This is a genomic window from uncultured Brachybacterium sp., from assembly GCF_947500705.1.
Lineage (GTDB): Bacteria > Actinomycetota > Actinomycetes > Actinomycetales > Dermabacteraceae > Brachybacterium.
This window is the reverse complement of the sequence record NZ_CANMSY010000001.1, coordinates 623343-681013: the sequence shown is the minus strand read 5'-3', so window position 1 is coordinate 681013 and position 57671 is coordinate 623343. Positions and strand designations below refer to the sequence as shown.

At 71.0% G+C, this 57671-nt stretch carries 41 protein-coding genes and 1 pseudogene (2 of these 42 cut by a window edge); 25 read left to right on the top strand and 17 right to left on the bottom strand.

Translation table 11 applies throughout. The features are described 5' to 3' along the window. The 4 genes from Q0937_RS03070 to Q0937_RS03055 all read right to left on the bottom strand — a co-directional run. A protein-coding gene (locus tag Q0937_RS03070; protein ID WP_363323188.1) for a glycosyltransferase family 2 protein crosses the window boundary here: on the bottom strand, positions 1 to 2133 show its 5' portion. 357 nt of this gene lie to the left of the window's left edge; only the first 2133 of its 2490 coding nucleotides appear in the window; the start codon lies at positions 2131 to 2133; its stop codon lies off the left edge, out of view. Positions 2134 to 2288: 155 nt separating this feature from the next. After that, positions 2289 to 4325 (bottom strand): CocE/NonD family hydrolase, encoded by a 2037-nt coding sequence (locus Q0937_RS03065; protein ID WP_299299578.1) that lies wholly within the window; start codon positions 4323 to 4325, stop codon positions 2289 to 2291. A 61-nt stretch (positions 4326 to 4386) separates the two neighbouring features. Further along, positions 4387 to 5685: an acetyl-CoA carboxylase biotin carboxylase subunit family protein gene (locus tag Q0937_RS03060; RefSeq protein ID WP_299299577.1), complete on the bottom strand. Its 1299-nt coding sequence runs from the start codon at positions 5683 to 5685 to the stop codon at positions 4387 to 4389. A gap of 164 nt (positions 5686 to 5849) precedes the next feature. Next, on the bottom strand, positions 5850 to 6896 hold the full coding sequence (locus tag Q0937_RS03055) for a patatin-like phospholipase family protein (RefSeq protein WP_299299575.1): 1047 nt from the start codon (positions 6894 to 6896) through the stop codon (positions 5850 to 5852). Positions 6897 to 7136: 240 nt separating this feature from the next. Here Q0937_RS03055 and Q0937_RS03050 point away from each other — a divergent pair, with 240 nt between their 5' ends. After that, a complete protein-coding gene (locus Q0937_RS03050) occupies positions 7137 to 8339 on the top strand; it encodes an acetyl-CoA C-acyltransferase (RefSeq protein WP_299299573.1) in 1203 nt (400 codons plus the stop codon). A gap of 144 nt (positions 8340 to 8483) precedes the next feature. Here Q0937_RS03050 and Q0937_RS03045 read toward each other — a convergent pair whose 3' ends face one another. Continuing rightward, on the bottom strand, positions 8484 to 9626 hold the full coding sequence (locus Q0937_RS03045) for a Gfo/Idh/MocA family protein (protein ID WP_299299571.1): 1143 nt from the start codon (positions 9624 to 9626) through the stop codon (positions 8484 to 8486). Beyond that, positions 9623 to 10447, bottom strand: coding sequence for a sugar phosphate isomerase/epimerase (locus Q0937_RS03040; RefSeq protein ID WP_299299569.1), 825 nt, complete (start codon positions 10445 to 10447; stop codon positions 9623 to 9625). Before Q0937_RS03040 ends, Q0937_RS03045 begins: the two co-directional genes overlap by 4 nt. A 149-nt stretch (positions 10448 to 10596) precedes the next feature. On the opposite strand from Q0937_RS03040, the gene Q0937_RS03035 reads away from it, so the two are divergent. The 3 genes from Q0937_RS03035 to Q0937_RS03025 all read left to right on the top strand — a co-directional run bounded on the left by Q0937_RS03035 (position 10597) and on the right by Q0937_RS03025 (position 14140). Continuing rightward, the gene (locus Q0937_RS03035; protein ID WP_299299567.1) at positions 10597 to 11376 is read left to right on the top strand and encodes a TetR/AcrR family transcriptional regulator; all 780 of its coding nucleotides are present in this window, start codon (positions 10597 to 10599) and stop codon (positions 11374 to 11376) included. A 161-nt stretch (positions 11377 to 11537) separates the two neighbouring features. After that, positions 11538 to 12485, top strand: a complete 948-nt coding sequence (locus Q0937_RS03030) for an L-lactate dehydrogenase (RefSeq protein WP_299299565.1) — start codon at positions 11538 to 11540, stop codon at positions 12483 to 12485. A 398-nt stretch (positions 12486 to 12883) separates the two neighbouring features. Then, positions 12884 to 14140 carry an MFS transporter gene (locus Q0937_RS03025; RefSeq protein ID WP_299299666.1) on the top strand — a complete coding sequence of 419 codons (1257 nt, stop codon included), beginning with the start codon at positions 12884 to 12886 and terminating at the stop codon, positions 14138 to 14140. 170 nt (positions 14141 to 14310) lie between these two features. Here the strand turns inward: Q0937_RS03025 and Q0937_RS03020 are convergent, their stop codons facing one another. Further along, positions 14311 to 15546, bottom strand: a complete 1236-nt coding sequence (locus Q0937_RS03020) for an LPXTG cell wall anchor domain-containing protein (protein ID WP_299299563.1) — start codon at positions 15544 to 15546, stop codon at positions 14311 to 14313. Positions 15547 to 15679: 133 nt separating this feature from the next. Here Q0937_RS03020 and Q0937_RS03015 point away from each other — a divergent pair, with 133 nt between their 5' ends. The 3 genes from Q0937_RS03015 to Q0937_RS03005 are packed head-to-tail and all read left to right on the top strand — an operon-like array spanning position 15680 to position 20672. Continuing rightward, the gene (locus tag Q0937_RS03015) at positions 15680 to 16726 is read left to right on the top strand and encodes a MoxR family ATPase (protein ID WP_299299561.1); all 1047 of its coding nucleotides are present in this window, start codon (positions 15680 to 15682) and stop codon (positions 16724 to 16726) included. Further along, positions 16723 to 18075 (top strand): DUF58 domain-containing protein, encoded by a 1353-nt coding sequence (locus Q0937_RS03010; protein ID WP_299299559.1) that lies wholly within the window; start codon positions 16723 to 16725, stop codon positions 18073 to 18075. Before Q0937_RS03015 ends, Q0937_RS03010 begins: the two co-directional genes overlap by 4 nt. Continuing rightward, entirely contained in the window at positions 18072 to 20672 is a 2601-nt protein-coding gene (locus tag Q0937_RS03005; RefSeq protein WP_299299557.1) for a DUF3488 and transglutaminase-like domain-containing protein, read from the top strand. The genes Q0937_RS03010 and Q0937_RS03005 overlap by 4 nt, the downstream gene beginning before the upstream one ends. A 295-nt stretch (positions 20673 to 20967) precedes the next feature. On the opposite strand, the gene Q0937_RS03000 is transcribed toward Q0937_RS03005, so the two are convergent. Then, on the bottom strand, positions 20968 to 22419 hold the full coding sequence (locus Q0937_RS03000; RefSeq protein WP_299299664.1) for an NAD(P)/FAD-dependent oxidoreductase: 1452 nt from the start codon (positions 22417 to 22419) through the stop codon (positions 20968 to 20970). A 546-nt stretch (positions 22420 to 22965) separates the two neighbouring features. Here Q0937_RS03000 and Q0937_RS02995 point away from each other — a divergent pair. The 6 genes from Q0937_RS02995 (at position 22966) to Q0937_RS02970 (ending at position 31078) form a co-directional block, all read left to right on the top strand. Continuing rightward, positions 22966 to 25395, top strand: a complete 2430-nt coding sequence (locus Q0937_RS02995; protein WP_299299555.1) for a bifunctional UDP-sugar hydrolase/5'-nucleotidase — start codon at positions 22966 to 22968, stop codon at positions 25393 to 25395. Between the two features lie 118 nt (positions 25396 to 25513). After that, entirely contained in the window at positions 25514 to 26620 is a 1107-nt protein-coding gene (locus tag Q0937_RS02990) for a lamin tail domain-containing protein (RefSeq protein ID WP_299299553.1), read from the top strand. Further along, complete coding sequence (locus tag Q0937_RS02985; RefSeq protein WP_299299662.1) at positions 26621 to 28282, top strand: ExeM/NucH family extracellular endonuclease; 1662 nt, start codon at positions 26621 to 26623, stop codon at positions 28280 to 28282. Positions 28283 to 28387: 105 nt separating this feature from the next. After that, positions 28388 to 29848, top strand: coding sequence for an APC family permease (locus tag Q0937_RS02980; protein WP_299299551.1), 1461 nt, complete (start codon positions 28388 to 28390; stop codon positions 29846 to 29848). 38 nt (positions 29849 to 29886) lie between these two features. Next, on the top strand, positions 29887 to 30396 hold the full coding sequence (locus Q0937_RS02975; protein WP_299299549.1) for a helix-turn-helix transcriptional regulator: 510 nt from the start codon (positions 29887 to 29889) through the stop codon (positions 30394 to 30396). Position 30397: 1 nt separating this feature from the next. Continuing rightward, a complete protein-coding gene (locus Q0937_RS02970; protein WP_299299547.1) occupies positions 30398 to 31078 on the top strand; it encodes an SRPBCC domain-containing protein in 681 nt (226 codons plus the stop codon). Between the two features lie 17 nt (positions 31079 to 31095). Here Q0937_RS02970 and Q0937_RS02965 read toward each other — a convergent pair whose 3' ends face one another. The 5 genes and pseudogenes from Q0937_RS02965 to Q0937_RS02945 all read right to left on the bottom strand — a co-directional run. Further along, positions 31096 to 31854: a bifunctional 2-polyprenyl-6-hydroxyphenol methylase/3-demethylubiquinol 3-O-methyltransferase UbiG gene (locus Q0937_RS02965; RefSeq protein WP_299299545.1), complete on the bottom strand. Its 759-nt coding sequence runs from the start codon at positions 31852 to 31854 to the stop codon at positions 31096 to 31098. 86 nt (positions 31855 to 31940) lie between these two features. Continuing rightward, positions 31941 to 32636 (bottom strand): hypothetical protein, encoded by a 696-nt coding sequence (locus Q0937_RS02960; RefSeq protein ID WP_299299543.1) that lies wholly within the window; start codon positions 32634 to 32636, stop codon positions 31941 to 31943. 210 nt (positions 32637 to 32846) lie between these two features. Further along, positions 32847 to 34421 (bottom strand): FAD-dependent oxidoreductase, encoded by a 1575-nt coding sequence (locus Q0937_RS02955; protein ID WP_299299541.1) that lies wholly within the window; start codon positions 34419 to 34421, stop codon positions 32847 to 32849. A gap of 133 nt (positions 34422 to 34554) precedes the next feature. Beyond that, complete coding sequence (locus tag Q0937_RS02950; RefSeq protein ID WP_299299660.1) at positions 34555 to 36024, bottom strand: NAD-dependent succinate-semialdehyde dehydrogenase; 1470 nt, start codon at positions 36022 to 36024, stop codon at positions 34555 to 34557. 96 nt (positions 36025 to 36120) lie between these two features. After that, positions 36121 to 36755, bottom strand: a pseudogene (locus Q0937_RS02945) (FAD-dependent monooxygenase); the annotation flags it as partial. Positions 36756 to 37024: 269 nt separating this feature from the next. On the opposite strand from Q0937_RS02945, the gene Q0937_RS02940 reads away from it, so the two are divergent. The 3 genes from Q0937_RS02940 (at position 37025) to Q0937_RS02930 (ending at position 43078) form a co-directional block, all read left to right on the top strand. Then, positions 37025 to 38671, top strand: coding sequence for an HNH endonuclease signature motif containing protein (locus tag Q0937_RS02940; RefSeq protein WP_299299539.1), 1647 nt, complete (start codon positions 37025 to 37027; stop codon positions 38669 to 38671). Positions 38672 to 38837: 166 nt separating this feature from the next. Next, positions 38838 to 40013: an exonuclease SbcCD subunit D gene (locus tag Q0937_RS02935; RefSeq protein ID WP_299299537.1), complete on the top strand. Its 1176-nt coding sequence runs from the start codon at positions 38838 to 38840 to the stop codon at positions 40011 to 40013. Further along, the gene (locus Q0937_RS02930; protein ID WP_299299535.1) at positions 40010 to 43078 is read left to right on the top strand and encodes an SMC family ATPase; all 3069 of its coding nucleotides are present in this window, start codon (positions 40010 to 40012) and stop codon (positions 43076 to 43078) included. The genes Q0937_RS02935 and Q0937_RS02930 overlap by 4 nt, the downstream gene beginning before the upstream one ends. Positions 43079 to 43172: 94 nt before the next feature. On the opposite strand, the gene Q0937_RS02925 is transcribed toward Q0937_RS02930, so the two are convergent. Then, the gene (locus Q0937_RS02925) at positions 43173 to 43841 is read right to left on the bottom strand and encodes a VanZ family protein (protein ID WP_299299533.1); all 669 of its coding nucleotides are present in this window, start codon (positions 43839 to 43841) and stop codon (positions 43173 to 43175) included. Positions 43842 to 43909: 68 nt separating this feature from the next. On the opposite strand from Q0937_RS02925, the gene Q0937_RS02920 reads away from it, so the two are divergent. The 4 genes from Q0937_RS02920 to Q0937_RS02905 all read left to right on the top strand — a co-directional run bounded on the left by Q0937_RS02920 (position 43910) and on the right by Q0937_RS02905 (position 49618). After that, complete coding sequence (locus Q0937_RS02920) at positions 43910 to 44944, top strand: beta-ketoacyl-ACP synthase 3 (protein WP_299299531.1); 1035 nt, start codon at positions 43910 to 43912, stop codon at positions 44942 to 44944. 146 nt (positions 44945 to 45090) lie between these two features. Continuing rightward, complete coding sequence (locus Q0937_RS02915; protein ID WP_363323186.1) at positions 45091 to 45600, top strand: DUF456 domain-containing protein; 510 nt, start codon at positions 45091 to 45093, stop codon at positions 45598 to 45600. After that, positions 45597 to 47690 carry an ABC transporter ATP-binding protein gene (locus tag Q0937_RS02910; RefSeq protein ID WP_299299527.1) on the top strand — a complete coding sequence of 698 codons (2094 nt, stop codon included), beginning with the start codon at positions 45597 to 45599 and terminating at the stop codon, positions 47688 to 47690. The genes Q0937_RS02915 and Q0937_RS02910 overlap by 4 nt, the downstream gene beginning before the upstream one ends. After that, positions 47687 to 49618 carry an ABC transporter ATP-binding protein gene (locus Q0937_RS02905; RefSeq protein WP_299299525.1) on the top strand — a complete coding sequence of 644 codons (1932 nt, stop codon included), beginning with the start codon at positions 47687 to 47689 and terminating at the stop codon, positions 49616 to 49618. Before Q0937_RS02910 ends, Q0937_RS02905 begins: the two co-directional genes overlap by 4 nt. Positions 49619 to 49654: 36 nt before the next feature. On the opposite strand, the gene Q0937_RS02900 is transcribed toward Q0937_RS02905, so the two are convergent. Further along, entirely contained in the window at positions 49655 to 49924 is a 270-nt protein-coding gene (locus Q0937_RS02900) for a hypothetical protein (RefSeq protein ID WP_299299523.1), read from the bottom strand. A 10-nt stretch (positions 49925 to 49934) separates the two neighbouring features. After that, positions 49935 to 51125, bottom strand: coding sequence for a C2 family cysteine protease (locus Q0937_RS02895; protein WP_299299521.1), 1191 nt, complete (start codon positions 51123 to 51125; stop codon positions 49935 to 49937). A gap of 186 nt (positions 51126 to 51311) precedes the next feature. Between Q0937_RS02895 and Q0937_RS02890 the strand changes: the two genes are divergently transcribed. Next, entirely contained in the window at positions 51312 to 51692 is a 381-nt protein-coding gene (locus Q0937_RS02890; protein WP_299299519.1) for a hypothetical protein, read from the top strand. Positions 51693 to 51871: 179 nt separating this feature from the next. After that, entirely contained in the window at positions 51872 to 52747 is an 876-nt protein-coding gene (locus tag Q0937_RS02885) for a class I SAM-dependent methyltransferase (protein WP_299299658.1), read from the top strand. Positions 52748 to 52770: 23 nt separating this feature from the next. Here Q0937_RS02885 and Q0937_RS02880 read toward each other — a convergent pair whose 3' ends face one another. Then, on the bottom strand, positions 52771 to 53439 hold the full coding sequence (locus tag Q0937_RS02880) for a DUF6318 family protein (protein WP_299299517.1): 669 nt from the start codon (positions 53437 to 53439) through the stop codon (positions 52771 to 52773). Positions 53440 to 53674: 235 nt separating this feature from the next. Here Q0937_RS02880 and Q0937_RS02875 point away from each other — a divergent pair, with 235 nt between their 5' ends. The 3 genes from Q0937_RS02875 to Q0937_RS02865 form a co-directional block, all read left to right on the top strand. Further along, on the top strand, positions 53675 to 55411 hold the full coding sequence (locus tag Q0937_RS02875) for an ABC transporter ATP-binding protein (protein WP_299299515.1): 1737 nt from the start codon (positions 53675 to 53677) through the stop codon (positions 55409 to 55411). Continuing rightward, complete coding sequence (locus Q0937_RS02870; protein WP_299299513.1) at positions 55411 to 57513, top strand: ABC transporter ATP-binding protein; 2103 nt, start codon at positions 55411 to 55413, stop codon at positions 57511 to 57513. Before Q0937_RS02875 ends, Q0937_RS02870 begins: the two co-directional genes overlap by 1 nt. A gap of 71 nt (positions 57514 to 57584) precedes the next feature. Next, positions 57585 to 57671: the start of an ABC transporter substrate-binding protein gene (locus Q0937_RS02865; protein WP_299299511.1), read on the top strand. Its footprint extends 858 nt past the window's final position; the window shows 87 of its 945 coding nt (coding positions 1-87); it begins with the start codon at positions 57585 to 57587; the stop codon falls past the right edge of the window.

Genomic DNA, 57671 nt, shown 5'->3' with positions numbered 1-57671 from the left:
GAGCTCGTCGGAGAGCTCCTTGATCTCGTCGCTGCGCACCAGCGCCAGATCGCCGGTGGCCGAGGCGAAGCGGTGCACCGGCGTGGACCAGATGCGCGAGGCGCCGGTCGCGCGGCGTCGGCGCTCGAGGTTCTCCCCATCGCGCGGCAGGTCGGGGGAGCGGTCGCCGTGGTAGAGCAGCGCCCGCCAGTCGACCGCCTGCTCGTCATCGGCCGGCGCCCCGGCCCGCCGCGCAGTGCGGCCGCGCCGCGACGACCCCGCCGGGACGAACAGCCAGTCGACGAACCCCAGCACGACGTCGACGACCGAGTTCCAGACCCCGATGTACAGCAGGATCGCCGCCGCGCAGAGGGTCGCGTTGATCAGGGCGAAGACCGCGTTGCCCCAGTTCTGCGCGGAGACGTCGCGGTAGAGGGTGAGCAGGGAGAACGCCACGATCGCCCACGGCACCAGCACGAAGAGGGCGGGCGCCGCAGTGCGATCGGCGACCTTCGGAGTGCGGGCGAAGGGGATCTTCTCCCCGGTGAGCATCTGCTGGAGCGACTTCAGCACCCCGGCGAGGTTGACCGCGAGCAGCACCAGGTTGAAGCCGTAGACCAGCAGGATGTCCCAGAAACGGTAGCCGCAGGCCTTCAGATCAGCGCCCATGCAGCAGAAGTACGGGACCGCGGCGAGGAACACCCACACGCTGAGCAGTCGCGAGTCATAGGGGTAGGCCAGGAGGAACAGCAGTCCGAAGCTCGACCAGGCGATCGACGCCATGTAGTTCGTGCGCAGCAGCACCTCCCGCAGCAGGACCGGCTCCCGGCGACGATGCCGCTCTCCGACCAGCGAGAGGAGCTTGGGCCAGATGATCAGGCCACCGTTGGCCCACCGCCGGCGCTGCACCACCAGCGAGCCGAAGTCGGGTGGGGTCGCCGAGTAGCTCAGGCGCTCGGGGTAGTTCTCCAGCGACCACCCGTGGGCCTCGATGTCGATCGAGGACTCGGTGTCCTCGATGACGGTGCGGTCCTGGATGTAGGTGGTGACGGGGAAGCCGCCCACGGTCTCCGTGCGCGCGATGTCCTCGAGCGCCTCGGTGCGGATCACCGCGTTGGCGCCCACCCAGAAGGTCGCGCCGTAGTACGTCATCCCCTGATGCTGGATGTGCTGGATGTCGGTGGTCGCACCCGCCAGCCGCTCGATGCGGGTGGGAGCCCCGCGATACGAGGAGTACGGGGTCTGGGTCACCGCGACCCGCTCGTGGCCCGGCTGCTCGAGGAAGCCGACCAGCCGCAGGCAGTAGTCGCGCAGCAGCATCGAGTCGGCATCGAGGGTCAGCAGGTAGTCGCTGGCCGGCACCGAGAGCGCCACCGTGTCACCGGGACCCGCCGGGCGCAGGGCCGGCCCCTCGGCCGTCGGCTCCTCCTTCCAGTCCCGCCCGATCAGCGAGATGTAGGAGTTGATGTTCATCGCCTTGTTGGCCTCATGCGACAGCGAGGCGAACCGCTTGCGCTGGAAGCTCGTCACCTCAGCCGTGAAGATCCAGGTCAGGCGGTCGTAGAGCTGACCCATCCGCTCCCGTGCGGGCGCTTCGCCATGCTCTGCGGCAGTGCGCAGCGCGAGCTCGGTCAGCTCCAGATCGCCGGCCAGCCCGCGCAGCACCTGCTCGGTGAAGAAGGCATCGGTGTGGTCCTCGAGGGATTCGGCCGCGGCCATCTCCTCGAGCCAGCAGGAGGCGAACTGGTAGAGGTCCGCGAGCTGCTCCGCCTCCTGGGGTGCGGCCGGCTCGTCCCCCCGTTCGCCCACCGAGAAGGCCGAGGCGGCGGCGGTGATGCGCCGTCGCGGCCCCCGCAGCGCGCTCTCGATCTCCTCGGCCAGGGCCTCGGTGGCGGCGAGGGAGGCGATCCGGTCCGGATCCGTCGGGTGCGCCGGGTCGTCGACCAGCAGCACGATCCGCAGGCGGGGGAACTCCTGGAGCGCGGCGGACCACATCGTCTGGCGGACCACGCTGACCTCCTCCACGTAGGAGGGGATCAGCACCGTCACCAGCTTGTCGTAGCCGCCGGTGAAGTGCCGGTCCAGCTCCTCGCGAGGAGACCGCAGGTGATCGCGGAAGCGGTACAGCGCCCCCTGCCGGGCGAGCATGTACATCAGCGCCGAGAACGTCAGGCCGGAGTGCGCACAGCGTGGGTACCCATTGTGACGTGTGCCGGACGGGGGAGATCACCGCGCCGTCACCGACGCGGGTGAGATGTCGATCGGTCACGGAGGAGCGGATCCTCGGGGTGAGGTGCATCGTGACCCGGTCACACCAGGTCCCGCGGGATCCTCCGCTCCCAGTTCTGCGAGTACACCCGCGGGTCGCCGCGCTCGGCGTCCAGCTCGAAGGCGTCCAGCTGGGCGTCGATCACGAACTCGGTGGGGGTGGAGGTGAGGATCGTGCGGGTGGTGATCTCCGCGCCCCAGTCCTCCCGCTCCACGCGGCGCACCGTGCGGGTCTCGCCGCGCACCGAGTTCACGTCGTTCCAGCGGAAGCTGTACCACTCGTTCGTGGCCCGGCGGATCCTGCTGCCGGTCTCCTCGATCACGAACTCGCCCTGATCGTTGGCGACCTCGAGCACGGACTCGTTGGTCGCCAGGTCACGGGTGACCCGCCAGTGGTGCTCGCCGGGGGAGAGATCGGTGACCTCGAGCGGCTCCGCGGCCTCGGGCTCGCCGAACTTCCGCAGATGTGCATCCGCGTCACGGGCCGGTCGCACCGGCAGGCGCAGGCTGCTGGACCCGGTGCTCAGCGTGACCGTCGCCGCCTCCGGCGCCGGCCAGATCAGCGGCCAGTAGGAGGTGGAGATCGACAGGCGCAGCCGGTGCCCGGCGGGGAAGGACTGGGCGATGCCGTTCAGCGGCACCTCCACCCGGTACTTCTTCCCCGGCTCGAGGGGCTGCGGCTCCGCGCTGCCGTCACGGTGGGTCAGGTTCAGCACGCCGTAGGTCACGCGGGTCGCCTCCCCGGCCGTGTTCACGTCCGAGAGCCGCACCGCGAGCTGCGCGACCGGCTGGTCGGCGCTGACCTCGAGCACGCAAGTCGGCCTGCCGAAGATCTCCAGCTCCTCGGTGAGATCCGGAGTCTCGAAGAACAGGGCGCCGCCGTCCTCCTCCCGCTGGTCGAAGGGCAGATCCGGCACCGCGGCGTAGGAGGCCCATTTTCCGGCGAACATCCCCACGCTCAGCGGGGACTGCACCTCGACCTCGCGGTCCGTCGCCTCGGCCGTGCCCTCGTCGAGATGGTGGCCGCGCAGCACGTACTCGCGCTCGGCGATCCGGGGGGAGGGCCACTGGTCCTCCGCGATCCAGCGGCCGGGGCGGTCCTCGTAGGACGCGGCGGGGGAGACGCTGTCCTGCATCCACGCCCGCACCATCGGCTCATCCATCACGCCGGTATCGGTGCCCTTGAGCCAGTGATCCCACCAGCGCACCACCTCCTGCAGGAAGCCGATCGCCGGGCCCGGCACCCCGATGTGCGGGTACTTGTGGCCCCACGGGCCGATCAGGCCCTTGCGGGGCACCTCCAGGTTCTCCATCAGGCGGAAGATCGCATTGGTGTACCCGTCGGCCCAGCCGCCCACGGCCATCACCGGGACCTCCACCTGGGAGTAGTCCTCGCAGACGGACGCGGGCTTCCAGTAGTCGTCCCGTCGCTGATGCGCGAGCCAGGTCTCCAGCCACAGCCCGCTTCCCTCGAGACGCTCATGCCACATCTCCCGCCAGCGCTCGCCGACGATCTGCGGATCCGGCGGCAGGGAGTTGAAGGCGAACATCACCGTGGCCTCGGAGAGGTTGTCCGCCAGCAGCGCCCCGCCCATGTAGTGCATGTTGTCGACGTAGAGGTCATCCGTGGCGGATGCGCTGATGATCGCCTTGAGCGCCGGGGGCCGACGGGCCGCGAGCTGCAGGCTGTTGAACCCGCCCCAGGAGATGCCCATCATCCCCACGTTGCCATCGCACCATGGCTGCTCGGCGAGCCAGGCGATGACGTCCTCGGCGTCCTCATGCTCCTGGGGGCGGTACTCATCGACCATCACCCCGTCGCTGTCGCCGCTGCCGCGCAGATCCACCCGCGCACACACATAGCCGTGACCGGCGATATAGGGATGGTTCAGGTCATCGCGGGCCCGGCTGGAGTCCCGCTTGCGGTAGGGGATGTACTCGAGCACGGCGGGCACGGGGTGCTGCTCCGCGTCCACCGGCAGCCAGAGCCGGGCCGCGAGCCGGGCGCCATCCCGCATCGGGATGAACACGTTCTCGATCATGCGGATCTCGTAGGGAAGCTCGGTGACGGTCCTCATCGGTGGTCGCCTCCTGGTCGTCCTTGAGGGGGTGTGCAGGGGTGTGTGCGGGAGTGTGTGGTCAGTCGTCGGCCGGCGCCGGTGCGAACTCGAAGGGCAGCTCGGCGGTGATCGCCGCGTAGTCCGCCAGCAGCTCCTCGGTGCTGTCCGCGCCGAGGTAGAGCTTGCCCAGCACGAACCGGTAGCTGTCCTGCCCCGGCAGCTCCGAGAGCCGGTCGCCCTCGGCGACGGTCAGGGTGAGCAGGGTGCCGGGGAAGCGGCGCTCGATCTCCGCCTTGTCCTGCGCGGTGGGGATGCGGGTGACGATCGCGTCCTCGTCGTGGAAGATCATCGCCTGCGAGGCGACCGCGAAGTCACCCTCACGATGCGGCATCCGCGGCGGCTGACCGAGTGCGATGTCGATCGCGACCTCATGGTTCGAGCTGCCGTCGACCTTCGCGAACAGGTCGCTGTGGGACTGGGAGATGCGGGTGTTGATCTCGATCAGCCACAGCTGGTCGTTCGTCTCGTCCCACATGAACTCGGAGTTGAAGCAGGCGTTGTCGTACCCGACCTGGCGCAGGTACCGCTCGGTGAGGTCGATCATCCGCTGCTGGACGCGCTGGGGCACCGTGCTGGCCGGGTAGTCGAGATGGGAGAAGCTGGTGCCGGCCGCGTCCTTGTGCATGTCGAACACGCCGTGGACGTTGTACTCCCCGCGGAACATCGTGCCCTCCGGCGCGGCCTGGATGCCTTCCACGAACTGCTCCGCCAGGCAGCTGTTGCCACCGGCCCCCGCGAGCTCGGGCGGCAGCTCCACCTGCCGGAGCACCTCGTCGAACGCATCACCGATCTCGCCGATGTGCTCGCGGATCTCCACCAGCGCCTCGGCGAAGTCCGCCTCGTCCTCCACCTTGAAGCCGAGGGCGGAGGAGTGCGCCTTGACGGGCTTGACCCAGAACGGGAAGTCCAGATCGATGCTCGCCAGGGCGTCCTCCGCGAACGGGTCGAAGAGGGTGAAACCGGGCACGCACTCGGGCACCGACTTCTTCTGCTCGAGCCGGCTCCACCCCTTGTGCTCGCTCTTCAGCAGGCTGGTCAGCGAGGGGGCGGGCAGTCCGTGCTCGGCGGCGAGCATCGCGCTCATCACGCTGACCGGGAAGTCCCAGTGCGCGATGATCGCGTCGATGCTGCCGTCGAAGGCGTCGAGCTCGGCCCGAGCGTCGACCATCAGCTGCGCGAAGTTCAGATCCGTGGTGTTCACCAGGGTCTCGTAGTCCAGGAGACCGTGGAAGGTGTAGTCCTCGGCGTGACGCACCGTCTCGAGCTCGTGACGCTGCACGTCCGTCAGTCCCAGGACGAAGATGTTCTTCTGGCTCATTCGAGTGAGTCCTCCGTGTGCCGATACGCCCGCCTCGCGGCGAGCCGGATCTCTCGAGCGTTGCACGAGGGGTGCGCCGGGGCGCAAGATCCGGGCCGATCGGTCGGGACGAGGTGGCCAGAACGCCGGTGCCGCGGCGGCGCCGGCGTCGCCGCGGCGGCAGCTCAGAGGGTCCGAGCGCGGAATCGCGCCTTGTACGCCTCGAAGTCCCAGGCCGCCTGCTCGTGGTCGCCGTCCAGGAAGTCCGTCGCGGCCTTGCGTCCCTTCCGGTAGAGCATCTCCCGCTCGTCGGCGGAGAGGTCGAAGTGGGTGGGGCGCACCGCGGCGGTGTCGATGAAGATCGTGCGTGCCACGGCATGGGAGGAGTCGATGTGCATCCGGTCGTAGAAGCCGGTGACCGTATCCGCCACCGCCTTCCCGAAGCTCAGCGGTCCGCGGATCCGGTTCTGCACCCCGAAATCGGCCTCGGGCTTGGCGGAGAGCTTGATGCCGAAGGTGGGCCAGCGCGGCACCTCACCCTCAGGGCGATCGAACACCGAGACCGGGAAGTTCGAGAGCAGTCCGCCATCCACCAGCACCGCCGGCTTCCCGGCAACGTTCTTCCACCGCACCGGGCGGAAGAACAGCGGGATCGAGGTCGAGGCGCGCACCGTGTCCACCACCCGCAGCGAATCCGGGGTGGAGCCGAGATCCGCCGCCTCCAGCGGCAGATATCTCAGGCGTCCGGCGGAGAGGTCCGAGACGGTCACCACCAGGCGGTGGGCGTGCGCGCCCACCGGGGTGAGCCCGGGCTCGGGATCCTCATAGCGCAGATCCGCGAAGGTGCCGGTGCGGCCCGGTGCTCCGTGCGCGGTCAGCTGTTCGGCGAGCCATTCACGCAGGTAGGTGCCGCGATGGATCCCGTTGTGCAGCAGGATGCTCAGCCCCTTGCCGGGCAGGGTGCGGGTCCACCACGGGCCGTCCTCGAAACGGCGGTAGTCCGTCTCCCGCAGCACCTTCACCATCGTGCTCGCCGGGATCCCTGCGGTCGCGAGCGCTCCGGCGATCGACCCGGCCGACGATCCCGCCACCCGGTTCACCCGGTATCCGCGCTCCTCGAGCACCTCGATCGCGCCGGCCAGGGCGATGCCCTTGACCCCGCCGCCCTCGAGCACCAGGTCCACACGCTGGGTGTCGTCGGCCGGGGAGGAGGTGGGTTGGGAGGAGGTCATGCGGTCAGGGTAGGGGAGGGGGCTGACGCGCCCACCCCGTCGGCCGCGCGCCGCCTGCTTCCCGGCGATCACGCCGCCGGAACCCCCTCCGCGGCGCGCCTGCGGGGGGATGATGGAGACCTCGGACCGCATGGCGTCTCGCCGCCCGCCCGCTGATGCGCGGACAGCAGCGGCCCGCCGGGCCCTCGGCGGCGAGCGTCGCGCACATCCTGGGGACCGAGCACTCAGAAGGAGCACCTCATGACCAACCCCGTTCCCGCCACCCACCAGCCCGTCATCGTCGGCGGCGCCCGCACCCCCTTCACCCGGCTGCTCTCCCAGCAGGCCGCGCTGAGCGCCGTCGACCTCGGCGCCCACGCCATCCGCCATGCCATCTCGCGTTCCGGCATCGACCCTGCCGTGATCGACACCGTGATCATGGGGCAGGTCATCCAGGCCGGCCAGGGCCAGAACCCGGCCCGCCAGTCCGCGCTCGCGGCGGGCCTGGCCTGGGACATCCCCGCCGTGACCCTGAACAAGGTGTGCCTCTCGGGGCTGACCGCCGTGATCGACGCCGCCCGTCTGATCCGCACCGGCGAGGCGACCGCCGTGGTCGCCGGCGGCCAGGAGTCGATGAGCAATGGACCGCACCTGCTGATGGGCGCCCGCCAGGGATTTAAGTACGGGCCGACCACCGTGCAGGACTCCGTCGCCCATGACGGGCTCACCGACGCCCTCAGCCAGGAGGCGATGGGCGACCTCACCGAGCGCGGCAATCCTGAACGCTGCATCTCCCGCCGCGACCAGGACGAGATCGCCGCCGCCTCCCACCAGCGCGCCGCCGCCGCGGCGGGTGCCGGGATCCACGCCGAGGAGATCGCCCCGGTCGAGGTGCCCCAGCGCAAGGGCGACCCGGTCCTCATCAATCGGGACGAGGGCGTCCGGCCCGACACCACCGCCCGGACCCTGGCCGGCCTGCGCCCCGCCTTCGCGAAGGACGGCACCATCACCGCCGGCAACTCCTCGCCGCTGTCCGACGGTGCGGCCGCGCTCGTGATCACCTCCCGCGCCTACGCCGAGGTGCACGGCCTCCCGATCCTCGCCGCGATCGGTGCCCCTGGCCAGGTCGCGGGTCCCGAGGACTCCTCCCTGCATTCGCAGCCCTCGAACGCGCTGCGTGCCGCACTGGCCCGTGGCGGGCTGCAGGTGCAGGACCTGGACCTGATCGAGATCAACGAGGCCTTCGGCGCGGTCGTCGTCCAGTCGCTGGCCGACCTCGACTACCCGCTCGAGCAGACCAACATCCATGGCGGAGCGATCGCGCTCGGCCACCCGATCGGCGCCTCGGGGGCGCGCCTCGCGCTCACCGCAGCCCTCGAGCTGGCCCGCCGCGGCGGCGGGCGCGCCGGGGTGAGCCTCTGCGGGGGTGGCGGGCAGGGAGAAGCGCTGCTGCTGAGCGCCTGACGCCGCAGCGCGCAGCCCGCTCGCGGGCGCAGCCTGCCTCTGGGGAAAGTTCTGCGCCCCAGGCGACCGATGCGAGGAGTCGCATGAGTCGCCTGGGGCGCAGAACGTCGATCACCGGCGCCGCAGCAGCCGGCGCGCGTCAGCTCAGAGCGTGCGGGCCAGCGGGTCGAAGTCCGCGCCGACCGCCGGGATCTCGGACACCGCGGAGTTCACGGTGACGAACTCTCCGCTGGCCGCAGACTCCTCGGCCGAGAGCATGATGTCCAGCACGTGATAGCCCACCTCGCCGGTGGCGATGTGCGGGCGACCGTCGTGGATCGAGCGGACCATGTCCAGCAGGCCCAGGCCGCGGCCGGTGGCCGGGCCCGCCTGCGGGATCTCGATCCATTCCTGCTCCGGCGGGCGCTCGCCGAAGGTCTCGAAGGGGCGCACGTAGGCGATGCGGCCCTCGAACATGTTCGGATCGGGCACCACCAGCGAGCCCTCGGTGCCGTGGATCTCGACGATGCCCTGGCGGGCCAGCGGCGAGTCGAAGCTCAACAGCGAGGTGCCGGTCTGGCCGCCCTCGAACTGGGTGAGCACGGAGATCGTGGAGGGCACCTCGACCGGGAACGTGGTCCCTGCCAGATCGCCCACCTGGATCGTGCGCTCCTCGGTGGCCTTCAGGCCGATCGCGGCGACCTTCTCGACGGTGCCGAACAGGCTCACCAGGGTGGTGAAGTAGTACGGGCCCATGTCCAGCAGCGGCCCCGCACCCTGGGCGAACAGGAAGCCGGGGTTCGGGTGGAACACCTCGGGACCCTGCCACTGCATGGAGGTCTGCGCGAACAGCGGCCGACCGATCACGCCGTCGAGGATCGCGCGCTTGGCGGTCTGCACTCCGGCGCCGAGCACGGTGTCCGGTGCGCAGCCGACACGCAGCCCGGCCTCGTCGGCCTGCTTCAGCAGCGCGGCGGTGGACTCGCGGTCCATGCCCAGCGGCTTCTCGGTCCACACGTGCTTGCCCGCGGCGATCGCGGCGGAGGAGATCGCCACGTGGGTCGCGGGCAGGGTCAGGTTCACGACGACCTGCACGCCTGGGTGATCGAGCACGTCCTGGGCGGTGCCGGACGCGGGCACGTTGTGCTTCGCGGCCTGGGCGGCGGCGCGCTCGGTGTTGATGTCGCCGAGGATCAGCACCTCGACGTCGGGGAAGGAGTTGAGGTTCTCCAGGTAGGTGTCGGAGATGACGCCGACGCCGATGAAGCCGACGCCCACGGGGCCGGCGAAGGGGGTGGGGGTGCTCATGCGGCGAGTCCTCCGTCGATCAGGAAGCGGTAGCTGTTCTCGATGTCCTCGAAGACGTCGCCGGGGGCGTTGTCGTACTCGATGACGGCGTACTTGACGTTGGTCGCAGCCTTCATGGCCTCGATGGTGGGGACCTCGCCCTCACCGGCGTGGCGCTGGTCCAGGCTCGAGGAGTTGAACTTCGGGGCGTCGGGCGCGAAGGGGTTGGTCTCGGGCTTGATGCCGTCCTTGACGTGGATCGCGACGAGACGGTCGCCGAGCTCCTCGACCAGGGCCACGACGTCCTGACCGCCGACGAGGGCCCAGTACAGATCCAGCTCGATCGCGACCGACGGATCCACCAGCGACAGGAAGCGCTGGTAGGCGCTCTGCCCGTCGAAGTCCGCGAGGAACTCCTGGGCGTGGTTGTGATAGCCGACGCTCAGGCCGAACTCCTTGGCCTTCTCGGAGGAGGCGTTGAGGCGCTCGGCGATGTCCTTGACGCCGTCCTCGGTGATCCAGCGCTCGGTGGGGACCATCGGGTCGATGACGGTGGTCATGCCGATCTCGGCGGCGGCCTCGAAGACGACCTCGTTGGCCGGGGTGGGGATCGAGCCGTCCGGGGTCCACAGCTCGTCCGAGAGCAGCGGGGCGTGCCCGGTGGGGGAGGCGAGGCCCGAAGCGTCCAGGGCCGCGCGGATCTCCTTCGGCCGGCGCACGAAGTCGAAGGCTTCGACGTTCTTCAGGCCGATCTGGGCGAGCTTGTCGAGGGAGCCGTTCATATCGGCGGAGAACTCCGCGGCCAGCGTGTACAGCTGGACGGAGGCGAGGGGCAGAGCCACGTCGAACCTGCTTTCGTACGTCGTTGTCAGAGGGCGGGTCGCGTCGCCGACGAGGATCGCCGAGGACGCATCTCGGCCAGAATAACAGCAAACCCACCAGTTGGAGGTTTTTTGTGCGGGGCAGTTCGGAGCGTGGGTACATTGGCCCCATGAGCACCGAGGAGGCACCGTCCGGGGCCGTCGAGAAGAGGCCGACGGCCGCTGCTGACGAGCCCGATCCGGCGGCAGAGCCCGGCCCATCGGCCGCCGCTGACGAGCCCGATCCGGCGGCTGAGCCCGGCCCGTCGGCCGCTGCTGACGAGCCGAATCCGGTCGCTGGGCCCGGCCCGTCGGCCGCCGCCGCGCCCCGCATCGGCCGCGCGGGCTCTTACTCCAAGGGCATCGCCCGCCGGCAGGAGATCCTCGATCGCGCCATCGAGGTGTTCCGTCGACGCGGGGCCGACGGCACCTCCCTGCGCCGCATCGCCGAGACCATCGGGATCTCGCACGGTGCGCTGCTGCACTACTTCTCCTCCCGCGAGGAGCTGCTGGTCGCTGTGTACGAGCACGCCGAGTATCGGCGCGACCTCGAGCGGGGCGATCAGGGGCATGTGCGTTCGGTGGACGTGATGGCGAATGCGGCGCTTGCGAACCTCGAGGTGCCGGGACTCGTGCAGCTCTACTCCACGCTGGTGGCGACCTCGCTCGAGGCAGAGGCCGGCCCCGCGAAGGAGTACTTCACCACCCGGTTCGAGCAGGTGCGCACCGACCTCGAGCAGCGCCTGCGCAAGGATCAGATCAATGGACTGGTGCGAGATGATGTGGACCCCGCCCGTACCGCCGCGCTGATCGTCGCCGCGAGCGACGGCCTGCAGATCCAGTGGCTGCTCGAGCCGTCGATCGCGCTGCAGGAGACGCTCGAGACGTTCGCGGTGCTGCTGGCGCCGTAGGTCGGCCCGGGCGCAGCCGCCGCCCCACGGACGAACGCGGGCTCCTGCCCCGTCCGGCGTCGGGGCTTGCGCACGCTCCGATCCTTCTGACAGGCCCTCCGGTACTTCTGGCAAGTCCTCCGGCCCTGTCGCAGCGCTCCGGCGCCGCGTAGGTTTCCCTCATGAGCACTTTGAGCAAGCTGACCGTCGTCGGAGCGGGAGCCGTGGGGTCGAGCGTCGCCTATGCCGCGATGATCCGCGGCGCAGCCCGCCACATCGCCCTGTACGACATCGCCGCCGAGAAGACCCGCGCTGAGGTCCTGGACCTCGCGCACGGCGCGAAGTTCGTCGGCGCCACCGAGATCAGCGGAGGCAGTGACATCGCCGTGACCGCCGACTCCGACGTCGTGGTCATCACCGCCGGGGCCAAGCAGAAGCCCGGCCAGACCCGGCTCGAGCTCGCCGCCACCAACGCCCGCATCATGGGCTCGCTGGTCGAGCAGCTGCTGGAGGTCTCACCCGAGGCGATCTACGTGATCGTCTCCAACCCGTGCGACGTGCTCACCATGCTCGCCCACGACGCGAGCGGGCTGCCCGCCGAGCGCCTGTTCGCCGCCGGCACCACGCTGGACTCCTCCCGCCTGCGGTGGGAGATCGCCCGCCGCGCCGGGGTCTCCGCCTCGAGCGTGCACGCCATGATCGTCGGCGAGCACGGGGACACCGAGTTCCCTCTGTGGTCCAGCGCTCGCATCGGGACCGTCGCGCTGCTGGACTGGACCGTCGGCGGGGAGCGGGTCTTCACCCAGTCCACACTCGACCAGATCGCCGTGGATGTTCGCGACGCCGCCTATGCCGTCATCCAGGGCAAGGGTGCGACGAACTACGCGATCGGACTCTCGAGCACCCGGATCGTCGAGGCGATCCTGCGCAATGAGAACGCGATCCTCCCCGTCGCCCCCGTGCTCTCGGGCATCCAGGGGCTCGACGGGGTCGCCCTTTCCGTACCGTGCGTGGTCAACCGCACCGGCGCGCACCCCATCGCGGAGACCCCGTTCTCCGAGCACGAGCGGGAGCTGCTCCACCGCTCCGCCGCATCGCTGAGCGAGGTCGCGGCGGGGCTGCGCGCCTGAGCATCGCGACGCCGCCGGTGTCTTGAGCCATCTGGCGCCGAATCGCCGGGCGTCGAGGTGACTCGTTGCTCAGCGCACTCGCGGCCCGTGTCGCCCAGACCTTGCCCTCCCTGCGCCGGGCCTCCGAGATGATGTGCGACCACTCCTCACGAAGTGCCGTGAGGCGTTGCTCGAGATCCGCCGCCTGCTCTGCGGCGATGCGCACGGCGTTCGCGAAGGTGCTCACCCAGGTCGGCGGGTGAAGGTCGATGAGTCGAGCGGGTCGCCCACCTTACGCACTACTGACGTGAGCCATGAGCTCCGGGTGCTGCGCCGCGTAACCTGGTTCAGGGCGAGGACCGCCGGAGTGTCTTTCGGGCGCTCCTCGGTCACCGGCGCCCGCCACTGCACGAAGAAAGCTGAGTCCCCTGAACCTGCAGGCCCCGCGCCGCTTCGGCCCCCTACGCGACAAGCACTCCCGCCCCTACCTGGTCACCGCCGGGCTCTCGATGATGGGTGACAACATCGAGCACGTCATCACCTACTGGGTGCTGTGGCAGGTGTTCGAATCGCCCTGGCTGGTGGGCTTCCAGGTGATCAGCCACTGGCTGCCCTTCCTGATGTTCTCCGTCCTCTTCGGCGGCCTGGCGGAGAAGTACGACTGCCGACGCATCATCCAGATCGCCCAGGGGCTCTTCGCCTTCGTCTCGCTGGCCTGGGGGCTGCTGTTCCTCACGGGCACTCTGGAGATGTGGAGCGCCTGCGTGCTGCTGGTGCTGCACGGCTGCGCCGGCGCGCTCTGGGGCCCGGCCGAGCAGCTGATGCTCCACGACTTCGCCGAGCCGCGCGAGCTGCCCAGCGCCGTGCGGCTGAACGCCACCTTCAAGAGCCTCGGCGTGCTCGCCGGGCCGGTGGTTGGCTCGGTGTTGATGCTCCTGCTCGGGCCGACGTTCGGGATCCTCGCCAACATCGTGTTCTACCTGCCGATGACGCTGCTGATGCTCCGCACCCCCTTCACTGGGCACTCCCGCAGCGGGTACGTGCACCGCGAACGGATCTCGATCCTGGACACCCCGCGCGTGCTGCGCACCGTCGGCAATGACAAGGTGCTGGTGGGCATGATCGCCCTGGCCGGCCTGATCGCGGTGTGCGTCGGCTCCTCGCTCCAGGTCTCGATGCCGAACTTCGCCGACACCCTGGGCGCCGCCGATGAGGGCGGCCTCGGCTACGGCGTGCTGCTGTTCGCCAATGGCATCGGGGGAGTGGTGGGCGGATTCCTGCTCGAGGCCACCGGGATCCTGAAGGTCGACGTGCGCGGCGCCGTCATCGCTGCGGTGATGTTCGGGCTGACCTCGCTGATCGTCGCGACCACCACCCATTACGCAGTGGCGGTGATCGCGCTCGTGATCGGCGGCGTCGCGAACCTCGCCGCCACCGCGATCGGTCAGGCGCTGGTGCAGCTTCGCGCCCCCGAGGACCAGCGCGGCCGCGTGGTCGGGGTCTATTCGATGATCGGCAGCGGCATGCGCACCGGCAACGGCATCTCCCTCGCCTGGCTCGGCGCGGTGCTCGGGGTGAGCGGCGCCGTGGCCGTGGGCGGGATCGCGCTGGTGCTCGGTGCGCTGCTGATCGGCGTGCTGGTCGCGATGCAGACCCGGCGGGGTCTCAGCGCCTGAGGCTCGAGCGTTGGGCCGGGCCCGTCTGCGTTCTGACCCGCCAGCGCTCTGACCCGCCAGCGTTCTGACCCGCCTGTGCTCTGACCCGCCAGCGTTCTGACCCGCCTGTGCTCTACGCGCAGCTGTTGCTCCGTCGAACTCCGCCGTTGCGCTGCTCGCGCTGAGGTCGCTCAGCTGGTGCGGCGGCGGTGGTACCAGAGCAACCCGGCGCCACCGGTCAGTGCGAGCGCCGCGAGCGCTGCGGGGCCGGTGACCTCCGCGCCGGTCTCAGCCAGCTCCTCGCCACCGCCGTCGGACGACTCGCCGCCGTCCGAGGCGTCGCCGTTCCCGGAGGAATCGCTGCCGGTGCTGCTCCCGTCGCCCGCACCGTCACCGACCGTGCCGTCGGCATTCGGGGTCTCAGCCTCGGCGGGCGAGATGCCCACCTGGCCGTTCGAGACCCCGTGGGCGAACAGCGACGTCATCAGCACGGCGAGGGAGGCCGCCTCCCTCTGCTCAGCTGTGTACTCGGGGGCTGCCGCCGGGAAGTCGTTGGTCGCGGGAGCGGGGGATGCCGGTGCGGGGGGCGAGGGCTTCTGCTCGGACGCGGTGGGGCCAGCGTCGGCCGTCGGCGCAGGATCATCATCCGCGCTGGGGGACGGCGTCGTCGGTGTGGTCGGCGCGGGGTCCGGGCTCGCCGAAGCGGACCGGCTCGGCGAGGCAGGGGAGTCATCCTCGTCGGGAGCGGTCGTCGGATCCTCGGTCGGATCTTCCGTCGGATCCTCGGTGGGATCGTCCGTTGCATCAGGCGATTCGGGGGTCTGCGGAGGATCCGACGGCTCGGCGGGATCCTCGGTCGGGGTCTCCGGACCGGTGGACTCCGGAGGATCGCTGGGCTCGACTGGCTCCTCGGGCGGATCCGTCGGATCCTCGGGCTCGTCCGTCGGCGGATCCGTGGGGTCTGGATCGGGGGTCGGTTCTGGGTCCGGATCCGGTGTGGGCTCGGTCTCAGGATCCGGCTCCGCCTCGCCGGTCACCGTGAACGAGCCGGTCGCCTGCTGCTGGAGCACGTTGATGACGACCGAATAGTCACCGGCCGCTGACGGCGTGAACGACGACGAGACGGAGCCATCGGCGCGCACCGGGGCGCTCTGGGTCTGGCGGGTGGAGTCATCGCCGGGCACGAAAATGCTGATGGTCGCCGACTCGTACGGCGCGAAACAGGTACCGGAGACCAGGACGGAACCGCCGAGCTCGGTCGATGCCGCCGAGGCGCTGGCACTGTCCCCTGCCTCGCAGGTCTGCATCGGAGCGATCTCCGCCGGCACCGGCGCCGCCTGCGCCGCCGCAGGGCCCACGAGGCAGGCGACCGCGAGCAGGAGTCCCGCACCGCCACGAAGGGCGGCCCGGTCGCGACGAACGATCATCGGAACTCCTCGGAAGACATCTGGAACCAGTCATACTGTAGGAGGCAACGCCGCCGCGTGGTTCTCGGGCAGTTCATCCCGAGGCAAACTTTTTATGAACACCTGTCACGGTGGTCGTATGGAGGAGCACGACATGACCCAGGACGACGTCGCCGTCGAGACCTCCCGTGATCCGTGGCATCCGCAGAACCGGGCGCGTGAGCTGGGCATCGGCCTCACCGAGGAGCAGGCGCGCGAGATCGCCGGCGATGCCGAGTCGGTGATCCGCGAGATCGCGACCATCGTCGAGGGCAAGGACGAGGTGGCCCGGATCGCCATGCTGGTGCTGCTGGCCGGCGGCCACCTGCTGATCGAGGACATCCCGGGCGTGGGCAAGACGATGCTCGCCAAGGCTCTGGCCGCAGCGCTCGGCGCTGAGCGCCACCGCATCCAGTTCACTCCCGACCTGCTGCCCGGAGATGTCACCGGCGCGAGCGTGTTCAACCAGGCCAGCAGCGAGTTCGAGTTCCGTCCCGGCGCGGTGTTCACCCAGATCCTGCTGGCCGACGAGATCAACCGCGCCTCCCCGAAGACTCAGTCCGCACTGCTCGAGGCGATGGAGGAGCGGCAGGTCAGCGTCGACGGCACCACCTACCCCCTGGCCGAGCCGTTCATGGTGGTCGCGACCGCCAACCCGGTCGAGATGGAGGGGACCTACCGGCTGCCCGAGGCGCAGCGGGACCGCTTCCTGGCCCAGACCACCATGGGCTACCCGGTGGCCTCGGCCGAGGCGCGGATGCTCGCCGCCCAGGCCGGGCCGGTGCGCGACGGGGACCACGACCTGGTCGACGCCGTCGCCGAGCGCACCAGCCCCGAACGGATCGCCGCCCACGTGCGCGCGGTCCGCAGCGTCTACGCCTCCCCGATGATCCTGGAGTACGTCGTGCGGCTGGCCGCGGCCACCCGCTCCCACCCGCAGGTCACCCTCGGCGCCTCCCCGCGGGCCGCCGTGCACCTGGTGCGCGCCGCGAAGGCGAATGCCGTGCTCGCCGGGCGCACCTTCGTCACCCCGGAGGACATCGCCGCCGTGATCATGCCGGTGTGGCGCCACCGCATGCACCTCACCCCCCAGGCCCTCTCCCGCGGGGCCAGTGCCGGGGACCTGGTCGACCAGGTGCTGCGCAGCACCCCGCAGGCGTGACCCCGCGCCCCGGCACCCGCTTGCGCCCCACCGGGCGCGGCATCGTCGTGCTCGTGGGCTGCGCGGGACTGTGGGTGCTGGGCGACCTGGCTCGCGTGACGCCGCTGCGCCAGCTCGCCGCCGCCCTGCTGCTGATGCTGGTGATCGGGGCGATCGGGATCGCGGTCAGCAGCGTGGGCCTGCGCCCCACCCGCCGCCTGGTGGACGACGCCGTCCCTGTCGGCGCCACCGCCCGGGTGATGCTCGAGCTCGCCGGGACCCCCTGGATCACCGTGCTCCCGCTGGGCCGGGGCATCGCCCGCGAGCACCTGCCCGAGGAGCTCGGCGGCCAGGGCGACCTGCCGTTGAACGGGCAGATGCCGCACGTGCTGCGCGTCGGCCGCCGCGGCGGCCACCCGCTCGGCCCCTACTCCCTGATCGTGCGCGACGTGCTGGGACTGTTCCACCTGCGCCGCACCGTCGCCGACGGACTGCTGCTGACCGGATTGCCGGTGGTCTCCGAGATGACCCCGGCCGCCGAACGCGCCACCGGCATCACCCGCGAGGGGGCGTTCAGCGCCGCCCCCGCCCCCGGAATCGGCGAGATCGGACCCATCGCCCGCCCGTACGCCAGCGGCGACGACATCCGCCGCATCCACTGGCGCGCGAGCGCCCGCACCGGCCAGCTGATGACCCGCGAGGACGAGCCCGCCGCCGGGCACAGCGCCGTGATCGTGCTGGACACCAGCCGTCGCGAGAACCCCTCCGGCCAGGTCGAGGACGTGCTCGTCTCCCACGCCGCGACCGTGCTGGACGCCCTGGGCCTGCACGGCTGGGAGGTGCGGATCGTGGACGCCTCGGGGGACGAGATCACCCGCACTGGCCGCCGCCGCGGCATCCCCGGCCCCTCGCCGCTGGGCAGTGAAGCGGATGCTGTCGAGCTGCGGGCCTCCCTCCTCGCCCTCGCCGAGGTGGACTTCGACGACGACGCCTCCGGCGGCATAGGCCATGACCACGCCACCGGCCACACCGCCCTCGCGATCGCCCTGGGTCCCGACGACGGCGAGCCCTTCTCCGGTCTGGACCTGGACCGCTTCGCCGGCCGCTCCACCCACCGCACCGCGATCGCGCTGCGACCCGCCCTCGACGACGGGGACGACCAGCCTGACCCGCCGCCGGCCCGCCGCATCGGCCCGGCCGACGGCGAGGACTTCGGCCACGCCCATGAGCAGCACGTCCGCGAGCTGCAGACGGTCCGCGCACGGCACACCCCCCTCCAGTCCCAGCTCGGGGCCTGGACCCTGGTGCGGGGCACCACCGCGGACACCCTCGACGACCTGCTGACCACCGCCGAGGAGGAGACGCCGTGAGCCCCCTGATGGGCCGGCCGACCCTCGAGGGGCCCCACCTGATCGGCCGCGCCCTGCTGCTGCTGGCCGCCCTGCTGCTCGCCTCCGCCCCTGTCTCCCAGCTGCTGGCCGGCTCGTCCTGGCTGCTGCTGACGCTCACCGCCACCGCCCCGGTCATCCTCGGCGGGATCGTGCTGCGACGCCTGCTGCGCCCCCTGATGCTGGTGCCCCTGGCCCAGATGGGGCTGATCGTGGTGCTGGTGCTGGTGGTCGAGATCGCCCAGGGCCTCACCCGCTGGCAGGACGGCCCGCTCCAGATGCTCCGCGACCAGGTCGAGATCTTCAGCAGCGGGGTCGACGAGCTGGTCACCGGCATGGCCCCGCTGACCCTCGGTGCCCCCGGCACCGTGCTCGTGGTGGCGGTGATCGCGCTGATGACGCTGCTGCTGGACCTGATGTACCTGGACCTGGGATGGCACACCCCCACCGGTCTGCTGCTGATGGGCGCGATCCTGGTGCCCGCCCTCCAGCAGCCCTCCGGTGGCCCCTGGTGGCACGTCGCCGCCCCCCTCCTCGCCGGCGCCGCGATCCTCACCACCCGCACCGTGCACGCCGATCCCAGCTACCTCCGCGGCGATCGTCGGCCGCAGGCGGGTCCCGCCGCCCATCCCCGCCGCACCCTCGCTGTGACCGCGCTCTGCGTGGCGCTGGTGGCGGGGCTGACCCCGTTGCTGGCCCCCGCACTGCCGCAGCTCGCACCCGCCCGGATCGCGCTGAACGTCGACCTGCTCCAGCGTTGGCAGGACCCCAACGCCCCGGCGCTCGGCCCGGTGATGATCGACGACGACGTCTCCGTGCGCCGCTCGCTCCTCCAGCAGGAGGACACCGAGGTGCTGCGCTACACCACGACCGCCACCGAGGATCCCTCCTACCTGCGCCTGCGCACCCTGAACTCCTTCGATGGCGAGACCTTCCGCGGCGACGCGGAGGGGGACGAGCTGGTGATGGGCACCGCCGCCTTCAGCGACTCCCGCGACGACGGCGTACCAGTGCGCGGCAGCGCCGAGGACTTCATCGACACCACCATCGACATCACCAGCTTCGCCGGCGACCGTCTCCCCGTGCCGGACAACGTGCGCGAGGTCCAGGCCGCGGACCGCGCTCTGGACCGGGCACTGATCCTCCAGCCCTCCAACGGGGAGGTCGCTCTGCAGCGCGCGTCCGCAGGGCTGATCGGACAGCGTTACACCGTCGCCTCCGAACCGCGCAGCTCGACCGCCGAGCAGCTGCGTGCCGTGGACCCCGCGGTGTTCCAGCAGCCCTTCGAGGTGGGCTACTCCTCCCAGGACGAGGTGCCCGCGGCCGCCACCGAGCTCGCCGAGACCGTCGCCGCCAGCACGGGTGCCGAGACCGGCTTCGACACCGCCGTCGCCTACCAGGACTACTTCCGCAACTCCTTCGCCTACTCGCTCACCGTCAACACCGCCCCGGGCGAGGACCCGCTGGAGTCCTTCCTCGCCGACCGCATCGGCTACTGCGAGCAGTTCGCCGCGGCCTTCGCCCTGATGATGACCTCGCAGGGCTACCCCTCCCGCGTGGTCATCGGCTTCACCGCCGGCGAACAGGACGGCGACGAACGGAGGGTCAGCGCGAAGAACGCCCACGCCTGGCCCGAGGTGTGGTTCGGCCCCGAGCACGGCTGGGTGCGCTTCGAGCCGACCCCGGCCGCCGCGGCGAACGGAGTGACCCCTCCCGGCGTGACCGACGCGAGCGCCTCGCTGGACACCCCCGACTCCGCGCCCGAGGGCCCGGAGGAATCGGACCAGCCGACGGAGGAGACGCCCAGCGGCGAGGAGGGCACGACCGACGAGCAGACCACCGAGGACACCTCCGCCGCGGAGACGTCCGAGGGCAGCAGAGGGTCGGCCCAGGCGACCGTGGAGCGCCTCGGCGGAGGCGTGCTGGGCCTCCTCGGGATCGGCACGCTGCTGGCCGCGGCGGCTGCCGCGACGGTGCTCCTGATCCGACGCCGCCGGCTGCGCGCCCGCGACGAGCGCTGGGCAGCGCTGCTCGGCGGGGGTGCTGGCGGAGGCGGTGCTGGTGCTGGCGGGGTCGGTGGCGGTCCTGGTGCTGGCGGTGCTGGCGGTAGCGGTGCCGGTGCTGGTGCCCGTGGAGACGCCGCCGCCTCGCCCCTGGCCGCCGAGCGGATGCATCGCCGCGCCGGAGAGCTGGCCTGGTCCGAGCTCACCCGCGAGCTGGCCGTGCGCGAGACCGCGATCCGCTGGCTCGGCATCACCGGGGCCTGGGGCCGGCCACCCACCCGGATCGGACTCGACCCCGCACTGCCCCCGGCCCGCGCCCTCACGGACCTGCTCGACCAGATCGGTGCTGGGAAGCTCGACATCACCGCCGAGCAGCGCGACGCCGCGGTAAGGATCGCCTCCGCCTACACCGCCGCGACCTACGCCGCGCCGCTGCCGGAGGAGCCCACGCCTGCGCCCAGGTCAGCAGCACCCTCTTCTTCGCGCACACCCACGCCCGCGCCGAGCGAGCGACCCCAGCATCCGCTGCGCCACGACTCCGATCAGGTCATCGACCTGATCCGCAGCGCCCGCTGACCCGCACCGCCCGCTGACCCGCCCTCCCGGGCCGGTGGAGCCAGCGGCCAGCTCTCGAGCGCGCCCGGCCCGATCTTTTGCGTGCCTCACGACTGATGCGCGCCGTCGCATCGGTCCTGCAGGGCGCAGAAGCCGGCTCGCGGCGTGGCGCGGGGCCCGGCGGGGAACGGAGCCCGGCGTGGCGCGGGGCCCGGCGGGGAACGGAGCCCAGCGTGGCGCGGGGCTCGGCGGGCCAGGGCTCGGGGCCCGGCTGGCCGGGGGTGACGGCGCAGGGGCCCCGCGAAGGGCCGGCCCGTCAGTTGTTCGTCGGCTCTGCGACCTCGGCGGCGCCCTCGGCGTTCTCTGCGGCGACCTCGTCGGCCGGGCGGCTGGCGCCGGCCCCGGCGCCGAACAGCCGGTGCGCGGCCTGCTCCTCGAAGATGCGCGCGGCACGCAGCGAGTTCACCTCGCCCACCACCGGGTTCGGCTGATGGGTGGCGCGGCTGCCGCCGTAGAGGGAGACCAGGTTCATCGCGACCGCGCGCTGGTTGCGGTGGCCGATCATCTTGGTGATGTGCACGCCGAGCCAGGCGGCCCAGCCCAGCGAGCCGGAGAGCCCGCCGAGCACCGGGATCTCCGCGATCGCGGCGTGACGGCCGATGGTGGCCATGGTGCCGAGGTCGGTGTACTTGAACTTCTTGCGCGGCTTGCCGGCGACCTCCGCGGCGATCGCGCGGGCTGCGGCCTGACCGGACTGGATCGCGGGCTGGGCGAGCTGGGGGAGCGGCTCGTCCTGACCGGCGATATCTCCGGCGGCGTACACCCCGGGGAAGCCCTTGACCTGCAGGTAGTCGTCCACGGCGATCCGACCGCGCTTGTCCTGGGGGAAACCCCACTCGGAGACCATCTTCGGGATCCCGACACCGGCCGCCCAGATCGTGATGTCGGATTCGAGAACCGAATCGTCATCGAGCACCACGTGGTCGTAGCCGACCTCCTTCACGCCGCGGCCCAGCTGCAGGACCACGCCGCGGTCCCGCAGCTCGTCGGCCGCGTACTGGCGGTACTTGGTGGAGAACTCCTTGAGCACCTCGTCGCCGCGCTGGAGCACGGTGAGCTGCAGCGTGCCGGGGTCCATCTCCGGGTAGAGGATGTCCAGCTCCTGCATGCGGAAGTCCGCCAGGGCGCCGGCGATCTCCACGCCCGTCGGCCCGCCGCCGACGATGCACACGTGAAGCTTGTCGTGACTGTGGCTGAGGCCGGCCTCGCGGCTCGAGCGCTCGAGCTCCGAGAAGACGCGATCGCGGATCGCGAGCGCCTGGGAGCGCGTGTACATCGGCATCGCGTGCTCCTCGGCGCCGGGCGTGCCGAAGAAGGTGGTGGTCGCACCGTTGGCGAGGATCAGGTAGTCGTAGGAGATCTCCTGCTGGCCCTTCTGGCCCTCGTCGAGGCGCACGACCTTCCGCTCGGGATCGATGCCCTGGACCTCGCCCTGGCGGTAGCGCATGTTCGGGACCTTGAGCGAGAGGCCGCGCAGGAACATGGTGACGTCGCCCGGATTCAGGCCCGCGGTCGCGACCTGGTACAGCAGCGGCTGGAAGGTCTTGTAGACGTTGCGGTCGATCAGGGTGACCCGCACCCGGGCATCGCGCAGGGCGCCCACCGCGTGCGCGCCGGCGAAGCCCCCGCCGAGGATGACCACATGCGGCCAGCTCGCGCCGTCCTTCGCGGGGACGGTGGGGCGTCGGCTGAGGAATGGCAGCGGCATGACCATGGGACGGCCTCCTAGAGGTGACGGTGGTCGGCGCCCGGACGGGATGCTGGTGGCGTCCCGGTGGAGGGGCCGGCGTCGGGGGAGAGTGGGAAAGTCGGCGGGCTGCGGTCGGTGCCGGGCGGCGACCCGGGTGACACGAGCTCGAGATCCGGGATGCAGATCCGTCGAGCTCGGGGCCGGTGACGGGGCGCGGGGGAGCGGACCGTCCGAAGTCCCCGCCGATGCTACCCACTTCGCGCGCCGAGGGAGGGCCGAGTGGTCGGTTCGGGGCACGATTCACAAGGCGGGGCTGCCGTGGCCGACGGTTCCGGGCAGCCGAGGACGCACTGGCCCACGCACCGACGGACGGGTCAAGTGCAAGTAAAGCGCTCACCCGACCCCTGCCAAGTTCGAGACGCGGGTCACCCCGATAGGTGAACATTCGGTGACGGCTGTCGTCCGGGAAGGGGACTTCCCGGCGTGTCTCGGAGCACATGGGCTGAGATGAGGGCAGCACACGCATCGTTCACCCTGTTCTCACCCCGCCTTCAGGAGACACTCATGCCCGTCCTGCCCGTCCGTCGCCTCGCGCGCGGGACTTCCGTGGGCCTCGGTGCCGTCGCGCTGGTGGCCGCCTCGGCCCTGGTCCCCCTCGGGACCGTCGCCGTCGCCGCCGAACCTGGTGACGAAGTCACGCTGATGACCATCAACGACTTCCACGGCGCCCTCGGTGGCGCCTCTGATCTCGTCTGCGCGGTCGAGTCCGTGCGCGCTGAGAGCGCCACCTCGTTCCTCTTCTCCGCGGGTGACAACGTGGGCGGTTCCGCCTTCGAATCCGCCGTGCAGAACGACGAACCCACCATCGACGTGCTCAACGCGATGGGCGTGGACGCCACCGCCATCGGCAACCACGAATACGACCAGGGCATCGATGACCTCCTGGAGCGCATCGAGGGCCGCACCGACTTCCCGGATCTCGCCGCGAACGTTTACTACGCCGGGACCGATGAGCTGGTGCACGAGCCGTACACGGTCGTCGAGCGGAATGGCATCAGGGTCGCCATCATCGGCGCGGTCACGACCAAGACCGTCGGCAAGGTCAGCCCGGTCGCGATCGAGGGTCTCGAGTTCCGCGACCCGGTCGACGGTGTGAACGACGCCGTGCAGCAGCTGCAGGAATCCGGCGACGAGTATGACGTCGTCGTCGCCTCGTACCACGAGGGGGCGAGCGCGAGCGCCGAGCCCGGGATCGCCCCGCAGAACACCGATCCGATCTTCGACAAGATCGTCGGCGAGACCTCCTCCGAGGTCGACGCGATTTTCAACGGCGACTCACACCGTGCGTACAACTACACCGCCCCGGTCCCCGGCCAGGACGGCGAGGTCCGCCCGATCATCCAGACCGGCGCGAGCGCCGCGAACCTCGGCGCGGTCACCCTGAGCGTCGATGCCGAGGGCGACTGGGACGTGGTCGGAGCTCCCGGGCTGCGGGCCACCGCGCTGCCCGAGGGTGAGGAGTGCGCGGTCGACACCGAGGTCACCCAGGGCGTCACTCAGATCGCGCAGTTGGCGATCGACGAAGCAGCCGTCGTCGGTGCCGAGCCGGTCGGCTCCGTTGCCGGGGATGTCACCACCTCGTGGGACGACTCCAAGGCCTCCTACGTCGACGGCGTGCGCACCGCGAACGACCCGGTCGGGAACCAGGCCACCACCAAGGGCGACAACCGCATGCGCCACTCCGCCGCAGGCGACATGCTCGCGGACTCCATGAAGTGGTACCTCGAGGATGCGGGTCTGGCCGGCGACCGCGAGGTCATCGGCTTCATGAATCCCGGCGGCATCCGCGCCGAGCTCTGGTACGACCAGTCCGCCACCGGTGAGGGCGACGGCGTGGTCACCTACGCCGAGGCCAACGGGATGGTGCCCTTCGGCAACACCCTGAACTCCGGCGAGGTCACCGGTGCGCAGTTCAAGCAGATGCTCGAGGAGCAGTGGCAGCGCACCGCCGACGGCGGCGAGGTCGACGCCGGTGACGAGCCGTTCCTCGCCTTCAGCGTCTCCGAGAACGTCGAGTACGTCTTCGACTCCACGCTGGAGCGCGATCAGCGCGTGCTCGACATCCGCATCGACGGCGAGCCGATCGATCCTGACGCCACCTATACGATCGTCACCGCGAGCTTCCTCTTCGAGGGCGGCGACAACATGTGGGCCCTCTCCCAGGCTCAGGACGTGCAGGACACCGGGGTGCTGGATCGCGACGCGTTCATCGATTACCTCGAGGCGAACCCCGAGCTCGAGCCCGGCTACGCGCAGCGTCAGCTCGACCTGCAGATCCTCGACGGCGGCGAGTTCGACTCCGAGGCCGGCATCGACCGCGACCCGGTGCTGCGCATCGGCAACGTCGAGTCCCAGAGCCTCGGCGCCCCCGAGATCGAGACGGTCGTCGTCGACGCTGGCGAGCACGGCACCTTCGAGGCGCCCTACGCCATGGTCGAGGAGGCCGGCGGCCTGTTCGCCGACGTCACCCTCACCGACTGGCTGTGCGTTCCCGAGGGGACCGTTGTGCCGCTGACCATCACCGCGATCCCCGAGACCGGGACCGAGATTGTCATCGACATCCCTGCCTTCACCTGGACCGAGGGTGGGGCCCCCGCCGAGTGCGATGACGACGACACCGCCACGCCCCCTCCGGGTGACGGTGATGATGACGACGCCAACACCCCGCCCCCTGGCGACGGTGATGACGACGCCACCAGCCCGCCCCCGAGCGACGGCGGCGACGACCAGGGCGACGACAACGCTCAGGACGACGACACCACTGTGGTCACCCCGGTCGACGAGACCACCTCCGGTGGCACCACCGCCGACGGTTCCCGCTCAGACCTCGCTCGTACCGGCGTGAGCCTCGGCTCGATGGTCGCGGCAATCAGCATCGTCTCCTTCGCGGGAGTCGGAGTCCTGGGTCTGCGCCACCGCATGATGCGGCCCTGACCCAGCCCTGACGACGGAGGGGCCGGGTCCGCCCGGGGCCGGCCGCTCCGCTCTGGCTCGTCGGTCGCACGTCCCCGTTGCCTGCGGCATCATCTCTCTGAACCCCCTGGAGCTCTTCATGATTAGCATCGCCCACGGCTCCGGCCTCCGCTCGCGCCTCGCGCGCGTCGGCGGAGCGGCCGCAGCCCTCGCCCTCGCACTCGGCCTCGCCCCCAGCCTTACTCTGTCGGCCCAGGCTGCAGTCGTCGCGCCGGGCGAGATCCAGATCAATGAGATCTACGGAGGCGGCGGTAACTCCGGCGCCGCCTTCCAGAACGACTTCGTCGAGCTCGTCAACACCTCCGACACCGCCGTCTCGATCGACGGCTGGAGCCTGCAGTACGCCTCGAAGTCCGGCTCTTTCAACAACACCGTCGCCCTCGAGGGAAGCGTCCCTGCAGGCGGCACCTTCCTGGTCCAGCTGGCCGCCGGCAACGGCAATGGCGATCCTCTGCCCGCGGCGGATCTGACCGGCGGCATCAACGCCTCCGGCACCGGGGGCGTGTTCGCCCTCTCCGACGCCGAGGGCACCCTGCAGTGCAGCGGCACCACCTGTGCCGAGGACCCGGCCGTCGTGGATCTCGTGGGCTGGGGCGGCGCCACCACCTTCTCAGGGGAGGCCTCCGCGCCCGGCACCTCCAACTCCACCTCGGTCGCCCGGGTGGCGTCCACCGGCGAGAACTCCACCGACTTCGCGGCGGGCGCCCCCACCCCGGGGCAGCTCGCAGGCGATGGTGGGGATGACGGTGGCGGGGACGACGGCGAGCCGCCGGCCGACGCCATCGCCGCGACGATCCGCGAGATCCAGGGCACGGGCGCGGCCAGCCCGCTGGCGGGTCAGGCCGTGATCACCGAAGGCGTGGTCACCGCGGTGTACGCCACCGGAGGCCTGAACGGCTACATCATCCAGACCGCCGGCACCGGCGGGGCGCTGGACCTCGCCGCCCACACGGGCTCCACCGCCGTGTTCGTCTATTCCTCCGCCACGGCCGGCCAGGTCGCGATCGGCGACTCCGTGCGCGTGACCGGTGAGGTCTCCGAGTACTTCGACTCCACGCAGGTCAGCGTCGGCGCGAACGGCCTCGAGATCCTGCCCGAGTCGCTCGCCCCGGTCGAGCCCGTCACCCTCGAGGGCGGCTTCCCCACCGAGGAGGCGCAGCGCGAGAGCCTTGAGCACATGCTCTAACTGCCGGGCGAGGGCGACTTCACCGTCACCGACGTGTACAACACGAACCGCTTCGGCGAGGTCACTCTCGCGATCGGCGATCAGCCGCTGCTGCAGGCCGGGGACATCATGCGTCCCGGCGAGGAGGCCGCCGCCTACTTCGACAGCCGCGCCGAGCAGATGGTCCTGCTGGATGACGGCCGCACCACGAATTTCCAGAACAACGCCGGTGAGCCGATGAGCTGGCTGACCACCGAGGAGCCGGTGCGGGTGGGCGCCGCCCCCACCTTCACCCAGCCCGTCGTGGTCGCCTATACCTTCGACCAGTGGCGTCTGAACGTCACCACCCCCTGGACCTCCGCGGACTCCGACGGGGTCGACTTCGAGAACACCCGGGAGGATGCTCCCGACGAGGTGGGCGGAGACCTGCAGCTGGCCACCTTCAACGTGCTGAACTACTTCACCACCCTCGGCGAGGACACCCCCGGCTGCGAGCCGTACACCGACATGAACGGTGAGGGCACCACGGTGCGCGGCGGCTGCGACCTGCGCGGCGCCTGGGGAGCCGACGACCTCGAGCGTCAGCAGTCCAAGATCGTCAACGCGATCTCCGGCACCGACGCCGACGTGGTGGGTCTGACCGAGATCGAGAACTCCGCCCGCCTGGGCGAGGAGGCCGACGAGGCCACCGCCACCCTGATCGCCGCACTGAACGAGAAGGACGGCGAGGGCACCTGGGACTACATCTCCACCGGTGACGCCTACGCGGCACTCGGCCTCGAGGGCGGCCAGGACGCCATCACCAACGCGATCATCTTCAAGCCCGCTGAGGTCGCACCGCAGGGCGGCGCGCAGATCCTCGCCGGAGACGAGGCGTTCAACAACGCCCGCGAGCCGATCGGGCAGGTCTTCGTCCCGGTCCAGGGCAGCGGCGAGGAGCAGGTCGAGGGCGAGCAGGTCGAGGGTGAGCCGTTCTTCTTCACCATCAACCACTTCAAGTCCAAGGGCTCGAGCGACGCCGAGGACTCGGGCCTGCCCGAGGATCCGGTCCAGGGCAACGCCCGCACCTCCCGCATGCAGCAGGCCGAGGCGCTGCTGACCTGGGGTGAGGTGACGGCCGCTGAGCTCGGTGTCGAGGACGTCTTCCACGGCGGCGACTTCAACGCCTACACCCAGGAGGAGCCGCTGCAGCTGTTCTACACGGACGGCTTCGTGAACCTCGGCGAGACCCATGACCCCGAGGGCTGGTCCTACAGCTACGGCGGGATGGTCGGCTCCCTGGACCACGTCATCGCCAACGCCTCCGCCGCCGAGCGCGTCACCGGCGCGGATGACTGGCAGATCAACGGCCCCGAGTCCGCGATGGCGCAGTACGCCCGCTACCAGAACAACATCACCGACCTCTACGAGGCCGGGCCCTTCGGCTCCTCCGACCATGACCCGATCATCGTGGGCCTGGACGGCGGCTTCGCCGACAACGGCGGCGGAGATGACGGCGACGATGACGGCGAAGAGGGCCCGGCCGAGTGCGAGCACCCGGGCAAGGGCAACGGGAACGGCGGGAACGGCCAGGGCAGGGGCAAGGGGAATGGCAAGGGACATCCCCACTGCGACCCTGAGCACCCCGGCCACGGGAACAACGGGAGCGGGAACAACGGGAACGGGAACGGCCGCAACGGCTGATCCACCGAGCTCGCCTCCCCGGGACGTCAGCGGTGCCTTCCGACTACTGTCGGCAGTGCTCACCGCTGGCGTCCCGCCCCTGTGCGCACTGAACGAACGGAACCCATGACCACCTCTCCTGGCACTCCTGGGCTGGACGGCCCCGTCCCCACCAACCCCGCCGTCGGCCGCCTCACCTCCCAGGGGCCCACCCCCGGGGCGCTCGCCCGTCGGCTGGGCCTGCGCGATGCCGTGGTGATCGGCCTCGCCTCGATGATCGGCGCGGGAGCCTTCGTCTCCCTCGGCGCCGCCCAGGACCTCGCCGGCTCCCTCGCCCCGCTGGCAGTGCTGATCGCCGCGGCCGTCGCCCTGTGCAATGCCACCTCGACCGCGCAGCTGGCCGCCCAGCACCCCAGCTCCGGCGGGACCTATCACTACGGGCGCGAGCAGCTCGGCCACTGGTGGGGATTCCTCGCCGGCTGGTGCTTCGTGATCGGGAAGATCGCCTCCTGCGCGGCGATGGCCCTGGTGATCTCCGCCTACCTGGTGCCCGAACCGCTTCAGCGAATCGTCGCGGCGCTCGTGGTGGTGGCGCTGACCGGTGTGAACCTGGTGGGCATCACCCGCACCGCAGCGCTGGCCAGGGTGCTGGTCACGGTCGCGCTCGCCGCCCTGGTGCTGACTGGTGGGCGGCTGCTGTTCGGCCTGTCGGGCGCCTCGGCCGGTGGCGCCGCAGAGGCCTCGGGCGCCACGGCGGACAGCGGTGCAGGGCTCTGGGCCGTGCCGGGTCCACTCGCCGGTGCCCGCGCCGGGCTGTGGGACGGCGGACTGGCGGCGGTGCTCGGCGCCGGGACCGGGGGAGCGGCCGGGATCGTGCTCGCCGTGATCCAGGCGGCGGCGCTGATGTTCTTCGCCTTCGCGGGCTACGCCCGGGTCGCCACCCTCGGCGAGGAGGTCATCGCCCCCCGTCGCACCATCCCCCGCGCGATCCTGGTCGCCCTCGGCGTGGTGGCCGTGCTGTACCTCGCACTGTCGGTCGTGCTGGTCCTCGTCGGCCCCGCGCCCGGGAACCAGGGCTGGGGACCTGCGCCCTTCCTCACCGCCCTGCAGTCCGTGGGCGCCGGTGAGGGGTGGGGTGTGGTCATCACCGTCGGCGCGGTCGCCGCGGCGTCGGGCGCCCTGCTCGCCCTGGTCGCGGGCGTCTCCCGCACCATGCTCGCGATGGCCCGCGGCGGGGACCTGCCTCGCCCGCTCGCCAAGTCCAGCAACCGCTACGCGGTGCCGCAGCGCGCCGAGGCGGTCGCCGGGATCGCGATCGTGCTCCTGGTGCTGCTGGCATCGAACGTGCTGGTGGCGATCGCCGCCTCCTCCTTCGGCGTGCTGCTGTACTACGCGGTCGCGAACCTCGCCGCGCTCACGCAGGGAGACCAGTGGCGGCTGTTCCCCAAGGCGCTGCAGGTGCTGGGCCTGATCGGCTGTGTGCTGCTGGTGGCGGCGCTGCCCGGCAGCACCGTCGTGGCCGGGGTGGCCCTGGTGCTCCTCGGCGTCACCTACCGGGCGATCGTGCTGGCCCTCCGGCACCCATAAGGCTTGACTTATGCGACCGGAGCGGGGAGCATCGGGTCATGCACGCGCTCGATGTCCTCGGCGACCCCGTGCGGCGGCGGATCCTCGAGCTCCTCGCCGACAGCGGGGAGCAGGACGCGCCCGTGCCCGGCACCCCCGAGCTCAGCGCGGGGGAGATCGGCGAGGTCGTCCAGCAGGAGTTCGGGATCAGCCAGCCGGCCGTCTCGCAGCACCTGCGCGTTCTGCGCGAGCACGGCTTCGCCACAGTCCGGGCCGAGGGGCGACGGCGGCTGTATGCGGTCGACGCCCGCGGTCCGCGCGAGGCGAAGGATTGGCTCAGCCCCTTCGAACGGTTCTGGCTGCCGAAGCTCGACGCGCTCGGCACCGAGCTCGCCCGGGGGAAGCGGCAGCGCCGGCTCCGCGCCGACGTCGCCGTCTCGGCCCCGCCGCACGCCGTGAGCACCGTCCCGTCGGCCGCATCCGCGGACCCGACGGCACCCCTCGCCACCCCCACCCTCTCCGCGCCGGGCACCCGGTCCGCCGCAGCACCCACCCTGAAGGAGACCTGACATGGTCGACGTTCCCACCCAGCTGCAGTCCGTCACCCGCTCCTACCGCGAGGAGGAGCGCGACGGCGCCCCCGCCCACGTCCAGTCCCTCGAGCAGACCTATCCCGCCGCGCTCGCCGACGTGTGGGACGCGGTCACCACTGCCGAACGCATCCAGCGCTGGTTCCTGCCGATCAGCGGTGACCTGCAGCTCGGCGGCCGCTACCAGTTCGAGGGCAATGCCGGCGGCGAGATCCTCGCCTGCGAGCCGCCCGCCGACGGCACGGCGGAGTACTCCGTGACCTGGGAGATGATGGGCGGCGTGTCCTGGCTGACCATCCGCCTGGCCGCCGAGGGCGAGAACGCCACCCGCTTCGAGCTCGAGCACACCTCGCTCACCGCTGACATCCCCGCAGAGATGTGGGAGACCTTCGGCCCCGGCGCCACGGGCGTGGGCTGGGACGGCGGACTGCTGGGCCTGGGCCTGCACCTCGGCGCCACCGAGGGATCGCTCGCCCCGGGCGAGGCGGAGGCCTGGGCCTTCACCGACGAGGGCCGCTCCTTCTATCGCGGCGCCGCCGACGGCTGGGCCGTGGCGCACACCGCCTCCGGCGAGGATGCGGCCGTCGCCCAGCAGCGCGCCGACGCCACTTACGGCTTCTACACCGGCACCGGCCAGGACGGCGCCGGCCAGGAGGGCTGAGCGCGCCGGGCGGCCGGTCAGACGGCCCGGGCGATCACCACGAACTCCCGCCCGGGCCGGTCCGGGGCGTCACGGACCTCCTCGACCGCGAAGCCGGCGGCGTCGAGCGTGGAGCGAAGCTCCGCCTCGCTGCGCCAGCGCAACGTCGAGGTCGAGGTGATCGTGGAGCCGTCCTCGAAGGTGAACTCATCGGCGAAGGTGACCAGGGGCAGTGCGACCTCGAAGCGAGTGGGGCGGGAGCGGACCATGCCCAGCCCGGGCACCTCGTGGAGCGATTCCGCGGTGTCCCGCTGCCACTCCTCCCAGGCCCGCCGCTCGGGCCGGCGGGACTCGAACACGAGCGACCCGCCATCGCGCAGCGCCGATCGGATGTCGCGCAGCGTCGCCGCCCACGCCTCGTCGGTGACGAACACCTGGGCGACGTTGCCGGTCATCACGGCGGCGTCGGCCTCGAGGGCCGGGAGCTCCGCCGCGGTGCCGTGGATCCAGCACACCTGCTCGGCGTCAGGCTTCCCGCGGGCCACATCGAGGGAGGCGAGAGCGGGGTCCACGCCGGTCACCGCGATCCCGTCGGCCGCCAGGCGCACCGCGAGCGCGCCGGTCCCGCAGCCCACATCGATCACCGAGTGCGCGCCGAGCTCGGAGAGGATCGCGCAGTAGTGATCGAGATCGTCGCGCTCCCCGTCGAGGGTGTCGTAGCAGGCGGCCAGGCGCGGATCCGCGTAGATCGCATCGGGTCCGGCGGGCTGGTCGAGCGCGGAGGGCAGCTGAGGCATGGCGCCGACAGTACGGCGAGGCGTGTGAGCGTGGCGAGCTGTTTTCCCGTGTCGAGGGCTGGTCGGCGAGGAACCGCACCGCGGGCTCAGACGAAGCCCGTCCAGGTGGTGTCGGCATCGATCAGCCAGTGGTTCCGCAGGGTCAGCGCGCGCTCGCTCGCCGCCAGGGCGCCGGCGATGATCAGTGACGTGTTCGCCCAGGCCGGCAGCTGGATCGGGGAGGTGAAGGTGCCCACCCGCTCGGCGACCACGTCCAGGCTCGTCACCAGCTCCGCAGCCTGAGGCACCATCAGGACCAGGCCCACCAGGAGGAGGAGGATCGCGAGCAGCCCGATGGCCCGGCTGGCCCCCGGGTGTCGTCGGCCGAAGCCGGCGCGCAACCCCTCGAGCGAGCGCCGATGCGGACGCAGCGTGCGACCCTCGCGGCTGCCTTCGAGCACATGATGCATCCGGGTCAGCCCGTAGGTGCTGGTCGCCACCTCGATCACCCCGCCCGGCACGGCGAAGGCCACCGGCGGGTTCGCGATCTGCTGTTGCAGGCCGTCGCGGTACAGCGCCACCGGTGCATGCCGGGCACCCTCGGCGATCTTCCCGCCCTCGAGCTCGGCAGCGAGATAGCGGACGTCCACCGCGTAGTGCGCGGTGCGCCCCTCGAGCTCGGCCGGATCCAGGAAGAACTGGGTGCGCGTCAACAGCTGCCACCAGCGCTGATCCTTCAACGCGCTGCCGTCACCGGGCTTCGCCCGTCGGAGCTGTCGAGAACGCTTCAGCCGCGTGAACATGATCCTCCCCAGTGGCGCGGTACCGGGCCGCGGAGCCGCGGCACGCCTCCATTGCACTCGATCCGTCGGCCGCGGCACCAGTGCGATCTGTCATCTCCTCCGAAGGGAGGAGCACGAGTTCATGCTGCCGAGAGGCGAGTGAGGCTGCGCTCGAGCAGCTCCTCCGCAGAGGTGACCCGCCCTCACTGCGCCGCCCAGAGCAGGTCGAGGTCAGGGCTTCTCGAGCCGATCCGATCCCTGCCCCTGACGCAGCTCCCGCGGCAGCTCCTCGAGCAGGCGCAGCCACAGCTCGGAGGCGGCCGGGTAGCTCGGCACCGCATGGCGCAGGACGTGCACCGGCACCTGCCCGACGATCGCGATGGTCGCGGCATGGATCAGCTCGGAGGCGTCGGGGCCGACGAACGTCGTGCCGACCAGAGTGCGCGTGGCTCGGTCGATGACCAGCTGGGCGGTGCCGGTGACGTCATCGCGCAGCAGTGCGGAACCGGCCGCCCCACCGAAGGGGACCTGTGAGGTGACCACGTCGTGCCCGGCCTCCCGGGCCGCCGCCTCGGTGAGGCCGACGGAGGTGACCTGCGGATCGGTGAACACCACCTGCGGCACCGGCACCGACTCGGGCACCGGCTCGAGCGTCTCGCCGGTGGCGCCGGCGCGGATCGCCTGCCCGATCACGCGGGCCCGATACTTGCCCCAGTGCGTCAGCGGTGCCTCCCCGCTCGCATCGCCCACCGCATGCAGCCACTCGGGCAGCGGCGCCCCGGTCGCATCATCGGAGACGGGGGCCTCGGCGCCGGTGACGTCCTCGGCGGTGAGCCCGATCGTCTCGAGGCCGACATCGCTCAGCCGGGGCCGGCGACCGGTCGCGGCCAGCACCTCGTCGGCGCCCACCTCCCGGCGCCCGCGCGCGTCCTCGACCTGCAGCGTGACCCGCCCGCCGTGGATCCGGCCGAGACCGGTCTCCGCCGCTCCGTCGCGCTCGCCGCCGAGGACGGAGGTGCCGAGCTCGACGGTGACCCCGACTTCGCGCAGGGCATCCAGCACGTGCTTCCCGGCGAAGGGCTCGAAACCCGGCAGCAGGGAGGTGCCGCGCACCAGCAGGGTGATCTGTGCGCCGAGTGCCGCCATCCAGGTCGCGGCCTCGACCGCGACCACTCCGCCGCCGACGATCACCAGCTCGCCGGGCACCTCGCGCACCCCGGTCGCATCGCGCGAGGTCCACGGCAGCAGTTCCCGCAGCGGGGCGGGGATGACCGCCTGGGAACCGGTCGCGAGCACCACCGCGCGGCGGGCACGGAGCCGGGTGCTGCCGCCGGTCCCGCCCGCCTCGACCAGCACCTCGCGCTCGCCGACGATCCGGCCGTGCCCGCGCACCACCTGCAGCCCCGCCCCCTCGGCCCACTCCACCTGCCCGGAATCGTCGTAGTGCGAGACCCAGGTGTCGCGTCGAGCGAGCAGCTCCTCGCGGTCGACCGCCGGGGTGCCGATCCCCGGCAGGTGCGCCGCGGCGCCCGCGACGGCGAGCGGTCGCAGCAGCGCCTTCGAGGGCATGCAGGCGTAATAGGAGCACTCGCCGCCCAGCAGCTCGCCCTCGACGATGATCGCGGTCAGGTCGGTGCCCTCGATCGCGTACTGGGCGACGTTCTCGCCGACGGGCCCGCCGCCGACCACGACGACGTCAGCGGTCAGATCAGCGGTGAGGTCAGCGGTGAGGTCAGCGGTGAGGTCCGCAGGGGCAGACGCGGGGACCGATGCAGGGGCAGGTGCGGCGGAGCTGAGAGTGGCCATCACCACACGCTACGCCACCGGAAATTTGTCTCTCATGAGCTGTGAACGGCGCAGAGGCGTCCAACGCTCACCACTGACAGATCTCCGGTGGCCAGATCTCCGCTGGCCAGATCTCCGGTGGCGCGTGATCAGCTCAGAACGGGTTCGGGGTCAGCGTGTACTTCGACTGCAGGTACTCGTGGATCCCTTCGGCGCCGCCCTCCCGGCCCAGACCCGACATCTTCCACCCGCCGAAGGGCGCGGCCGCATTGGAGACCACGCCCACGTTCAGGCCCATCATCCCGGTCTCCAGGCGCTCGATCATGCGCTGACCGCGGGCGAGATCCTTCGTAAAGACGTAGGAGACCAGCCCGTACTCGGTGTCGTTCGCGAGCCGCACCGCCTCGTCCTCGGTGTCGAAGGGCACGATCGCGAGCACCGGCCCGAAGATCTCCTCCCGCAGCAGGGCGCTGCCCTCCCGGACGTCCGTGAGCACCGTGGCCTCGAAGAAGGTGCCCGGACGGTCGATGCGGGAGCCGCCGGTGGTGACGTTCGCGCCGCGTTCGACGGCATCGGAGACGAGGGTCCGGGCCTTCTCGACCGCGTCCTCGTCGATCAGGGGGCCGATGGTCACGCCGTCCTCGGTGCCGCGGCCCACGCCGAAGCCCGCGACCTCCTCGGTGACCCGGCGGGCGAACTCGTCCGCGAGCGAGCGGTGCACGAGGAAGCGGTTCGCCGCGGTGCAGGCCTGGCCGATGTTGCGGAACTTCGCCGCGAGCGCGCCCTGGACCGCCTGGTCCAGGTCCGCGTCCTCGAAGACCACGAAGGGAGCGTTCCCGCCCAGCTCCATCGAGGTGCGCAGCACGCCGGGCGCGGCCTGCGCCAGCAGCGACTGGCCCACCTCGGTGGAGCCGGTGAAGGAGAGCTTGCGCAGGCGACGGTCGGCGAGGATCGGCTCGGAGACCGCGCGGGAGGAGCGGGAGGTGACCACGTTGACCACGCCTGCGGGCAGCCCGGCCTCCTCCAGCAGCTGCACGAAGTACAGGGTGGTCAGCGGGGTCAGCTGAGGCGGCTTGATCACCACGGTGCAGCCGGCCGCGAGCGCGGGTGCGATCTTGCGGGTCGCCATCGCCAGCGGGAAGTTCCACGGCGTGATCAGGTAGCACGGACCCACCGGGTGCTGGGAGACGATCATCCGCCCGGAGCCCTCGGGGGTCGCGCCGTAGCGGCCCTGGACCCGCACGGCCTCCTCGCTGAACCAGCGCAGGAACTCCCCTCCGTAGGTGACCTCGCCGCGGGCCTCCTTCAGCGGCTTGCCCATCTCGAGCGTCATCAGCAGGGCGAACTCCTCGGCCCGCTCCTGCAACAGGTCGAAGGCGCGCCGCAACAGCTCACCGCGCTCGCGGGCGGGGGTGGCCGCCCAGGCGGGGAAGGCGTCGGCGGTCGCATCCATCGCGGCTTGGGCATCGCCGGGCGTGGCGGAGGCGATGGTGCGCAGCACCTCGCCGGTGGACGGGTCGCGCACCTCGAGGGTGGCACCGTCCTCGGCGGCCCGCCAGGTCCCGCCGATGAACAGTCCGTCGGGCACGTTCTCGAGCAGGTCCTGCTCGCGGTTCTCGGTCATGATTCTCCTTGCGCGGTGGATGGGACGTCTCGGGATCAGGACCCTGGCAGCAGGTTCCCTCGGAAGAACTCTGCCAGGCTCTCGGTGTCGGTGAGGGAAGGTGTCGAGATCCGCGCCGGCGGGGGTGTGGGCGAGCACGGGGGAGTCGGGCGCGGTCTCCAGCCACTGCGCCCAGGACCTCAGCGCCGACTCCTGCGCGTCGGGTGCGGCGCCGTCGGCGAAGGCGTAGAGGCGCCAGCGGCCGTCGGCCCGCGCGTGGTGGCCGCGGTGGACCGGATTGGTGTCGCTGACCCGCACCACCTGCTCGGACTTGAATCGCTTGCCGATCGGGAACCCGGTGGCGAGCCCCTGGTTCCTGCCCTCGGAGGTGAGCATCGAGTCCGAGTACTCGGTCATGAATAGGTGTCCAGCAGCGCCGCAGGGCTGCGTCCGGAGAGCACATGCCCGAGCTTCCAGGCGCGGTTGACGCCGTCCTGCATCGAGACGTTCATGCCCTGGCCCGCCTTCGCGGAGTGGGTATGGCAGGCGTCACCGATGATGAACATGCGCGGGACGCGGGTGCCGCGCTCCTGGGGGAGCACGTCGTCGAAGCGGTCGGTGAGGCGGTGGCCCACCTCGTAGATGCTGGACCAGGCGATATCGCGCACCTCGAGCGTGTACGGGTGCAGGATCTCGTCGGCGCGGGCGATCACCGTCTCCATCGGGGTCCTCCGCATGGCGCCGGCGTCGTCCTGCGGGGTCCACCCCACCCGTCGGACCATGCTCCGCACCTCCTCACCTGCCGATTGTGGATAACCATTCCCTGTGGAGGAAGGAATGGCCGACGACTCGACTGGCGTGGCATTTCTGGCACGTTCTGTGAGTTATCCACATTTCGCGAGCGCCCTGTCGATCGTCTGTGCATTCCGATAAAATTGAGGTGTTGGACGGGCAGAGAGGCACGCCCGCGCGACACTCGGAAGTCGCGACCGGACGCGAGGCAGCAGGGAGGTGGAGCGCTATGAGCGCCGTGGAGGATCCGTCGTCGCTGTTCGATGAAGAGCGCCGTGCTGAACCTGCCGACGCCACGTTCCTCGCCTCCCTCCCTCCGCACCTGCAGCGCGTCACAGCGCGCGTGCCGCTCACCCGTGAGTCACTGCCGCGCCGCGGTAAGAGCATGGATGATCCCCAGCTCAGCGAGGCTACTCAACATGTCTGGGACGCGGAGAAGCGGACCGCTCTCTGCCTGGCGGACAAGTACCGCGCCTTGGCGGACCTCTTTGAGCACGATGGCGGGTACGAGGAAGTCACCGAACTTGATGACGTGGATACTCTGCGTGCCGGTCTCGCGCTGAGGGTGACCCGTAGTGCCGCGGGCTGGCAGCTGAGGGATGCCTACCAAGCTGTGCACCTCTTCCCGCAGTGCCTCTCGGCGCTGGAATCCGGAGCGTTTCCAGCGGCATGGTTCCAGAAGATGCTGAAAACCTCTCGGCAGCTCTCTGACAGCTCCCGCAAGAATCTTGATATCGCCGTCGCCTCCTGGTCCCCGGATATCACCGCGGAACGATTCTTCACCCTGCTGAAGAAACTCATCGCCCTGCTCGAACAGCGCGAGGATCGCCCGGATCCACTGTCCTCTCTCACCCGCAGCGTCGACCTGCTGCCGAGCGTGGAACCCGGAATGGGAACGATTCAGATCAACGGCCCGATCCCGGACATCCTTGCGCAGTGGAAGCAGCTCGACGAGTCCGCGCGTGCGGTCCAGGCTGCCCAACGTGCTGCTCTGCGCGACGGCACCCCGATCCCCCATGACCCGGACGGCACCGTCCTGGACACGGGGAAGGCGTTGCCCCTGAGCCAGCTGAGGTTCGCGCTCATGGCCACGGCAGCCCTGGATCTCGACGGCGTGCATGTTCCCGCAGAGCGATTCCGTCTGAACATCACCATCCCCGCGCTCACCCTCCTCGGCGCCTCGGATGAGCCCGGCAGCCTCGACGGCACCATTCCGCTGCCTCCAGCACTGGCCCGCTCCCTCGCTGGCAGCACCGACACCTGGTACCGCGTCCTCACCGACGCGTGCAGCGGGGCCTTCCTGCCGCTCCCTGCCGACAAGTTCGAACCCACCGCCGCCATGCTCGAGCATCTCCGGCTCCGCAACGCCCAGTGCGCAGTCCCCGGATGCACCCGTCCCGTCTCCTGGGCCTCGGAGTGCGACCACATCGAGGAGTGCCTGCGCGGCACCCCGGGGGCGGGCGGGCTCACCGAGATCGAGAACCTCCACCTGCTGTGCTGGCAGCACCACCTCGACAAGACCAACGGCCTGCTGGACCCCACCCGCCTCCAGACCCGCCCCACCGAGCCTGGGCGCACCCGCTGGGCCGTCGGCCGCCACGGCGACGTCGTCACCGTGATCGACGACCTCGACACCGCGAGCATCCAGATCGCCGAAGACCTCGAACGCGCCTGGATCGCCTTCCTTCGCGGTACGTACGCCGGGGAACCGGCCACGGAGCCTGTGACCAGCGAGGCTGAGCCTCCATCCCCGCCCCGGACCCCGCCTCCGCGCCCGCCTCGGATCCCGCCCCCGCCGCCACCTCCACCGCCCCCACCGGGCGGGACCGAGATTCCACCCGGTCCGTGGGATCACGAAGGGCCCCCGCCCTTCTGACGCACACGTGCCCGGCGCTCTGGACTCACGACCGCCAGCCTCCGCCGCAGGCCGCACTCCGCCGCACCCGGCGCATGCTCCCGTGCTCCGGGGCGCCGGTATGCCCAGGACCTGCCGGTTGTGTACAGCGGCGCCGACTGTCGGTCCTCGCTCGTAGGCTCGGGGCATGAAGATCCTGCACACCTCGGACTGGCACCTGGGACGCACTCTGCACAAGGTCGACCTGCACGAGCACCAGGCCGCCTTCCTCGACTGGCTGGTGGCCCTGGTCAAAGCCGAACAGGTCGACGTCGTCGTCATTCCTGGGGATATCTACGACCGGGCCGTTCCCGCGGTGACCAGCGTGAAGCTGCTCGATTCCGCCCTCGCCCGCCTCGCGGAGACCGGCGCCACCGTGGTGCTCACCTCCGGCAACCACGACTCCCCGGAACGGCTCGGCTTCGGCCGCTCCCTGATGCGCTCCGGGATCCACCTGCTCACCGACGTCCCAGGCATCGAGCACCCGGTGAGCGTCGAAGATGAGCACGGCGAGGTGCTCTTCTTCGGCCTGCCCTATCTCGAACCCGATCGCGCCCGCACCGAGCTGGTCGCCGACGGGGAGCCGCCGCTGGCCCGCAGCCACGAGGCCGTCACCCGCGCCGCCCTGGAGCGCGTGCACGAACGCGCTGCCGCGCACCCCGGCGCCCGCACCGTAGTGCTCGCCCACACCTTCGTCACCGGCGGCGAGGCCAGCGAGTCCGAACGCGACCTCTCCGTCGGCGGCGTCGACTCCGTCCCCGCCGGCGTGCTCGGCGGCATCGACTACCTCGCCCTCGGGCACCTCCACGGCTGCCAGGACCTCACCCGCGCCGTCGGCGCCCCCGCCTGGTACTCCGGCTCCCCGCTCGCCTTCTCCTTCTCCGAGCGTCGCCACCGCAAGTCCGTGCTGCTGGTCGAGCTCGGCGCCCCGGCAGAGAACGGCCGCGCGGCAGTGTCCGTGGAACGGATCCAGACCCCTGTCCCGCGACCCCTCACCGAGGTGCGCGGAACCCTCGAGAAGATCCTCGACCATCGCGACGAGCACGGCGGCGACTGGATCAAGGCGGTCGTCACCGACCCAGCCCGCCCCGCCCACCTGCAGGAACAGCTGCGCGAGGCGTACCCCCACCTGCTGCTCACCGAGTATGCGCCGGAGGGAAGGGAGTCACGCGCGGGCACCCCGGTGGTGCGTCGTGAGCAGAACCCACTCGAGGTGATGGACGAGTTCCTCGCCCACGTCACCGGCGCCGCACCCACTCCCGCTGAGCATGACGTCCTGGACCGCGCCTACGCCGCGGTGCGCCACCAGAAAGAGGCCTCGTGAAGCTCCACCACCTGCGACTGACCGGGATCGGTCCCTTCGCGAGCACCGTAGAGATCGACTTCGCCGCCCTCGGCGCGAGCGGCATGTTCCTGCTCGAGGGCCCCACCGGCTCCGGGAAGTCCACGATCCTCGATGCGATCGTCTACGCCCTGTACGGGCAGGTCGCCGGCGCCGTCACGAGCGGTGACAGGATCCGCTCCCAGTTCGCCGCATCCACCGAGGCGAGCGTCGTGGACCTGGTGTTCGAGACCGCCTCCGGGATCTACCGGGTGCGGCGGCAGCCCGAGTTCCAACGCCAGAAGCTCCGCGGCACCGGCACCACCAAGGAGCAGGCCAGAGCGGTGCTCTGGCGGATCGGCTCCCCGCAGCTGATCGCCGATGTCATCGCCGACACCGCCGGCGGCGGCAGCGGCGTCGACGCGATCGCGACCCGCATCGACGAGGTGGGCCGCGAGATCCAACGCGCCGTCGGCCTCACCCGCGACCAGTTCACCCAGACCGTCCTGCTACCCCAGAACGAGTTCGCACGCTTCCTGCGCGCCGGCACCGGGGAGCGCCAGGCGGTGCTGCAGCGCGTGTTCGGCACCGAGACCTATGCCGAGGTGGAAAAGCAGCTGGAGGAGATGCGCAAGCAGGCCAGACGTGAGGTCGACGCCGCCCAGCAGACCCTCGGCACCGCGCTCGCCCGCTTCACCGAGGCCGCCGCGCTCGAGGCCGAGGAGAGCGCCGCGCTCGACGAGCACGCGAAGGCGCTGCGGCTGACACCGCTGGCCGCGTTCGCCGACGAGCATCTCGCGGTGGTGACCGCCCGGGCCGACGAAGCCCGCGGCGCGGCAGAGAAGGCAGGGACCGCCGAGCAGGCCGCCCGCGACGTCGCCGAGTCCGCCACCATCGCCCGCCAACGTGTCGATCGGCGTCGCGAACTCGATGCCCTGGCCGAGAGCCTCACGGCGGAGAAGCCCGCCTTCGAGACCGCCCGCACCTCGCTGCAGCACGATGAGATGGCGCGACCCGTCGTCGAGGTGCTGCGCCGCCGCGACGCCGCCTCCACCAAGGTGGCCTCCGCGGTCGAGGCTCTCGCTCAGCTGGCGAGCGCCACCCGACCGCAGCAGAGCGAGCTCGTGGACCTGCTGGAGGCAGAGGGGGCCGCCGAGCAGCTGACGGCCGCCGCCGACGACGCGACCACCGCGGCCGGCGCGCTCAAGGACCTCGCCGAGCTCGAGACAGCACTGCCTGCGCGCGAGCAGAAGCTCACCGCGCGACGCGACCAGCTCACCACGGCGACGAACGCCCTCAGCACCCTCACCGAGCAGCTCGGGGCACGGCCTGCCCGACGCACCGCGCAGATCACGGCGCGGGACGCAGCCCGCAAGGCCGGCGCCCTGCTGGGAGATGCACGCCTCGCACTGCGCGCAGCAGAGGAGCGACAGCACGCCACGACCGCGGCCGTCGCCCAGGAGAAGAAGGTCGAGACCCTGCGCGCACAGACGGCCACCACCCTGCGCACCGCCCAGGAACGGGCCGCGACAGAAACCGAGCTGCGGCGCCGACGCTTCGCCGGGATCGCCGCCGAGCTCGCCGTCGACCTGCACGACGGTGACTCCTGCCCCGTCTGCGGCGCCGTCGAGCACCCCCACCCGGCAGGAGCTGCGGAAGACGCCGTCAGCCCCGAGCAGGTCGAAGCCGCCGAGAAGGAACGCCAGACCGCCGAGGCGGCGCACGCCCGCGCCGACCAAGCCCACGCTCTGGCCGGCCAGGAGCTCGCCAGGCTTCGCGAGGCCGCCGGAGACCTCACCCCCGAGACCGCGAAGACCGCCGTCGACAGCGCGCAGAGCGAGGTCAAGACCGCCCGGGACGCCGAGAAGAGGGCAGCGGAGCTCGAGACGGCACTGACCGCCTTCGACGGGGAGACCGAGCGCCTCACCCTGCGCAAGCAGGCCGACGCCCTCGCCGTCGAACGCGAGAGCACCTCGATCACCGCCGCGGCCGACTCCCTCGCGAGCGACCGCCTCAAAGTCACCGAGGCCCGCGGGGAGGACGAGTCGATCGCCGCACGGCGGCGTGGCCACAGCGCCCGAGCCCGCGCCGCGACCGCGCTGCGGGAAGCGCTGCGCAGCCGGGCCGAGGCCGAGCAGCGCGCCGCCGAGCTCGCCGACGAGGCTGCGACATCGCTGGCCGCCAGCGGGTTCGCCACTGCTGAGGAGGTCCGTGCCGCGGTGCTCGCCGCGGAAGAGCGTCAGCGCCTGCAGAAGCTCGTGCAGGCCCGAGCCGTCGCGGAGACCCGACATGCCGAGGGAATGGCCGAGGAGGGCATCGCGCAGGTCTCGGCGACCGACGAGGCCAGGGCGGCAGTCGAAGCCGCCAGGGTCGCCGCCGGGGAGAAGCTCAGCGCCGCGCAGGCTGCCACCCGTGAGGCCGGCGGGCTTGCCGCCCGACATCGCGGCATCGCCGAGCGCAGCACTACCGCCCGCACCGCGCTGGAGGCCGCGTCGGCCCAGGTGCGCAGCGTCAGCGAGGACGCCGGCATCACCGTGCGCGTCGCCGACCTCGCCACGGGCCGCTCGGCCGACGGGGAGCGCGTGCAGCTGTCCACCTACGTGCTGATGTGGCGGCTGGACGCCGTGATCGAGGCCGCCAACGCCCGTCTCGCCCTGTTCTCCGGCTCCGATCTCGAGCTGCTGCGTGACACCGGTGCTCGTGGCGCCAAGAAGACCGGCCTTGACCTGCTGGTCCTGGACCGACGCACCGACCAGGTGCGCGTGCCCGAGACCCTCTCCGGCGGCGAGACCTTCTTCGTCTCCCTCGCGCTCGCACTGGGCCTCGCGGACATCGTCATGGGCGAGGCCGGGGGAGTGCAGATGGAGACCCTCTTCATCGACGAGGGCTTCGGCAGCCTGGACCCCGAGACCCTCGAGACCGTGGTGCGAGAGATCGGCCGGCTCGCCGAGAGCGGCCGCGTGATCGGGATCGTCAGCCACGTCGGCGACATGAAAGCCCAGATCGCCGAGCAGATCCACGTGCGCCGCGGCGCCGACAGCCGCTCCACGCTGAGCATCACGGCCTGACGGGCGGGACCAGGCCGCGCAGCATCAGTTCGAGCCCATCGTGGAAGGCGGCGAGGGTTAGCCCGGCCCGCCCCGCGACCGCGCTCTGAGGGTCTCAGAACTCCCGACGGAACAGATCCTCGACCTCGTCGTCGCCGTCCTCCCCGCCGGCCCCTCGCCGCCGCTCCTCCCGCGCGAACAGCGGCACCCGCCAACGGGTCAGCAGGGGAGCGAGCAGCGCCCCGGCCCAGGCTCCGGCGGCGTTGGCCAGCAGATCCTCGATGTCCGCGATACGCACCCCGCAGGGATAGATCCCGAACGCCCCGGTGAACTGGGTGAGCTCGATCAGTGCGGACAGCAGCACGGCCAGGGCGAGCGAGGTGGTGGTGTCCTGGCGGAACACGCCCCGCAGGATCAGCCCGAGCGGCACGAACAGCGCCATGTTCATGAGGATCTGCAGCACCGGGAAGCTGGTCGCCAGCTCCAGCAGACCGGCGCCACCGCGCTGCATCCCCAGCAGCTCGGAGAGGGTGTGGAAGGGGTCCAGCCGCAGCGCACCGCCCGAGCGGCTGCGGCAGGTGGTCGCGACGTCATAGGCTGGGGCGATCGTGAGCCCGGCGAGCGACATCGTGTACACGCAGATCGTGGCCACCGCACTCAGCCGGGAGGGCCGCACCCGCCCGAAGCGCCGTCGCTGCAGCCACATCGCGGGCAGCAGGATCATGGCGAAGACGCCGAGCCCGCCCGCGATGCCCACCAGGGCCAGCCGCATCAACTCGTTCACAGGTGCACCGTAAGGTCTGCTGCTGAGTACCGGCCACACCGGTCCGCCACCTTCCTGCAGGAGCTGACATGTCCCCCTCCCCAGCCGCACCGCGTCCCACCCTCCGCACGGCACCCCTGAGCCCCGGCTCGCAGATCGTGGGGACCGGCCACTACCGGCCTGAGCGCGTGATGACCAATCAGGATCTCGAGCAGCTGGTCGAGACCAACGACGAATGGATCCGGCAGCGCACCGGGATCGAGTCCCGGCGCATCGCCGCCGCGGGCGAAGGGGTGCCGGAGATGGCGGCCGCCGCGGCCCGCGCCGCGCTCGCCGACGCCGGCGTGGACCCCTCCGAGGTCACCCAGATCATCGTCGCGACCTGCTCGAACGAGGAACGCTCACCGAGCGCCGCCGGCCGCGTCGCCCAGGCGCTCGGCATCCCCGCCCCCGCCGCCTTCGAGGTGGGCGCGGCCTGCTCCGGCTTCGAGCACGCCCTCGCCGTCGCCGACATGTCGATCCGCACCGGCGCGTCCTCGGTCTCCCTGGTGATCGGCGCCGAGAAGCTCTCCGCCTTCACCGACTACACCGACCGCACCACCTGCATCCTCACGGCCGACGGGGCGGGAGCGATGCTCCTGCGGGCGAGCGAGGAGCCCGGCATCGCCCCCGTCGTGTGGGGCACGGAGCCCGAGCTGGCCGACGCCGTCACCATCAACGCCGTCACCACCAACGCCGTCACCACCAACGCCGACGCCGCCGGCGAGGGCCCCTATTTCGCGCAGCAGGGCCGCCAGGTGCTCGGCTGGGCGCTGCGCGAGGCGCCCGGCATCGCCCGACGAATCGTCGAGGCGGCAGGCCTCGGCATCGAGGACATCGACGTGTTCGTCCCCCACCAGGCCAATCTGCGAATGATCGAGCCGCTCGCCGCCGCCCTCGGCCTGCGGGAGGACGCCGTGGTCGCGGACGACATCATCACCTCCGGCAACACGTCCGCTGCGACCATCCCGCTGGCCATCTCCCGGCTGCGCGAGGCCGGGCGGATCCCCGCCGGGGCCACGGCGCTGCTGATCGGGTTCGGCGGTGGGTTCGCCTGGGCCGGCCAGGTGGTGCGGCTGCCGTGATCCGGGGGCGTTCCTCGTCTGGCCCGTCGGCCATTCCCTATAGGATGGACGAGGCCCTGCAGACGCTTTCCCGGCTCGCCCTCTCCGGCGTCCGGTCGCGTGCTGCGCACCGCCCCCATCCCTGAACATCCTGGAGGAAGATCGTGGTGGACTCCCTGACCGTCCAGGTCATCGTGACTGTCCTGGTCGGACTGGCCTACGTCGTGGGCCTCATGGGCATCGTCGTTCCCGTGCTGCCCGGCACCATCACGCTCGTGGTCGCGACGCTGATCTGGGCGATCGTGATCGGCGGCTGGACCGCCTGGATCGCGTTCGCGATCGTGCTGATCCTGGGCGCGATCGGCATGACCACCAGCTATGTCCTCACCGGGAAGCGGCTGCACGCGGCCGAGGTGCCGATGTGGCCGGTCTATGTGGGCATCGCCGCCGGCATCGTCGGCATCTTCGTGATCCCCTTCCTGGGCCTGCCGATCGGCTTCCTGATCGGTCTGTACGTCTCCGAGGCGCTGCGGCAGAAGGACTGGAAGAAGGGCGTCACCTCGGCCTGGGTGGCGATCAAGGCGCTCGGCACCGGCATCCTCATCGAGTTCGGCCTCGCGATGCTCGCCACGATCACCTTCGCGATCGCGGTCGTCGTGCACTTCGTGACCGCATGACCCCGCCCACCCAGCGCCAGCACCCGGTCTCCCAGCACCCCGCCGTCCTCGTCCCTGGCCTGAAGCGCCTGCTCAAGGGCTCGTGGGAGCAGAAGCGATGGTTCGTCCTCGCCGTGCTCGGCGCGGTCGCCTTCGCCCTGCTGCAGATCGGGACCTCCGCCGTCATCGGCCGCGTCACCGAGCAGGTCATCGTGCCCTCCTTCGAGCGCGGCGAAGCGACGCCCGCCCTGCTCCTCGGCGGCGGCCTCGCGATCCTCGGCATCGCCGTGGCCCGCGCCGTGACCGTCATGGCCAGGCGCATCTTCGCCGCCGCCACCCAGTTCGATCTCTTCCGCCTCTACCGCGAACGGATCGTCGAGGTGTACGCGAAGGTGCCGCTGCTGTGGCATCGCCGCCAGGCCACCGGCACCCTGCTCTCCTCCGTCTACTCCGACGTCGAGGCGACCTTCTTCGCGATGGCGCCCTTCCCCTTCGCGCTGTCCACCCTCGTGATGCTGGTCTACGCGACGATCGTCGTGGCCCGCATCGACCCGACGATCCTGCTGATCATGCTCGCCCTGATCGTGCTGCTGATCATCCTCAACGTGATGCTGCAGCGCTTCGCCACCCCCATCGCGATGCGCTCCCAGCAGCTCCGAGCCGAGGTCGCCGAGATCGCCCACGAGTCCTTCGACGGCGCGAACGTGGTGAAGTCGCTGGGCCGCGAGGACGTCGAGGAGAAGCGCTTCAACCGCGCCGCCGATGACCTGCGCGAGACCGGTATCCGCTTCGGCTACATCCGCGGCTGGTTCGACCCCGCGATCGACGCCCTCCCCAATCTCGGCATCCTCGCCGTCGCCGTGCTCGGCGCCTGGCGGATCGGGGACGGGCACCTCACCACCGGCCAGCTGGTCGAGGTGGCGTATCTGTTCACCCTGATGTCGCTGCCGATCCGCTCCTTCGGCTGGGTGCTCGGCGACCTCTCCCGCACCGTCGTCGGCGGCGGCCGGGTCCAGCAGATCCTCGACGTGGCCGACGAGCGCACCTACGGCCCGGACCCGCTCCCGGAGGGCCCGGGGGTGCTCGAGATCGACCGCGTCTCCTTCGTCTACCTCGACGACCCCTCCCAGGTGATCCTCGGCCGCGGCGTCGACGGGGCGAACCTCGCACTGCGCAAGGGCCACGCACTGCACGACGTCAGCCTGCACGCCGACCCCTCTGCGGGCACCCGCGTGCTCGCCGTCGTCGGCGCCACCGGCTCCGGCAAGTCCAGCCTCGCACTGCTGGCCGCGGGCCTCGTCGCACCGACCAGCGGAACCGTGAGCCTCGACGGCGCCGAGCTGCGCACCCTCACCGCCGACGCCCTCACCGCGGACGTCGCCCTGGTGCTCCAGCAGGCCTTCGTGTTCGACGCGACCGTGCGCGAGAACGTCACCCTCGGCGAGGACCTCGACGAGGAGACGGTGCGCTGGGCGCTGCGGGTCGCCCAGGCCGAGACCTTCGTCGACGCCCTCCCCGAGGGGCTGGACACTGAGCTGGGGGAGCGCGGCGGCTCGCTCTCCGGCGGCCAGCGTCAGCGCATCGCCCTCGCCCGGGCCCTCGCCCGCCGGCCCCGGCTGCTGATCCTCGATGACGCCACCAGCGCCTGCGACCCGAGCGTCGAGCTCGCGATCCTCGACGGGATCCGCCGCGAGATGACCGAGTCGACCCTGCTGCTGATCGCCTATCGCAAATCCACCATCTCCCTCGCCGACCAGGTGGTCTTCCTCGACCACGGGCGCGTCTCGGACACCGGCACCCATGAGGAGCTGCGCACCCGCTCCGTCGGCTACCGCGCCCTGGTCGACGCCTACGACGAGGCCGCGATCTCCCACAACCTGCTCGAGGCCTCCGCCCCGCAGCCCAGCGACGGCCCCGACCCCGCGGTCGCCGTGCTCGCCGAGCGTGAGCGCACCGTCACCGGCGCGATCGCGATCCACGGCGCCACCGGCCGTCCTCGCCACGAGGAATCGGGGGCCGACGAGGGCGAGTGCGAGGTGCGCACCAGCACGGGCGCGCTTCCCGTCGTCCGCGCCGAGTCCGACCCCGTCGACGAGGAGAGCACCCGATGAACGCCGCCCCTGCTCCCCGCGCCGCTGCTCCCCGCGCCGCTGCTCCCCGCGCCGCTGCGGCTCCCGCCGCCTCTTCCGCCCTCGGGAGCGAGACCACGACCGACGAGGGCGCGATCGCCACGATCCGCCGCGGCCTCGCGCTGACCCCTGAGCTGCTGCGCGGGCTGTGGATCACGCTGCTGCTGGCCGTCATCGCGACCGCCGGCAAGGTGGTGGTGCCGATCGCGGTGCAGTCGATCCTGGACCGCGGGATCATCGCCCCCCAGACGCCCGACGTCGCCTACGTCGCCGGCGCCGCGGGACTCGCGGCCCTGGTGCTGCTGGTCACCGCCTCCTGCAACGTGCTGATGAACCGGCGCCTGTTCCGCCTTGCCGAGCACTCCCTGGCGACCCTGCGCAAGCGCGCCTTCCGCCATATCCACGACCTCTCCCTGCTCACCCAGGGCACCGAGCAGCGCGGTGCGCTGGTCTCCCGTGTGACCAGCGACGTCGATACCGTCAGCCAGTTCATGAGCTTCGGCGGGATCATGCTGGTGGTGATGAGCATGCAGCTCGTCCTGGCCACCGGGGTGATGGCCTTCTACTCCTGGCCGCTTGCCCTCGCGGTCTGGCTCTGCTACCTGCCGATCCTGGTCATCATGGGCTCGCTGCAGAAGCGCATCCGGGCCCGCTACCAGGTGGTGCGCACCAACGTCGGCCAGATGCTCGGCGCCGTCTCCGAGTCCCTCGTCGGCTCGGCCACCGTGCGCGCCTATGGCACCGAGGAGCGCACCCGCGCCTCCCAGGTGGGTCGCATCGGCGAGGTGCGCAACGCCCAGTTCGCGGTGCTGAAGCCCCAGTCCGCGTCCTTCTTCCTCTCGGAGACGGCCGACGGGCTCGCCACCGCCGTGGTGGTCGTGGTCGGCATCGTGCTGGGCACCGGCGCGCTCGGCATCGACCTGCCCGGCGCCGACCTCACCGCCGGCGGCGTGATCGCCTTCGTCTTCCTCGTCTCCCTGTTCAGCCAGCCCGTCCGGATGGGCATCGAGATGCTCTCCGAGGCGCAGAACGCGGTGGCCGGCTGGCGGCGCGTGCTCGGCGTGCTCGACACTCCGGCCGACGTCGCTGACCCCGCCGGCGCGATGGACCCCCACACCGGTCACCATCGCCCCCCGGCCCCCGGCGTGACCCCGCTGCCCGACGGACTGCTCGACATCGAGATCCGAGACCTGCGCTTCGCCTATCCCACCGGCCCCGAGGTGCTGCACGGCATCGACGTGACCATCCCCGCCCGCTCCCGGATCGCGATCGTGGGCGAGACCGGCAGCGGCAAGACCACCTTCGCCAAGCTGCTGACCCGCATGATGGACCCCGCGAGCGGCGAGATCCTGATCGGCGGGATCCCGCTGGATCTGGTGCCCTATGACTCCCTGCGCGCCCGCGTGATCATGGTCCCGCAGGAGGGCTTCCTCTTCGACACCTCGGTGGCCGGGAACCTGCTCTACGGCAAGCCCGACGCCACCACCGAGGACATGCAGCAGGCGCTCGAGGAGCTGGGCCTCCAGGCCTGGGCCGCGGAGCTGCCCGAGCGGCTTCAGACCCCCGTCGGCCAGCGCGGCGAATCCCTCAGCGCCGGCGAGCGGCAGCTGGTCGCGCTGGCCCGCGCCTATCTCGCCGATCCGGACGTCATCGTGCTCGACGAGGCCACCAGCGCCGTCGACCCCGCCGCAGATGTGCGCCTGCAGCAGGCGATCGACGGCCTCGCCCGCGGCCGCACCACCATCACCATCGCTCACCGGCTCTCCACCGCCGAGCGCGCGGACCGCATCATGGTGCTGGATCACGGCGACCTCGCGGAGCACGGCACCCACGCCGAGCTGGTCGCCCTCGAGGGCGGGATCTACGCCGGGCTGCACCGCTCCTGGGTCGCGCACCGCAGCGAGCGCTGACGCGGCGGATGCTCCGTGCCGCGCTGCGACCTCGGCTCAGGGCGTCGGCGAAGGGCGATGGGCCAGTGCGATCCGCCATCGTGCGCTGGTCTCCTCCGGCGCGGTGGCGGGGCCGACGACAGCGGAGCCATCGCCCGGTATGGCGATCTCGTCGCCCTCGAAGGCGGTGACGATCAGGTCGCCCTCCCGGCTGCGGATCATCAGCCGGACCACTGACCCCTCGCCCGTGTGTCCGACCCGCATGATCCCCACCAGGGTGCTGCCGAGCATGGCCTGGGTGCCCTGCGGGTGATCGATGAAGTCCATCATCGTCTCCTCACTCTCCGGCGGTCGGTGCGTCGACATAGTTCGTGCGCCGGAAGTTCTCCTGGAACTCGGCCTCCGTCAGCCACAGGCTCCCTCCGGGATTCTCGTTCACCTGAGCATTCGGGCCCCACGGGTTCTGCACCCTGATCATCTGCTCCATGGTGCCGGAGCCGGGCGGGTGCTCCCGCATCTCGACTGCATCGACCACATACGAGTGGTTGGGGACGATGTTGTCGGCCTCGACGTGATCCCTCTCGAAGATCCACCATCCGTTCTCCTCGACCTGCGTGTCGACGACGACCGGACCGTCCTCGAGATACCCCTGGATGTCCTCGAGAGTCGCGCCGTCGTCATAGCGGGCGTCGTTGCCGGTGATCATCTCGAGAGCGAGCTCGGGCTGGTCCGCGACGATGTCCCCGTACGAACCTCCCATGTATTCCGCCGCGGCCTTCTCATAGATCGAGGCCCAATTCGGCTGGCCGTCCCCACCCTTGGTTCCGGCGGCGTTGAACGTGCCCTCGACGGTGATCTCCACAGGTTCCCCCTCGTGATACATGGTCACCGTGTAGGTCCCGTCGCCGTTGTCGGAGATCTGCTCCCGGAGCCATGCGGGGTCGGCGCGGGCCGTGGCGCCGAGCGAAGCGAGGAACCAGCAGTCCCCGATACCGCGCTGGCTGATGTCATCGACGCTGAAGGGCCTGCCGTCGAGATCGATGTCCTGGTCCGGCGCGTGATGCCCATCCTCCGCGTGGGGATCGGACTTGTCCCAGTCCTCGATCCCCGGAGGTATCTCCGGATCCCCTTCCCGGTCCTCGGGATGCAGATCCGTCCGGCTCCCATCCTCATTGCTGGACTCGCCCCGATATCCCGAGGACGTGCCGTCACCACCCTGCGACCATCCCTCCCCGTCGCCCCCGGGGCCTCCAGCCGGGTCGGCGTCGGAGGCGGCATCCTGTTCGTCGGCATGGCTCACCAGCTCGTCCTTCCGGCGCCGGAGATGATCGGCGCAGGTCGCGAAGGCCGGTCCGACCTGAGCGTGCCACGTCTGCCGGAACGCCTCCGCGTCCTCGCCGATCCATCCGACCCTGTCGATCGAGACGCTGAGTCCTTCGAAGAGCCGGTCCAGGTCTCCAGCACCTCTACCTATCGACCCTCCGGCATCACGAAGCTGCTCGGTGTGCGCGCCGAGGAATGCGTTCATCGAGGTCCCCCTTCTCCTCGGTCGCTAGAGTATGGCGGGAAGAGGGCCGCCACCAGGGGGAGAACTCCCCATGGCAGCGTCCCGAGGCGTCCGGCCCACCGGGTCTCACGACGCAGCAGCAATCGCCATCGACCCGGGGGCAGAGCAGTGAGCGCGGAGCACCTCGAGAGTCCTCATGAGCCTGGGGTGGCGTCCGTGCCTGGGGTGACGTCACGGCGCCGCACCGTCTTCGCTGCACTGTCGATCGTGCTGGGCACGCTCGGCGCCGCGTGGTCGGGCGTGGCCACGGCGCTCATGATCGAGTCCGCCCGCGTCACGTACTACCTGCCGGCGCCGGATTCGACGGTGGCCACCGAGCACCATGACTGGCATCTGCCCTCTCTGCTGCTGACGCCGCTCGGCGCCCTCGCCCTCGTCCTCGCGCTGACCGCCCTCGGGCTCGGGGGAAGGGGGCTCGTGCGCCGTCGCGGGGTGCGAGGCTGGGTGCTCGTGCTGCCCTGCCTCGCCCTGGTGCTCGCCACTGCCGTGCTGGCCCTCGCCGCCGGGATGTCCCAGGACACGTACTGAGCAGGACTCGCGCTGAGCGGGCTATGTGCTGAGCGGGACTCGTGCTGAGCGGGCGCGATTCCCCACCGTCGGTGAGGCCCTAGGATTCGCTCGTGCCTGATGCGCTGAACCCGTCCGATCCGCGGGCCCCTTCCGATCCGCGGATCCCGTCCGCTCCGCAGACCCCGCCGATCCCCCCGATCTCCTCGCGCGACGCGCCCCGCTTCGGCAGCGCCGAGCGGAAGAGTGCCCTCGCCGCCGCCTTCCAGGAGCAGGGCGAGGACTACGACCGCCTCCGCCCCGGATACTCGGACGTCGTGCTCGACGAGGTCCTCGCGCAGGTGCCGGCCGGATCATCTGGGGTTCCTGCGCGTGCGATCGACCTCGGCGCAGGCACTGGCAAGCTGTCCTGGGCGCTCGTGGGCCGAGGCCTCGAGGTCACCGCGGTGGACACCAGCGCCGCGATGCTCGATACCGCGCGTGATGGCCGGCCGACGGGGGAGGGAAGCGCGCCGCTGACCACCCACCTCGCCTCCGCCGAGTCGACCGGGCTGCCCGCCGGTTCTGCCGAGCTGGTCACGGTCGCCCAGGCCTGGCACTGGTTCGACGCCGAGGCGGCGTCGGCCGAGGTGGTGCGGCTGCTGGCACCCGGGGGCGTGCTCGCGCTGGTGTGGAACATGCTCGATGTGACGATCCCCTGGGTGCACCGCCTCTCGCGGATCATGCACGCCGGCGACATCCACCGTGAGGACTTCCTGCCCACCGTCGGGGCGGGGCTCGAGCTCGCGGGACGCAGCGTCCACTCGTGGGAGGACCCGATGCCCACCCAGGACGTCATCGACCTCGCCCGCACCCGCAGCTACGTCATCACCGCTCCCGAGGAGCGCCGCGCGAAGGTGCTCGCGAACCTCGACTGGTACCTCCACGAGCACCTGGGCCATGCGCCGGGCACCACGATCGGGGTTCCGTACCGCACCGACGTCTTCCTCTATCGGCCGTCTTCGCAGCGGGGCACACCGCCAACTGTGCACGGGGAGCCGGGGAACCGGGAGCCAGAGGGAGAGCGGGCCGACTGAAGAGCTGGCGCGGAACCGCGGGCTCAGCCCTCCGGGCCGCCGCTGTCGGAGGGGGCGCCCGCCTGATCGGCCGGGGGAGCGATGCTCATGTCGGTGATGCGCCAGCGCTCGCCGTCCCAGGCGATGGTGGCGATCAGCTGGCCGGTCACCTCGGCGAGCTGGTTCGCCTGCAGAGTCGGGTCGTCCACCAGGATGGACTCCTCCTGGGTGAAGTCGGCGACCACGGTGCCGGTCGCGGGCGGCTCCCCGGTGCCCTCGAACGCCGTCGAGTGGACCGTGAAGGCGCCGTCGACGAGGTAGCCGCCCTGCGCGTCGAGCGTCTCGGCGTTGCTGAGGAAGCTCACGCACACCTGACAGTTGGGGTCGATGGAGTTCTCCCAGACTGAGACGTCGCCGCTGCTCATCATGTAGTCGTAGGACTCGAGCAGGTAGGTGAGCGTGGCCTGCGCGCCCTCGCTGCTCTGCTCGGTCAGCCCCGCGGGCTCGGCAGGGCGGGGCAGCTCGGGGCGGGGCGGCTGCGCGGCGGGGTCTGCCGTCGGCCGGTTCTCCGGGTTCTGAGGGTCCTGCCCGCTCTCGACCGTCTGCTGCTCAGAGCTCGGACCCCGCAGCTGGCCGAGCCCCATCACGCCGAGGGGGACCACCAGCAGGACCGCGAGCGCGATGATGATGAGGCGTTGGACTGGTCGATTCACCTGCCCCACGGTAGACGACGCACCCGGGCGGACAGAGGGGGAGGTGGTCGCCGCCACGTGCAGTCCAGGTGCCCTCGCCGCAGGGGCTCCGGCGCATCGCCCGTCGGCTCCGGCGCCCTGGTTCCGCCCTGCGCGGATCCGCCCTAAGTTGGATGCGGCCGCACGGCGGGAAAGCCTATGCTTCCCGGGTCGACAGGTCCGTGCCCGGGATCGTCGGTTCTTCGGAAGGAAACCTGTGACCCTGCTGCGCCTGGTGCTGAGGGGCCTGAAGCCGTACTGGATCTGGGTGGCCCTCGTGGTGATCTTCCAGATCGTCGGCGTGCTGGCCGCGCTCTACCTGCCCACCCTGAACGCGGACATCATCGACGACGGCGTCGCCAAGGCGGATGTCCCGGTGATCTGGCAGCTCGGCCGGCTGATGCTGGTCATCTCCTTCGGCAACATCATCGCGCTGGTGATGGCGAACTACTTCGCCGCCCGCTCCGCGATGCGGGTCGGCAAGGACCTGCGCTCGACGGTGTTCGGCCGGGTCAGCTCCTTCTCCCCGCGCGAGCTCGCCGAGTTCGGCACCCCCTCGCTGATCACCCGCTCCACCAATGACGTCCAGCAGGTGCAGATGCTGGTCTTCTTCAGCCTGAACATGCTGGTCCAGGCCCCCGTGACGGGAATCGGGGGTGTGGTCCTGGCGCTGCGGGTGGAGCCGGGGATGGCCTGGCTGATCGCCGTGATGGTGCCGGTGATGCTGGTCGCCGTCGGGATCCTGATCTTCAAGGCCGCGCCGCTGTTCAAGCAGATGCAGGGCAAGATCGACGACATCAACGGGGTGCTGCGCGAGCAGATCACCGGCATCCGGGTGCTGCGCGCCTTCGTGCGCGAGGACCGGGAGCGCGAGCGCTACGGCGTGGTCAACGGCCAGCTCACCGACCTGAACCGTCGGATCGGCCTGCTGATGATCCTGATCAACCCGATCATCATGTTCATCCTGAACGTCTCCAGCGTGCTGGTGCTGCTGGTCGCCGCGCCGCGCATCGACTCGGGGCAGATGGAGATCGGCTCGATCACCGCCTTCATCGCCTACCTGATGCAGATCCTGATCGCGGTGATGATGGCGACCTTCATGACGATGATGATCCCGCGCGCGATGGTCTCCGCCGATCGCATCACCGAGGTGCTCGAGACCGAGACCAGCGTCCACCAGCGCACCGACGGGATCCGCGACCTCGAGGGGCCTGTCGAGCTGACCTTCGACCAGGTCTCCTTCACCTATCCGGGCGCCGAGCGCCCGGTGCTCGAGGACATCTCCTTCACCGCCCGCGCCGGGCAGACCGTCGCGATCATCGGCGGCACCGGCGCCGGCAAGACCACCCTGATCAACCTGGTGCCGCGACTGATGGACGCCACCGAGGGCAGGGTGCTGCTGAACGGGCACGACGTGCGCGATCTCGATGCGCGGGTGCTCTGGGACCGGGTGGGCCTGGTCCCGCAGCGGCCCTATCTCTTCTCCGGCACGGTCGCGAGCAACCTGCGGTTCGGGGATCCGAGCGCCGACGAGCAGGACCTCTGGCATGCGCTGACCGTCGCGCAGGGCCGTGACTTCGTCGCCTCGATGCCCACGGAGCTCGACTCCCCGATCGCGCAGGGCGGCACCAACGTCTCCGGCGGTCAGCGGCAGCGGCTGTGCATCGCCCGGGCGCTGGTCGCGAAGCCCTCCCTGTACCTGTTCGACGACTCGTTCAGCGCGCTGGACCTCACCACCGATGCCAAGCTGCGCGCCGCGCTGGTCCCGGAGACGAAGGATGCCCTGATGCTGATCGTCGCCCAGCGGGTCTCGACCATCACCGCCGCGGATCTGATCCTGGTGCTGGACAACGGCCGGATCGTGGACCAGGGCACCCATGCCGAGCTGCTCGAGGGCTCGGAGACCTATCAGGAGATCGTCCGCTCGCAGGGCGTCGAGGAGGAGGTGGCCTGATGACTGCTCCGAAGAACACCCCTCAGCGTCCGGAGGACCCCGCGACCCCCGTCGGCTCCCAGGCTCCTGCGACCCCCGCCGGGGACGAGGCATCCACCGCTGCGGAGATCGCCGCGGAGAAGGACGCCGCGCGCGGACTGCGGCCCGGCCAGAGCGCGAAGAACTTCTGGCCGTCGACCAAGCGTCTGCTGCGGGAGATGGGCCCCGAGCGCGTCTACCTGTTCCTCGCGATCGCGGTCGGCGTCGTCTCGGTCGCGTTCAGCGTCGTCGGCCCCAAGATCCTGGGCCGCGCCACGGACATCATCTTCACCGGCCTGCTCTCGAAGAACCTGCCCGCGGGCGCCGACCCGGCCGACGTGATCGCGCAGCTGCGCGCCGACGGCGAGGAGCAGTTCGCGGACCTGCTCTCGGGCATGACCCTCACGCCCGGCGTGGGGATCGACTTCGATGCGCTGTACCAGACGCTCGGGCTCGCCGTCGGCCTCTTCGCCGTCTCCGCGCTGCTGATGTGGCTGCAGGGCGTGGCCCTGAACCGGATCATCTACCGCATGGTCTCGCGCCTCCGCCGCGACATCGAGGAGAAGCTGCACCGGCTGCCGCTGGCCTACTTCGATCGGATGAAGCGCGGGGAGATCCTCTCGCGCGTCACCAACGACATCGACAACATCCAGAACACCCTGATGAACACGGTCACCGGGCTCGTGAACTCGATCCTGACGGTGTTCGGCGTGCTGATCATGATGTTCACGATCTCCTGGCAGCTCTCCCTGATCGCGCTCGCGGTGATCCCGGTCGCGCTGGTCCTGACGAGTGTCGTCGGCAAGCGCGCGCAGAAGCTGTTCGCCCAGCAGTGGGACGCCACGGGCGTGGTGAACTCCGAGGTCGAGGAGGCCTACACCGGGCACGGCCTGGTGACCGTCTTCGGCCGACGGGACGAGGTCGCCGCCCGCTTCGAGGAGCGCAACGAGACCCTGTTCCGCGCCACCTTCGGTGCCCAGTTCGTCTCCTCCCTGATCATGCCGCTGATGATGTTCGTGGGGAACCTCAGCTATGTCGCGATCGCAATCGTGGGTGGGCTGCGGATCATCTCCGGCCAGCTCACCCTCGGCGACGTGCAGGCGTTCATCCAGTACTCCCGCCAGTTCACCCAGCCGCTCTCGCAGGTCGCCTCGATGGCGACGATGCTGCAGTCCGGCGTGGCCAGCGCCGAGCGGGTCTTCGAGCTGCTGGACGCCGAGGAGCAGGAGCCGGAGACCACCGTGGACACCGCCGCGGCGGGCATCGGCGAGGGTCGGGTCGAGTTCGAGCATGTGGCGTTCTCCTACAGCCCCGACCGCGAGCTGATCCGCGACCTCTCGCTGGTCGCGGATCCCGGGCACACGGTGGCGATCGTGGGGCCGACGGGAGCGGGCAAGACGACGCTGGTCAACCTCGTGATGCGGTTCTACGAGGTCGGAGGTGGCCGGATCACGATCGACGGCATCGACATCCGCGACCTCACCCGCGCCCAGCTGCGCGAGCGCACCGGCATGGTCCTCCAGGACACCTGGCTGTTCAAGGGCTCCCTCCTGGAGAACATCCGCTACGGCCGCCTGGATGCGAGCGACGAGGAAGTCATCGAGGCGGCGCGCGCCACCCACGTCGACGACTTCGCCCGGCAGCTGCCGGACGGCTACGACACCGTCGTGGACGACGACGAGACCACCCTGTCCGCCGGTGAGAAGCAGCTGGTGACCATCGCCCGTGCCTTCCTCGCCCGGCCCAGCCTGCTGATCCTGGACGAGGCCACCTCGAGCGTGGACACCCGCACCGAGGTGCTCGTGCAGAAGGCGATGAACGCGCTGCGCGCGGGCCGCACCTCCTTCGTGATTGCCCACCGCCTCTCCACGATCCGTGACGCGGATCTGATCCTGGTGATGGAGGACGGCGACATCGTGGAGCAGGGGAACCACGAGCAACTGCTCGCCGTCGGCGGCGCCTATGCCCGGCTGTACCGCTCGCAGTTCGAGGGCGCGGCGGTGGACATCGACGCCGGGGAGCTCGCCGGCGTCGGCGAGGACGAGGTGGCGACGACCACCGGGGGGATGGCGCTGGGCCGGTGAGCCGGTGGCGTCGCTGGTGAGCCTCCCGACAGCAACTTGTTTCCATGCAAACCTATGAATACTATTCATCGGTGACTTCTTCCCGCCCCCGTCGGCACCCCCGTCGCCGCACTCTGCTGCGGGCCGCGCCCCTGGCTCTGGCCATGGCGGCGCTGACC

Excerpts from the sequence above, each read along its gene's own strand:
- Q0937_RS03000 (WP_299299664.1), bottom strand. The coding sequence starts at position 22,419 with ATGCCGCTGCCATTCCTCAGCCGACGCCCCACCGTCCCCGCGAAGGAC.
- Q0937_RS03060 (WP_299299577.1), bottom strand. The coding sequence starts at position 5,685 with ATGAGCCAGAAGAACATCTTCGTCCTGGGACTGACGGACGTGCAGCGT.
- Q0937_RS02870 (WP_299299513.1), top strand. The coding sequence starts at position 55,411 with ATGACTGCTCCGAAGAACACCCCTCAGCGTCCGGAGGACCCCGCGACC.
- Q0937_RS02955 (WP_299299541.1), bottom strand. The coding sequence starts at position 34,421 with ATGGCCACTCTCAGCTCCGCCGCACCTGCCCCTGCATCGGTCCCCGCG.
- Q0937_RS03065 (WP_299299578.1), bottom strand. The coding sequence starts at position 4,325 with ATGAGGACCGTCACCGAGCTTCCCTACGAGATCCGCATGATCGAGAAC.
- Q0937_RS03045 (WP_299299571.1), bottom strand. The coding sequence starts at position 9,626 with ATGAGCACCCCCACCCCCTTCGCCGGCCCCGTGGGCGTCGGCTTCATC.
- Q0937_RS02910 (WP_299299527.1), top strand. The coding sequence starts at position 45,597 with ATGACCCCGCCCACCCAGCGCCAGCACCCGGTCTCCCAGCACCCCGCC.
- Q0937_RS02895 (WP_299299521.1), bottom strand. The coding sequence starts at position 51,125 with ATGAACGCATTCCTCGGCGCGCACACCGAGCAGCTTCGTGATGCCGGA.
- Q0937_RS03015 (WP_299299561.1), top strand. The coding sequence starts at position 15,680 with ATGACCCAGGACGACGTCGCCGTCGAGACCTCCCGTGATCCGTGGCAT.
- Q0937_RS02920 (WP_299299531.1), top strand. The coding sequence starts at position 43,910 with ATGTCCCCCTCCCCAGCCGCACCGCGTCCCACCCTCCGCACGGCACCC.
- Q0937_RS02965 (WP_299299545.1), bottom strand. The coding sequence starts at position 31,854 with ATGCCTCAGCTGCCCTCCGCGCTCGACCAGCCCGCCGGACCCGATGCG.
- Q0937_RS02950 (WP_299299660.1), bottom strand. The coding sequence starts at position 36,024 with ATGACCGAGAACCGCGAGCAGGACCTGCTCGAGAACGTGCCCGACGGA.
- Q0937_RS03055 (WP_299299575.1), bottom strand. The coding sequence starts at position 6,896 with ATGACCTCCTCCCAACCCACCTCCTCCCCGGCCGACGACACCCAGCGT.
- Q0937_RS02905 (WP_299299525.1), top strand. The coding sequence starts at position 47,687 with ATGAACGCCGCCCCTGCTCCCCGCGCCGCTGCTCCCCGCGCCGCTGCT.
- Q0937_RS02900 (WP_299299523.1), bottom strand. The coding sequence starts at position 49,924 with ATGGACTTCATCGATCACCCGCAGGGCACCCAGGCCATGCTCGGCAGC.
- Q0937_RS03035 (WP_299299567.1), top strand. The coding sequence starts at position 10,597 with ATGAGCACCGAGGAGGCACCGTCCGGGGCCGTCGAGAAGAGGCCGACG.
- Q0937_RS02980 (WP_299299551.1), top strand. The coding sequence starts at position 28,388 with ATGACCACCTCTCCTGGCACTCCTGGGCTGGACGGCCCCGTCCCCACC.
- Q0937_RS02995 (WP_299299555.1), top strand. The coding sequence starts at position 22,966 with ATGCCCGTCCTGCCCGTCCGTCGCCTCGCGCGCGGGACTTCCGTGGGC.
- Q0937_RS03050 (WP_299299573.1), top strand. The coding sequence starts at position 7,137 with ATGACCAACCCCGTTCCCGCCACCCACCAGCCCGTCATCGTCGGCGGC.
- Q0937_RS02940 (WP_299299539.1), top strand. The coding sequence starts at position 37,025 with ATGAGCGCCGTGGAGGATCCGTCGTCGCTGTTCGATGAAGAGCGCCGT.
- Q0937_RS03030 (WP_299299565.1), top strand. The coding sequence starts at position 11,538 with ATGAGCACTTTGAGCAAGCTGACCGTCGTCGGAGCGGGAGCCGTGGGG.
- Q0937_RS02975 (WP_299299549.1), top strand. The coding sequence starts at position 29,887 with ATGCACGCGCTCGATGTCCTCGGCGACCCCGTGCGGCGGCGGATCCTC.
- Q0937_RS02990 (WP_299299553.1), top strand. The coding sequence starts at position 25,514 with ATGATTAGCATCGCCCACGGCTCCGGCCTCCGCTCGCGCCTCGCGCGC.
- Q0937_RS02935 (WP_299299537.1), top strand. The coding sequence starts at position 38,838 with ATGAAGATCCTGCACACCTCGGACTGGCACCTGGGACGCACTCTGCAC.
- Q0937_RS03020 (WP_299299563.1), bottom strand. The coding sequence starts at position 15,546 with ATGATCGTTCGTCGCGACCGGGCCGCCCTTCGTGGCGGTGCGGGACTC.
- Q0937_RS02970 (WP_299299547.1), top strand. The coding sequence starts at position 30,398 with ATGGTCGACGTTCCCACCCAGCTGCAGTCCGTCACCCGCTCCTACCGC.
- Q0937_RS02960 (WP_299299543.1), bottom strand. The coding sequence starts at position 32,636 with ATGTTCACGCGGCTGAAGCGTTCTCGACAGCTCCGACGGGCGAAGCCC.